We start from the raw sequence: 55,595 nt of genomic DNA, 5'->3' as shown, positions 1-55,595 counted from the left end.
GTCGAAGCCTGCCGATGCCGACGATGTCTTCGCGGCGCTGACCCGCACCGCCGGCGAGCGCGCGGCGCCGCCTGAAAACCCGATGTCGGCCGACCGCGTGCGCTGGGAGCACATCCAGCGCGTCTACGAAATGTGCGACCGCAACGTCTCCGAGACCGCGCGCCGGCTCAACATGCATCGCCGCACCCTGCAGCGCATACTAGCCAAGCGCGCGCCGCGCTGAGAGACTGTTTGGAAATTCTACTCTGGCGGCCATCTGCTGGCGGTTTCTGCGCTTCCGGTGCTCACGGACCTGAATGTCCGCTCCGCTCCGGTTCTCGAAACCACCACCATATGACTCGCCAGAGCGAATTTCGAAACAGTCTCTGAGGGCGCGGAGGGTCCATGCGCGACGAACGGCCGAAATCGATCCTTCGCGAATTCCTCGACGGCGAGGCGGCCGGCGGCATCATCCTGATGGCGGCAGCGGCGCTGGCGCTGATCGTCGCCAACTCGCCGCTCGCCGATACTTACTTTGCGGTGCTCCACGCCTATCTCGGACCGCTCAGCGTCTCACATTGGATCAACGACGGGCTGATGGCGGTGTTCTTCCTGCTGGTCGGGCTGGAGATCAAGCGCGAGATGCTGGACGGGCAGCTCTCGACCTGGCCGCGCCGCGTGCTGCCAGGCATCGCCGCCGCCGGCGGCATGGTGGTTCCGGCGCTGGTCTATGTCTTGATCAACCGCAACAATCAGGCAGCACTCTCCGGATGGGCGATCCCGACCGCCACCGACATCGCCTTTGCGCTCGGCGTGCTGTCGCTGCTCGGCGGCCGGGTGCCGGCCTCGCTGAAAGTGTTCCTCACCGCTCTGGCCATCATCGACGATCTCGGCGCCGTCATCATCATTGCGCTGTTCTATACCAGCGGCCTGTCGCTCGCTTATCTGGCGGCGGCCTTCGTGGCCATCGCCGTGCTGGTCGTGCTCAACCGCATGCGCGTGATGAACCTGTTGCCCTATCTCGTGATCGGCGCGGTGCTTTGGGTGCTGGTGCTGAAGTCGGGCGTGCATGCCACGCTCGCCGGCGTGGCGCTGGCGCTTACCATTCCGCTCGAACGCTCGCCCGGCATCGGCTACGATCTGGAGCATTCGCCGCTGCACCGGCTGGAGCACGGCCTGCACAAGCTCGTGCCCTTCATCGTCATCCCGATCTTCGGTTTCGCCAATGCGGGCGTTTCGCTCGGCGGTTTGAGCTTCGCCGGGCTGGTCGAGCCGCTGACATTAGGTGTTGCGGCCGGCCTCGTGCTCGGCAAGCTGGTCGGCGTCTTCGGCTCCTCGGCCCTCGCCATCCGGCTCGGCCTCGCCGACCTGCCGGTCAATGCCGGCTGGCCGCACATGCTGGGCATCTCGCTTCTATGCGGCATTGGCTTCACCATGAGTCTGTTCATCGGCCTCCTCGCCTTCGCCAGTGATGTGGCGCTTCAGGACGCGGTGAAGGTCGGCATACTCGCCGGATCGCTGGTTGCGGCGCTGCTCGGCGCTGCTGTGCTGCTCATGGCGCCAGCTCTGGGTGGGGCGGAAGAGGATCTGGGCTAGAACGTCTCAATCAAGGCAGGACGGGCTCCGGCGGCAGGCCAAAGGCCGGAAACAAACTGGGACCGAGCGGCGGGACATAGATCGTCAGCGAGGCGATTTTACCGTCGGCCGGTTCAATGACATGCAGCGAATGGGGTCGCCAGACGAAATCCTGACGCCCGAGCGCGTAAACGCCCACTGCCGGCTGGGCGTTGGCTGCAACAGCCACCGCGCGATAGCCGGCAAAATTGCCCCAGATGCTCCCCAGGAAAGCGCCGATCGCCAACCGTCCGCGGTACCATTCCCGCCATGGCGGCATGTGATAGATAGCGTCCTCGCGCAGCAGCTCGACGAGCCCGTCTAGATTGTCGGTTTGCCAGGCCAGCATGTAGCGTTCGAGCAGCAGGCCTTCGTCCGGACTGGCCAGTAATCCCTGCAGTGGGCGCCCCTGGGGGTAGCGCCCGCCAAGCGTCGCGCGGGCTCGCTGCAAGGCGCTGTTGATCGAGGCGGTGGTTCCGCCAAGCAAATGCGCGGTGTCGATGGAAGACCATCCGAGCACATCGCAAAGCAGCAGGACGGCGCGCTGCCTCGGCGGCAATAGCTGGATCGCCGCGACGAAGGCGAGCCGCACGGCCTCGCGGGCCTCGTAACGCGCTTCTGGACCGGGCTTATCATCAGCAATGTCAGGCAGTTCCGCGTCCGGATATGGCTCCAGCCAAGCAAACTCGGTGGCCGGTCCGCCGGTCGCTCTTCCTTCGGAGGGTGGCCGCTCGGGTTGCTCGATAATGCGCCGCGCCGACGACCGTGCCTTGATGGCATTGAGGCAGCTGTTGGTGGCGATCGAGTAGAGCCATCCGCGCACCGAGCCGCGTCCGTCGAATTGCGACCGCCCGCGCCAGGCTTTGAGGAACGTCTCCTGGACGAGATCGTCCGCCTCGTTGAGCGAACCCATCATGCGGTAACAATGGAGCTTGAGCTCGCGGCGATGGGCGACGCTCAGTCGCTCGAAGGCCAGCCGGTCGAGGGCCGGCTGGCCTGGCTGGCCCAAAGGCTCGATAGGGCCGGGAGCGTCAGTCATGGGAAGCCCGGTGAGTTGAATTGCGCCGGCATCCTGCGCGCCTCATGCCGCTGCCGCAAGGCCGCTGCCGCTCACGGTGAAGGAACTGCCCTGCGGCTCGCCCGTCGCGAGTTGCACCACCGCCCGTCCGACATCGTCCGGCGTCTGCATGTCGCTCAAGCTGGCCAGGAAGTCGGCTGGGCGGATGCCCATATAGGCGGCGATGCTGTCGATGCCGCGATCGCCGACCCCGGTGCCCGGCATGATGCGGGCCGGCGAAAGCGCCATGAAACGCAGGCCGAGGCCGAGCCGGTCGGATTCCTTCTGGCAATGACCGGCCAAAAATATCTGCATGCGCTTGGCGCCGGCATAGCCACCGGAATTCGGCGGTCCGCCGCTGATGGCGGCGCCGCTGGCGATCAGCAGCACCCGGCTGCCCGCTTTGAGCCGACCCTTGAGGGCTTCCCGGCAGAACAGGAACGACGCCTTGACGTCCATCTCCCAGTTCGCCGAGAAGACCTCCCAGCTCTGCTCCTGTATCGGCGCGGCAGGGGCGAGCGCGCCCGCGCAGACCACCAGCACATCGGGAGCCAGCGTTTCGAAAACCGCCGGCGGCGCGGCTTCCGCCGTCGCGTCCATGCTGAGGGTCTTCAAGCCAGGGCGTTCCCAGGCGAGTTGCTTCAGGTCGGCGGCGCCACGGGCTACGGCCAGCACGGTCGCTCCCTCGCCAAGCGCGGCTTCGACGATCGAGCGGCCGACGCCCCGGCTGCCTCCGACGACGACGACGTTCTGATTTTGCAACGATTTCATACTTCACCTCTTTTCCAGGCCGCCGGCCATCCGGACGCGCCTGTTGGTGAAGACAATCGGGATCAGCGGAAATCATCGGTGCGGAACGAAAATTCTTGTCGGCATCAGGCAGCGGCCAGCTCGAGCCCGGCCTAATGCGGGACGTCGGCGACAACGCGCTCACGCTCCGGAGCGAAAATCTACTCGCTCTCTCCATCCAGCGCCGGCACCGCCACGCCGGCAAGCTCGGCCGCCAGCAGCCGAGCGGCGCCCGCGCGGGCGATCCGCAGCATCAGCGCCTTGCGCGTCGCGGCCGCCATGCGGTGCTCGGGCGCATCGCGCAGGATCTCGGCGCCATAGCCGTCGGAGAGGATGAAGCCGCACTCCTCGGGAAAAATCTCCTGCGGCACGCCGGGATGGGTGGCGAAGAAGAAGCGGTCGGAATGCAGCCGGTAGTTCGGCCATTTGCGGTCGACGCGAAAATCCTCGATCGAGGATTTGATCTCGATGATCCAGATGTCGCCCTGCCGGGTCAGCGCCACAAGATCGGCGCGGCGCCCGGTGGCCAGGGACAGCTCCGGCAGCACATGCGCGCCCATTTCAGTGAGCAGACGCTGCACGCCGCGCCGCACCAGCATGGCGCGCTCCGACTGGCGACCGTCGATCAATGGGTTGAGGGGAATCGGGGAAACGAGTGGCATGGCAGGCACCATGCCAGATTTTGTTCACGGTTTGAACCCGTCTAATGGGGGCGATTATATATTTGACAAACCAAACGGATAATGCGATAAAGAATCCAAGGAGTTATCGCTATGTCCGTTCTGTCCCGCCCCTACTTCCACGACGAAGCCGCCGCCTTTGAGCATGTCGAGGGAATGCTTTGGCCGCAGGGTCCGGTCTGCCCGAAGTGCGGCTCGATGGACAAGCACTACAAGCTGGTAGGCGTTCGCTCGAAGCCGTCGAAGAAGCATCCGCACGGCCTAGAGCGCCACGGCCTCTACAAGTGCGGCGCTTGCCGTTCGCAGTTCACCGTTCGCATGGGCACGATCTTCGAGGAGTCCAAGCTCCCGCTGCACATCTGGCTTCAGGCGCTGCACGCCATGTGCGCCAGCAAGAAGGGCGTTTCGGCCCATCAACTGTACCGCGCTTTGGAAATCACCTACAAGTCGGCGTGGTTCCTCTGCCATCGCATCCGTGAGGCCATGCGCTCGGATGATTTCACGCCCATGGGCGGCGCTGGCAAGACCGTTGAGGTAGACGAAACCTACATTGGCCGTCTCGCTGGTATGCCCGTTAAGCCCGGCGGCAGCGCTCACAAGAACACGGTCGTTACGCTTGTCGAGCGCGGCGGCAAAGCCCGTTCCTTCCATGTTGATACCGCTCGCATGGGAAACGTCATGCCTATCGTTCGCTCCAACATCGCCAAGGAAAGCGCGTTGATGACCGACGAAAGCGGCATCTATCGCCGCGCCAGCCAGGATTTCGCCTCGCACGAATTCGTCACGCATTCCAAGGACGAATACGTTCGCGGCAACATCCACACCAACACGATTGAAGGCTATTTCTCGATCTTCAAGCGCGGCATGAAGGGCGTCTATCAGCATTGCGCCGAGCACCATCTGCACCGCTATCTGGCGGAATTTGATTTCCGCTACTCGAACCGCGTTGCCATGGGCATCGATGACAATGTGCGCTCGCTCATTGCCTTGAAGGGTGCCAAGGGTAAGCGGCTCACCTACCGGCAACCTACTTGATGCCAAGAAGAAGCATTATCGCAAGCCGGTTCAGTTGACCCTGCCCTTGTGGAAAGGCAACCGTTTCGGAAGCGTTATAAGCGTTGATTCTCAAGGCGGATTCGTCTACATTGTAGACACCCTGCGGGACCGAAGTCTCACCAGTTTGGTGTGCCGCGAAGAGCGGAGGGCTAATCGCCTAGGCCCGCAGGCCCTCTCCCTTGAAATGGCCAAATTACGAAATGCTTCATCGACCGCGGTGAGCCTTCCAATAGGCTTCCTACCGGGCTTTCTCGTTTAAAATGCTGCGCTACCATGTCCTTTGGGCAACCCGGAACATAGCCTTTTCTGACATTCCAATGAGCACCAAGCGCGCCTATCAAGAGGTCCGCTAGCTGCATGGGCAGGCTGCGCTTTACCTCCAGATTTTTGACATGCGCATAGGGAAGGTAAACCTGCCTGTATCGTAGGGTGTAGACTTTGGCGTTGAGCATGCCACGGAGCGCGCCAATCGAGTATGGCGAGTCCCGATTGCCGTGGAAGCACCGGATTTTGGTGCATCCGGGGTAGCGCTTGTGGATGGCTAGAAGGGACTGGAAGAGCATCTTGTCGAAGCTGACTTCCTTATCGCCCTCGTTGTGGGTCATGTGGTCAAAGTTCCACATGTCCACGACTAGCGCATGGAAATCGACAAGATGCTCACCATTTAGGTAAAAGAACTCGTCAATCAGATCTTGGAAGATCGTGAAGTTGTGCCTCGTGATGTTTTTCCACTGAAGCCGCCCACGGTAGGGCATGCGTTCCTGGTATCGCGTCAGAATCGAAAATAACTCGGGAACGAACGCCGTCCCGCATGTGATGCCGCCAATAATCATGTACCGTGCGGTGAGATCGGTTTCGTCGGTGAAGCTTGAATATTCACCTAGCGCACGGCCCTCAAAGGAGTCGCTATGCAACACAAAAACTCTGGAAATGCCGAATCGAAGCAGCCCAAAGCGAAGGCTCAAGTGCCAAAAGGAAAGAGTCAAGTAGAGAAGTTCCGCGAACTGGCGCGGAAGATTGAAACCGTCGATTCCGAAGAGCCGTTGAACGCGGCCATTAAGAAGGTAGCGAAGTCGCCGCCGCCGAAGGATCACAAACCCGTCAAGGACGAGTAGGCCGCGTTCATCCGCTGGTTTGGGGATGGGTCGTGTTAGGAGGATAACCTTTCCAGCCCATCGCTTCCAAAACATGCATCTCCAGCATGCCCAAAAATAGTATGGCCACGCAAAATATGCGGACGACGTTTTTGATAGAGAGTGCATATCTCTTTTGCAAAAGTATGCACACGATAGTGGCGATGCCCATCGGTATGGACATGAATAGTGCCGAGAAAATATCTCGTGACATAGCTCCCCTCCCAAGCGGGAACTAAAGTCATAACGCGAACGGCCCGCCTTGTGGAAGGGCTTTTCATCCAGTGGGAGCGGGACAGGGCCGGTGAATTAGGGATACTTGCTGCCGGCAAGCTGTCTGGCTCGACCCTCAGGTGTTGTAGCTTTGCGGGTTAGTGGAGTGCACCGGACCACTAAATTGCCAGTGTGGCCGTCAAGATATTGGAGGCAGGACTTATACGGGGTGTCTGGGATACAAGCCTTAACATTGACCTTAAACCATGAGCCAGCGGCGACCGCGTCCCCGGTGTGGTTTGTGCATGTTACCTTACTACTCGAATAGGGAACGTTTGCCTGGCTAGTGCATGCCGATGAACTGGCTGCAATGGCAACGACGATTGCTATACGGATCATTCTGCCCCCCCCCAATTAGCCGCCAAGTTGTACCCTCGCTTCCTGAGCGGCTTCAACAAAGCGATCAAGTTCGTCTGGCTGCATCGAAAAGCTGTTTGTGTCTGCCGCCGTCGTGTAAGCGAAACGGAGTGTTCGTTCGCCTTCATCGTGCTCATAGATTTTGAATGAGAAAGTGAAGTGGCGGCCCTTAACGTCTACCCTATTGATGAGCTTGGCTGACACGAACCGCCGCCAATTCTTTGCCAGTGATTTGAACAAGCCCACCGTCCCCCGTTCGAAAATTGAACCTAGTGACAGAGGCATGGGTTTGTCAAATATACAATCGCCCTAATGGGGGCGATTATCTGGTTGACAAACCAGCCAGCTCGACGGAACCACTGATGCCTGTCTGTGCATCTGGTGCCGTTCCGCTTTCCAACGGGAACCATCTGCCTTTCGCGTCCGTTGCTGCGGTGGAGCGGTTCCGGGACGCCTGATGAAAAAAGCACGCATCCATGTGATCACCTTGGCAGTAGCAGACTTCGAGCGGGCACTCGCCTTCTACCGGGCGCTCGGGCTCCAGTCTGCCGGTGTGACCGCAACTGAGTTCGCCGGCGACGACACGCATCCCGCTGGCGCAATCGTTATGTTCCACCTCGACGGCGGTCAGATCCTCGCCCTCTACCCGCGTAGTGAACTCGCCAAAGACGCGGGCATCGCACCCGGGCCGGCGCGTAGCGGGGAGTTCAGCCTCGGCCATATCGTCGAGACCCGGCAGGAAGTGGACGCGCTACTCGCCAAAGCCGAAGCGGCTGGAGCACCCGTCACTGAACTGCACGACAGACCCTGGGGCATCTATTCCGGTTACTTTCGCGACCCGGATGGACATCTGTGGGAAGTCATCCATAACCCAAACGCGTAGCAGGCGAACAGCGCCGCTCTCCACCTTCCCGCTCTGGGACCAGTTTGCTTGAGGCGCTTGCCGCTGGTCTACGCGTGCACCGCCCTACCGTCCTCCATCAAGCCGGCCATATCATCCAAAATCGGACACTCCGGCCTCTGATCGCCATGGCAGGCGTGGATCAGCTTCTGCAGCGTCGAGCGCATCGACCGTAATTCGCGCACTTTTTCCTCGATCGCCCTGACATGGGCGCTGGCGATCTCGCGCACGTCGTGGCTGGCGCGGTCGCGGTCCTGATAGAGCGCCATCAGCTGCCTGCAATCGTCGATTGAAAAGCCGAGGTTGCGGGCGCGGCGCAGGAAGGCCAGCCGGTGCACGTCGTCGCGCGAGTAGTCGCGGTAGCCGTTATCGGCCCGGGCCGGCCGGATCAGGCCGATCTCCTCGTAGTAGCGGATGGTCTTGGCCGGCAGGCCGGAACGCTCGGCTGCATCACCGACATTCATGGCGCTCTCCTCGATCTCTGGCGGCTATTGCAGCCGCCCCATTGATTTTGCTTCACAATCCTGTGAGCCCTGTTGCCGAAATGCCGCAGTTCGGCACTTACCGGCGGGGAAGGTCTTGCATATAGGCAGTGCGCGCTTGGCAAGCAAAAGAAATGCCAGCATGAATGACAGCAAGAAAGCGGCCGACTCGTGCCGCTGATACTTTGGCGGGGCGTCGGACCTATTCATGCGCTTGAAGTCACTTGCAATCGTCGCCGCTCTTGCGCTGTCGACCGCGGTCAGCGGGTGCAGCACCATCGGCGGGCAGTTGTTCACCAACAACTATGGCGCGATGACCGATGCGGGCTATCATCTGCCGCGCGTCCCGATCGAGAAGGTTCCGGCCCGCTTCCACCGGCAGGAAGTCGCCTACGACACCAAGGAAAAGCCGGGCACCATCATCGTCGACACCCAGAACAAGTTCCTCTATTTCGTCGAGGACGACGGCATGGCGATCCGCTACGGCATCGGCGTCGGCCGCGAAGGCTTCGAATGGCACGGCACCGCTCATATCGCGCTGAAGCGCGAATGGCCGACCTGGACGCCGCCGTCGCAGATGATCAAGCGCCAGCCCGAGCTCGCTAAATTTGCCGGCGGCATGGACCCCGGCCTGATGAACCCGCTCGGCGCGCGCGCCATGTATCTTTTCAACAAGGGCGGCGACATGGGCTACCGCCTGCATGGCAGCCCGGAGTGGTTCTCCATCGGCAAGGCGATGTCGTCGGGCTGCATCCGCCTGATGAACCAGGACATTATCGATCTCTACGACCGCACTTCGGTCGGTGCCAAGGTCATCGTGATGTGATCACGAGGCCGGAAGGCAAAACCTTTCGCAAGCGGACCGTCTAGGCAACAACAAGACGTCCAAGAACAGAAAACCGGGCTGTTGGGGCCCGGTTTTTTGTTTTTGGCGATTTGTATCGCAGCAGGCGCTGCGGAAATGATCAGGCGACCTGCTCGACCTGCTGCACTTCCGGAACGAAATGACGAAGCAGGTTCTGGATGCCGTGCTTCAGCGTCGCCGTCGACGACGGGCAGCCGGCGCAGGCGCCCCTCATGTGCAGGTACACGGTGCCGTTTTCGAAGCCGCGGAAGGTGATGTCGCCGCCGTCCTGCGCGACCGCCGGCCGCACCCTGGTGTCGAGCAGCTCCTTGATGGTCAGAACCAGCTCCTCGTCGGCCTTGTCGTAGAACTCGCCGGCCTGGCCGGCGTCGTTGGCCGGGGCAGCCGAGGCCATGACGGGGGCGCCGGACATGAAATGCTCCATGATGGCGCCGAGAATCGCCGGCTTCAGGTGCTGCCAGTCCGGACCGTCCTTGGTCACGGTGATGAAGTCGTAGCCGAAGAAGACGCCGGTGACGCCGGGGATCTCGAACAGCCGGCCGGCCAGCGGTGAGGCTTGGGCGGCGGTATCGGCGTCGCGGAAATCGGCGGTGCCTTCGCGCAGCACTTCCTTGCCGGGCAGGAATTTCAGCGTCGCCGGGTTCGGCGTCGATTCGGTCTGGATGAACATGGGGTATCTCCAGGCCCTTCCCGGGCCGATAGTTTGGAATAATTCTAAATAGGCTCTATCGGCGGGACATTCAAGCGAAACGCGTCGCCCGAACGGCTGGCTGGCGGAATGATTTTGCCCTTGCGGAACGCTCCGGCCCCCGGCAGGCCTATCCTCCGACTTCGACGCTGAGTTGTCCACTCGTCTGCTGGATGTTCACTTCGGCTCCGTCGGCGGTCCGCCTGAATTCGAGATCGGCGCTTGCCTTTCCGACCCGCAGTCCGTGAAGCGCGATGCGGTTGACGAAATCGGGCAGCCGCGGCCGCACGATCCGAAGCTTGCCGGCGAAGGCATCGGGCTCCAGGCCGAGGCAGGTGGTCACCAGGAACGGCACCGCTCCGGCCGCCCAGGCCTGCGGGTGGCAGGCCACGGGATAGTGCACCGGCACCTGAAAATCCTTGCGCGGAAAGCCCGCCATCGCCTCGGGCAGGCGATGGTGGCGGAAGTGCATCGCCGCCTCGGCGATGGCGCTGAAGATCCGCAATGCGGCGTCGTCCTCGCCATACCGCCGGCAGCCGGCTGCCAGCAAGGCGTTGTCGTGCGGCCAGACGGTTCCGAGATGGTAGCCGACGGGATTGTAGCGCCGCTCCGCGGTCGAAAGCGTGCGCACGCCCCAGCCGCTGAACATGTCGTCCCGCATCAGCCGCCGAGCCGACCGGCGGCCCTTGTCCTTGTCCGCGATGCCGGTCCACAACGCCTGCCCGGGATTTGAGGAAACGACCCCGAGCGGACGCCCCCGCGCTTCGAGAGCAAGGGCAAACATGCCCTGGTCCTCACACCAGAAGTCGCGGTTGAACCGCGTCCGAAGCTTTTCGGCCTCGCCGCGAAGCTGCCTGGCACGATCGCGTTTTCCCGTCCGCTCGTAGAGATCGGCGATGGCGCGTTTGGCGGCAAAGACATAGCCTTGCACCTCGACAAGCGCGATCGGCGGCCTGGCGACGCCGCCGTTGGTCCTGACGATCGCATCGGGAGAGTCCTTCCATCCCTGGTTGACCAGGCCGCTCTCCGATGTGCTCCGGTATTTGAGATAGCCCTTGCCATGGTCGTCTCCGGCTCTGGCGATCCAGCCCAACGCTCTCTCGACAGGCTCCTGCAACTCGCGGAAGAGCCCGATGTCGCCCGTCCATGCCGCGTAGCGGCCGAGAAGCAGCAGGAAGAGCGGCGTCGCGTCCACCGTGCCGTAGAACCTGGCATGCGGGACGTTGCCGGCTCCGGCGAGCTCGCCGACGCGCAATTCATGCAGGATCTTGCCGGGCTGCTCCTCCCGCCATCGATCCGTTCGATGCCCCTGATAGCTGGCGAGAAGACGCAACGTCTGGGCGGCGATCTCCGGCTGAAAGGCGAGCATCTCCAGCGCGACGATCAGGCTGTCGCGCCCGAACAGGGCAACGAACCAAGGCACGCCGGCGGCAAAATACTCTCGGCTGCCGAGATCGGATCGGAGCATCGCCAGATCGCGCAGCGAGCGTTCCACGATGCCGTTGAGCAGCAGGCTGTCGCTGTCGAACTTCGTGTGCTGCTCCAGCCATTCTTCCGAGCCGGCCTGAAGGTTTCCCGCAAGGTTGCCCAGCGCGAGCGTCGGCTGCTGGTTCAAGTGATTGGCTTCGGCCTCTTCCGAGCATTCGTTCAGTTCTATCGTGACCGCGATGGTCCGTGTTTCGCCTGCCGGACAATCGATCCGGAACTCGGCCGTGGTTTCGTGCGTGGCATCCGGTTGAGGCGAGAAGACGATCGTCGCCGTCCTGCGTAGTTGGTCGGCGCCGTGATGGACAAACTGCAGCCTGCCCTCCCGCCATGCGGGCCGCTGCGGTCTGCCGAGGTCCTGCTGCACCAGCCCGCGCACCTTGAAGATATCCTCGAAACCGGCGCGGAAATGCAAGGTCAGCGGAAAACCATGCGTCTGGTGGCCGAAATTCTGGATGGTCAGAACCTCCCGCACGCATCTCTGCCGCGCATCGAGAATGCGTTCCCAGCGGATTCCGAGCTCATCCTTGGGGATCGTTTCCTCCCGCTCGAAATGCAGGTCGGGGTTGGTCAGCTCGAAAAGCGCCGCGTAGCCCTTTTGCGCCGTCGAGGCGAGCACGATCGGTGCCAGGCCGGCGAGCGCCATCCGATAGCCGCCGAGGAAGCGGCAATCGTGGAAATAGAGCCCGAAGCCGTGCTCGCCTTTCAAGGGGATCTGCGCGTCGGAGGCGACGACGTAGTAGAGATCCAGGCTCTTGACTGTGACTGCGCCGGCGATGCTGTCGACCATGGCCGGGTGGCGCTTGGCGAGCACGCGGTGCCTGCGTCCTCGCAGCGCGGGGGGCGGCTGGCGGGCTTCCTGCCGGGTTCCTGCACGCTGCGGGCGAGATGGCATCTCAGGAGATTCCGCCGCTTTGTGGCGCGGCTTCGAGGTGCCGCTCCGGTTCGTCTCCCGCTTTGATTTGGCCATCAGCGCCCCGTCTGGAACTGTTGTTTCGTCGACGATTCCAAATGGCGCACCGCAACCGCGGGCCAAGGGCCGCGTCGCAGTTCACGGTTGAGCGATTGCGCCGGTAGAGCTCCAAGGACGTCGTGAGGCCGGAAGCGTCTGCCGGGTTCCCGGAGATGCCTTGGCCGATCAGGCCAGGCTCTCGATTTCCTCGTCGGAGAGGTTCTGCGGCACCACCGTGACCGGGATGGGGAAGGCGGCGCCTCGGCCGGCCACGGCGCTCACCAGCGGCCCCGGACCTTCCTTGCCCGCGCCGGCCGCCAGCACCAGGATGGCGATGTCCTGGTCTTCCTCGATCAGCTTGTGGATCTCCTCGGTCGGCTTGCCCTCGCGCACCACCAACTCCGGCTCGATGCCGACCTTCTGGCGCGCCTTGTTGGCGTAGCTGTCGAGTGCCGCGCGCGCGGTCGCGTTCGCTTCCTCGCGCATGATCTTCTCGACCCCCAGCCAGTGCTGGAAATCGTCCGGCTCGATCACGTAGAGCAGCACCAGCACGCCGCTGGTGCTCTGAGCCCGCTTCGAGGCATAGGCGACGGCGCGCTCGCATTCCGGGGTGTCGTCGATGATCGCCAGGAACTTGCGGCGATGGCCGGCTTCGCGGCTGAGGCGTTTGGAGACCATGTCAATCTGCTCGGTATCAACTCAGCCGCAATCTGCCACCGCCACCGACCGGCGGCAAGCCGCCGGCCGGTAGAGTGGCGGAAGTTAGCAATCAGGATCGATCAATCCTGCAGCAGGCCGATGATGTCGCGAACCGTCTTCATGGTGGTTTCAGCGATCGCGCGGGCGCGCTCGCCGCCATCCTTGAGCACGGCGTCGACATAGGCGCGGTCGCCCTCGATGCAACGCATCTCGGAAGCGATCGGCGCGAGCTTCTCCACGGCAAGGTCGGCAAGCGCCGGCTTGAACACGGAAAACTGCTGGCCGCCATATTCCTTCAGCACGTCGGCTTTGGAGATTTCGGCGAGGCCGGCATAGATGCCGACCAGGTTTTCCGCTTCAGGCCGGCTTTCCAGCCCGTCCAATTCGCTCGGCAAGGGCTCCGGATCGGTCTTGGCCTTGCGTATCTTCTTCGAGATGGTGTCGGCATCGTCGGTCAGGTTGATGCGCGACAGGTCCGACGGGTCGGACTTCGACATCTTCTTCGAGCCGTCGCGCAGGCTCATGATGCGCGCCGCCGGGCCACCGATCACCGGCTCGGTGATCGGGAAGTAGCCGTTCACAGTCTCCTCGCCGACCTGCATCTCGACGCCGACGCCGAGCGCCGCGATCTTCTCGGAGAAGTCGTTGTTGAATTTCTGCGCGATGTCGCGGGTCAGTTCCAGATGCTGCTTCTGGTCCTCTCCCACCGGCACATGGGTGGCGCGGTAGAGCAGGATGTCGGCGGCCATCAGGCTCGGATAGGCCAGCAGGCCGAGCGAGGCGTTCTCGCGGTCCTTGCCGGCTTTGTCCTTGAACTGCGTCATGCGGTACATCCAGCCGATGCGCGCCACGCAGTTGAAGATCCAGGCAAGCTCGGCGTGCTGCATGACCCGCGACTGGTTGAAGACGATGTGCTTCTTGGGATCGATGCCGGAGGCGAGGAACGCCGCGGTGATCGAGCGCGTCTGGTCGCCCAGATCCTGATGCACGAGCTGCGCCGTCAGCGAATGCAGGTCGACGACGCAATAGATGCAGTCGGACTGTTCCTGGAGGGCGACGAATTTCTTGATGGCGCCGAGATAGTTGCCGAGATGCAGATTGCCGGTCGGCTGGACGCCCGAAAAGACGAGTGGCTTGAAGGCGGACATGAATTCCCCATGGCTTGTGGAGGGCCGTATAAGCATGATTCCAAAAAGTTGCAGACTTTTTGGAGCCAATCACGCGGCTGGAAACCGCGCGCGGCGAAAGTCTTGCGACGGCGCGCTTATGGACGAAGGCGAAAAACGCGGCAAGAGATATCAGCGGGCTGGACGAAACTTGGCGAGCAGCTGCGTTCCCTTTGCAACAATGCCTCGCCACCCAAGCGGCGTAACCTCGATGTCGCCCACGCCGATGCCGCCGCTTTGTGCTGCAGGTCTCTGCAATCTGTTGAGATGAAGCTCCAGAATAGTATGGTCGTCCTTTCGCAGCGCCGTTTCAAATGTCGCTTTCGCGTTCCAGAGAAGGCCCTCCTGGCGCGCCCCGGAAATGCTTGCCACAGTCGGTTGGCCATTTACGGACAATTTGAGCCTGGTCAGCGCCTCGCGTTGCGGGTGTCGGAGGTCCAGGCGAATGCGCGCCTTGCCGGCATATTTGAAGGGCACAAGCAGCTTGGGGCGCGGATTGCAGCCGACCCAGAGCACCCAGTCGCCGCCCGCCGGGAGCGCAGACCAGTCGAGCGCCTTTGGCGAATTGTCCTGCTTGATCACCTCGCGCCGCCCGAGGTTGCGCAGTTCCGGGCGCACGATACCCTTGTTCGACGCAATCTGGGTCGCGAGTTGGCCCTTCTCAAAGCGCTCGTAGTCCGGATGGACAACGATCATGTAAGTGTTGGCCGCCTTTGCCTTGGCCAGTTCGGCGGCCAGATAGCCATCAAATCCTGGCCGGGCCATTCGTCGGGCCATTCTTTCCTGCTCGTCAGAGCTTTGGCTCATATAACTCAAATAGCGGTGACCGGCGGCGAATTTCTGCACGGTGATCCGCTGCGTCGACACAAAATTCATGCCTGACTTTGCCGCCCGCAACAGGAAATCCGCGTCGACGGGCGCATTGATCTCTTTGGGGTAACGCCATTTTCCGATTCGATCGGCGACGTCGCGTCGATGGCCGAAACTCGAAGGCGGAAAGAAATGCTTCAGAACGGCATCCCCGTCGCTGAAGATGCCGGTTACCCAGCGGGAATTGCTTGCCCTGGGGCCATGAAAGATCGCGCCGCTTACGACAAAATCCGGTTGCAGGTTGTGCCCGAAAAGATCGGCGAGCGCCTGGAGATGGTCCGGAGCCCAGAGATCGTCATGACCAAGGTAGGCAATGTATTGCCCGCGCGACATCTCGATGCCCGCATTGTTGGGAAAGGCTTGGCTGCCGCCGCGCTCGGAAAGGTTCGACCAGCGGATTCGAGGAGACGCAAGCGCCTGCACCACATCCGCGGTATCGTCCGTGCAGCAATCGCCCACAACCAGCAGCTCGAAGTCCTGGTAGGTTTGGCGCAACACCGATTGTATCGACGGAAGAATGTGCCTGCCGCGATTGTAGGTGGCCATGATGACGGAAAACATCGCCACCTTATTCGAATCTGTACGGGATTCCCGGGTGATCGAAGCGGATCCGCGCCTTGTCCGGATTTTTAGGGTCGTAGAAGTTCGTCGGCATGTTTACGAATGTCGCGGTGCTCTTGCCACGGTTGTGAACCCCATGAACGACATACGGCGGGATTGTCAGCAGGACCTTGTTCGCTGCGCCGACGTCGAGGATCTCCAATTTTTGGTAGGTGGGGCTATCCTTGCGTAGATCGTAGAGTACGACCCTGATGTCGCCGTTTGTACAGGCGAGTCGGTCAGACTGCCGCTTGTGATAGACCCATGCCCTGATCGATCCCGGCTCGGCCGATACCAGATAAACATGCGGCGGCGGAGAGATGGGCTCCAGCAGGGCCGATATCAAAACCGTAAGATCGCCGCGCTTGTCGGCTCGCGTGATCAACCGTTGAATCCGGACGCCGGCTATAAGATCGGCGCTGGAAATGTCCTCCAGCAAAGGAGTGTCGTCGTGCCACGGTTTGTCATCAACGAAATCGTCAAGCGACAGCGTTTGCATTCAACTGGTCTCCAACAGGCTCGCTGACGGGGTAATACACGACCTGGCGTCAGCGGCTCAACACTTGGCGCAGAGTTTCGGGTCAGCTCCCGAAGTGCCTAACCGTTACGGTTTGCGCCCGATGTTCCTCCGGATCATGCCGAAATCCGCGCCGCCAGTGCCGAAAGCGGTGATGAAGTAGAGCGCGGCACCCCCGCCGACGAGCGCGAGCGGCGCAAGGCTCGCCGTGGAGCGCGAGCGAGGGTGGGTCGGGCTTGGTTGCCGTGTGTTGATTTCTCTTTGTAGCTTGCTACATTAAGTAAGCTACAAAGCCGAGGTGAGCACTCGCGATGACTATCAATATTAGCAACAAGGAAGCGGACAGTCTGACGCGCGCTTTCGCCAAGGTCGAAGGTGTCGGCATCACCGAGGCTATCGTGATCGCCATGCGCGAAGCCCTGGAGCGGCGCCGCAATCGCGAGACGCCGCTGGAAACAGCTGCCCGACTGAGGGCCGAGTTCGGGATCGAGCTTAGCGAGCGAGCGCGCAACCCGCTGCCGCGCTCGGTCTATGACGAGCTTTCCGGCGACGACTGATGTTCGTCGACGCCGCCGCCATCGTCGCGATGCTGAGCAACGAGGCTGAGGCCGAGCGCTGCGCGCGGGCGGTCGTGGATGCTTCGGCTCCATTCACTTCGGCGATCGCCGTATGGGAAGCCGCAATGGCGCTCGCGCGACCGGAAAAGCTGGCCATACCGGTTGCCAGGAGCGCGGAGATCGTAAGCCGCTTTCTCGAAGAGCGGGCAATTGCCTTGCGTGAGCTTCCGCCTGCGTCCGAGGCAGCATCGCTATCCGTGGAGGCCGCGTCGCGGTTTCGCAACAACGCCATTCGTCTGAACATGGCGGACTGCTTCCACTACGCTTGCGCGCGATACTACGCCGTTCCGATGCTCTCCACAGCCGACGAATTCAGGCTCACGGATCTGGAGACTGTTCCGTGACCGGCGGCGCCTTTGCCGAACCTCGCCGAACGTTCCTCCGGATCATGCCGAAATCGGCGCCGCCGGTGCCGAATGCGGTGATGAAGTAGAGCGCGGCACCCCCGCCGACGAGCGCGAACAGCGTCGTCGCCTTGACCACCAGCGGCGAGCCGGGCCCGAGCTTCGAAGCCAGGTAGTGCTCGGCGAAGTAAAGCGCCACAGCCATCACCACCGCCGACAGCACCAGCCGCGGGATGCGTCTCAGGAGCGGAATGTCGCGGCCCCAATGGCCGCGCCTAATCAGCATGCCGAGCAGCATCAGCGCGTTGACCCAGCCGGCGACGGCCGACGCGACCGCGATGCCCGGCGCGCCCATCGACGGGAACAAGGTCAGCGCGGTGGCGACGTTCACGCCGACCGAGATGGCGGCGAAGATCATCGGCGTGCGCGTGTCCTCGCGCGCGAAATAGCCCGGCGTGAAGGCCTTGATCAGCACGAAGGCGGGCAGGCCGAGGCCGAAGATCGCCAGGATCGAGGCGACGATCGGCGTCGAGTGGTTGGCGGCGAAGGCGCCGCGCTCATAGACCAGCCGCACGATCGGTTCCGACATCACCCAGAGCGCCGCCGCCGCCGGCAAGGTCATGAACAGCGTGAACTCGACCGAGCGGTTCTGCAGATTGGCTGCCTCGATCAGGTTGCCCGATTTCAGCGCCCGCGACAGTTCAGGCAACAGCACGATCGCCACCGCCACGCCGACGACGCCGAGCGGCAGCTGGTAGATGCGGTCGGCATAGGCCAGCGACGACACGGCGCTGTTCTGCCCCGAGGCGATCGCCGTGCCGATCAGCTGGTTGATCTGGGTGATGCCGCCGGTGATCGCGGCCGGCAGCGCCAGGATCAAGAGCCGCTTGACGTTCGGCGTCATCTTCGGCCGACGGAAGCCGATCGAGATGCCGGCGTGGCGCACCGCCACCCAGACGATGGCGAGCTGCACGATGCCCGCGGCCAGCACGCCCCAGGAGAGCCCGTAGCCGACATCATGCGCGTCCGCCCCGTGATACCAGGCATAGGCGAGCACGGCGATCAGGATGATGTTGAGGAAGGCGGGCGCGATCGCCGCCGCGAAATAGCGGCGCAGCGAGTTCAGCATGCCCGCCATCATGGCGCCGAGCGACATGCAGATGAGATAGGGGAACATGATCGTCGCCAGCCGGACGGTCGTCTCGAACTTGCCCGGAATGTCGGCGAAGCCCGGCGCCACCAGGTAGCGCACGATCAGCGGCATCGCCAATTCCATCGCGATCGTCAGCGCCAAAAGCGCCGAGAACAGCACGCCGAACACTTCCTCCGAAAAGCGCTTCGCGCCGTCGGTGCCGTGCGTCTCGATCTCCTTGGCGAAGAGCGGCACGAAGGCGGCGTTGAAGGCGCCTTCGGCGAACAGCCGGCGGAAGGTGTTGGGGAACTGGAAGGCGGCGTTGAAGGCATCGGCGACCGGCCCGGTGCCGAGGGCCGCCGCCATCAGCATCTCGCGGCCGAATCCCAGCGCGCGGCTCATCAGCGTGCCGGAAGCGACGGTGGCGAATTTCTTGACAAGGCTCATGCGGTGGATGACTGCCTGCGGAATTGCGTCAAATGGATGTCACTCGGCCGCGGCCTTGGTCTTGCCGTTGCGTTCGGGGGCGTTGCCTTCGAGCGTATCGATCAGCCGCTTGTGGATGGTGGCCGTGCGTGTTGGGCTGTCGATCTTCTGTCCGGTGAGGTCGGTGACATAGAAAGTGTCGATGACTTTCTCGCCGAAAGTGGTGATGTGGGCCGAGGCAATGTCGAGCGAAAGATCCGACAGCGCGCCGGTGACCTCGGAGAGCAGGCCGGGCCGGTCCAGCCCCTCGATCTCGATCACGGAAAAACGATTCGACAGTGTGTTGCGGATCTCGGCGCGCGGCGGAATGCGGAAGGCCTTGGCGCCGCGCTTCGGCTTGGTGCGCTTCTCGATCATCTCGGGCAGCCAGCTCTTGCCTGACAGCACGTCCTCGATCAGCTTGCCGACGCGCTCGGCACGCCGCCGCTCGTCCTCGTCGCGGTCGAATTCCCGGCTGATCAAAATGGTATCCAGCGCGCGCCCGTCCGAGGTGGTGAAGATCTGCGCGTCGACGATATTGCCGCCGGCTGCGGCACATGCGCCGGCAATCACCGACAGCAGGCGCGGGTGATCCTGCGCCAGCACGGTGATTTCAGTTACCGCTTCGAACTCATGCGTCTTCACCATGGTGGCGAGCTTCTTGCCCGCCGCGTCCGCCTCGCGGACGAATTCGGCATGCCGCAACTGGTCGGGCAGGTCGACGGTGAGCAGGTAGTTCTCGTAGTGCTGGGCGACATAGCGCTTGCGCTCCTTCGCCGGCCAGGCGGCCAATGCCTCGGCAAGTTGCTCGCGCGCGGCGGACGTGCGCTCGGCGCGTGACACTTCCGAGAAACCGCCGGTCAAAAGCAGCTCGGTCTCGAAATAGAGCGTGCGCAGCAGCTGCCCCTTCCAGCCGTTCCAGACGCCCGGCCCGACACCCCTGATGTCGCAGACGGTGAGGATCAGGAGCAGCTTCAGCCGTTCGACCGACTGCACGATCGAAGCAAAATCCTCGATCGTCTTGCGGTCGTTGAGGTCGCGCGTCTGCGCGGTCATCGACATGACCAGATGGTTCTCGACCAGCCAGGCGACGGTCTCGGTGTCGGCGGCCGATAGTCCCATATGCGGGCAGATGCGCCGCGCGATCCTTGCGCCGGCTTCCGAATGGTCTTCCGGCCGGCCCTTGGCGATGTCGTGCAAGAGCACCGCGACATAGAGCGCTTCGCGGCTCTTCTTCAGATCCGGCATCAGCGAGTGGGCCAGCGGATGCACCTTGGCGCCTTCGCCGCGCTCGATCTCCGCCAGCACGCCGATGCAGCGGATGAGATGCTCGTCGACCGTATAGTGGTGGTACATCGAGAACTGCATCGAGGCGACGATCTTGCCGAAATCGGGGATCAGCCTGCCGAGCAGCCCCGCCTCGTTCATGCGCCTGAGATTGAGCTCGGCATTGCGGTCCGAGGTCAGGATGTCGAGGAACAGCCGGTTGGCCTCCTCGTCGCGCCTGAGCGACTTGTTGACCAGGCCGAGCGAGCGGGTGAGCAGCTTCAGCGCGTCGGGGTGGAACTCCAGCCCATGCTTGTCGGCGAACCAGAACAGCCTCAGCAGATTGACCGGGTCGCGCTCGAACACCGTGTCGTCGGCGATGTTGATGCGGTGGTTGTCGACGATGAAGTCGGACGTGCCGGCAAGCTTGCGCTTACGCCGCGAGAAGGTGAGGAAGATGCGGTTGAAGCCGGGCACATGCTTGGCCTGCTCTTCCTCGAGCGCGGCGCAGAAGATGCGAGTGAGGTCCCCGACATCCTTGGCGACCAGGAAGTAGTGCTTCATGAAGCGTTCGACCGCCGACAGGCCGGGATGCGTGGTGTAGCCCAGCCGCTCGGCGATCTCGCGCTGGATGTCGAAATGCAGCCGCTCCTCCGCCTTGCCAGTGAGGAAGTGCATGTGGCAGCGCACGGCCCAGAGAAAATCCTCGGTCTTCTGGAATTCGCGATACTCGGCCTCGGTGAAGACGCCTTTCTCGACCAGTTCCTCGCCGGTGCGCACGCGATAGAAATATTTGCCGATCCAGAACAGCGTCTGCAGGTCGCGCAGGCCGCCCTTGCCGTCCTTGACGTTGGGCTCGACCAGATAGCGGCTTTCGCCCGCCTTGGCGTGGCGCTCGTCGCGCTCCGCAAGCTTGGCCTGGACATATTCGGGTCCGGTGGTGCGCACCACCTCATGGTCGAAGCGGGTCAGCAATTCGTCATAGAGCTTGCGTTCGCCCCACAGGAAGCGCGCTTCCAGGATCGAGGTGCGGATGGTGATGTCGGTGCGCGACAGCCTCAGGCACTCCTCGATGTTGCGGGTGGCGTGGCCGACCTTCAGCCCCATGTCCCACAGCATGTAGAGCATGTATTCGACGATCTGCTCGCCCCATGGCGTCTGCTTGTAGGGGAGCAGGAACAACAGGTCGATGTCGGAGCCGGGCGCCAGCGTGCCGCGGCCGTAGCCGCCGACCGCCACGACCACCATGCGCTCGGCGGCCGAGCGGTTCTTGACCCGGTAGACATGGGTGGCCGCGAAATCGTAGAGCGCCCGGATCAGCTCATCCATCAGATGCGACAGCCGCTCGGCGCAGGCATTGCCGCCGCCATCCTCCTTCAGCATGGCCTCGGCGATCTTCCGCCCCTCGCCAAGCCTGCCCTTGAGCAGCTGGAGGATGGCCGTGCGGGTAGCCTTGCCGGAGCCGTCGCCGGCGCTCGCCGCGGTCAGCGCCGTCATGTCGCAGCGCAAAGCGTCGCCGTCGATGATTTCGTCGAGTTTCAGGGAGATCTTTGCCATTCGGCGGCGTCTATAGCGTGTTTTCGCGGCGCTGTGTATGGGGCGGGGAAGCGTGTCGTCAATGGCGTACGATTGATGCAACGCAAGGCCGAGCGACCGGAATTTCGAAAAATCGAAACCGACCCTTGACCTTCCAGTAACTGGAAGGACTACCTCCGCCTCAATTCGAGAATTCCAAGGCATTTGATCATGAGTCATTCCGACCACAACCACCATCACGCGCACGGCGCATCCTGCTGTTCGGCGAAAAATGCCGCGCCGGCCGCCGAAGCGGTGATTCGCGATCCGGTTTGCGGCATGACGGTCGATCCGGCCGCCGGCAAGCCGACGGCCGAGCATGGCGGCCGGACCTTTCATTTCTGCAGCGAGCGCTGTCGCACGAAATTGCAGGCCGAGCCGGAAACATACCTGACCGCCACCGATCCCGTCTGCGGCATGACTGTCGACCGCGCGAGCGCGAAGCATTTTGTCCGCCACGAAGGGCAGGGCTTCTATTTCTGTTCGGCCGGCTGCAAGGGCAAATTCGAAGCCGAGCCGGCAAAATACCTTGCGGGCCGGCCTGAACCGCAGCCGATGCCGAAGGGCACGCAATATACCTGTCCGATGCATCCCGAGATCATCCGCGACAAGCCCGGCTCCTGCCCGATCTGCGGCATGGCGCTGGAGCCGATGGGCGTGCCTTCCGGCGACGAAGGCCCGAACCCGGAGCTCGTCGATTTCACCCGTCGCTTATGGGTCAGCGCAGTGCTCTCGCTGCCGCTTCTCATCATCGCCATGGCGCCGATGCTGGGCGTGAGCTTCGAAAGCTTCATCGACGGCCGCACGAAAACATGGGTAGAGCTGGCGCTGGCGAGCCCGGTGGTGCTGTGGGCGGCGTTTCCGTTCTTCCATCGCGGCTGGGACTCGATCCTGAACCGCAGCCCCAATATGTGGACGCTGATCTCGCTTGGTGTCGGCGCCGCCTATCTCTACAGCGTGGTCGCCGCCCTGTTCCCCGACATCTTCCCGCATCAGTTCCGCGGCCACGACGGCACCGTGCCGGTCTATTTCGAGGCGGCGGCGGTCATCGTCGCGCTGGTGTTCCTCGGCCAGGTGCTGGAGCTCAGAGCCCGCGAACGCACGGGCTCGGCCATCCGCTCCCTGCTCGACCTCGCTCCGAAGACGGCTCGCCTGATCGGCGCCGACGGGTCCGAGAAGGATGTGCCGCTCGACAGCGTCAAGACCGGAGACAAGCTCCGCATCCGCCCCGGCGATGCCGTGCCGGTCGACGGCATCGTGCTGGAGGGACGCTCGTCGATCGACGAATCGGTGATCACCGGCGAACCGCTCCCGGTCGAAAAGTCGGAAGGCGATTCTCTCACCGGCGGCACGCTGAACAAAAACGGCTCGCTGATCATGCGTGCCGAAAAGGTCGGCGCCGAGACCACGCTTTCGCGCATCGTCGAGATGGTTGCCAAGGCGCAGCGCTCGCGCGCTCCCATTCAAGGGTTGGCCGACCGCGTCTCCTTCTATTTCGTCCCGGCAGTGGTGCTGGTGGCGATCATCGCCTTCATTGCCTGGTCGCTCTTCGGCCCCGAGCCCAGCCTGGCCTTCGCCATCGTGTCGGCGGTGTCGGTCCTGATCATTGCCTGCCCGTGTGCGCTGGGCCTCGCCACGCCGATGTCGATCATGACCGCGACGGGGCGCGGCGCGCATGTCGGCGTGCTGATCAAGGAAGCCTCGGCACTGGAGCGCTTCGCCTCCGTCGACACGCTGATCGTCGACAAGACCGGCACCTTGACCGAGGGCCGGCCCTGGCTGACCGATGTCGCCGCCGCCGAGGGCATCGAGGGGAATGAATTGCTGGCGCTCGCAGCCGCCCTTGAAAAAGGCTCGGAACATCCGCTCGCCGAGGCGATCGTCGAGGGTGCTGCCGAACGCGGCGTCACGCTTGCCGATGCCGAAGACTTCGAGGCGATCACCGGCAAGGGCGTCTCCGGCACGGTGTCCGGCAAAAAAGTCGCGCTCGGCAATGCGGCGATGATGGCCGACCTCGGCATCGGCACCGCGCCCGTTTCCGCCAAGGCGGAGGCGCTGCAGGCCGAAGGCAAGACGGCGATGTTCGTTGCTGTCGATGGCAAGCTCGCCGGCCTCGTTGCCGTCGCCGATCCGGTCAAGGCAACCACGGCCGAGGCGATCAAGGCGCTGCACGACAAGGGCCTGAGGATCATCATGGCGACCGGCGACAATGAGCGCACGGCAAAAGCGATCGCCGGCAGGCTCGGCATCGACGAAGTTCGCGCCGGCCTGCTGCCGGAGGAGAAGGGCGCGCTGGTTGAGGAACTGCGCGCCAAGGGCGCCGGCATCGCCATGGCCGGCGACGGCGTCAACGATGCGCCGGCGCTGGCTGGCGCCGATGTCGGCATCGCCATGGGCACCGGCGCCGATGTCGCGGTCGAAAGCGCCGGCATCACGCTGGTCAAGGGCGATCTGAACGGCATCGTCAGAGCCCGCACGCTCGCCCAGGCGACGATCCGCAACATCCGCCAGAACCTGTTCTTCGCCTTCCTCTACAACGTGCTCGGCGTGCCGGTCGCGGCCGGCGTGCTCTATCCGCTCACCGGCACGTTGCTCTCGCCGATGATTGCGGCGGCCGCGATGAGCCTGTCGTCGGTCTCGGTGATCGGCAACGCGTTGCAGCTCAGAACGTTGAAACTCTGAGCGAAGCTCCCAAATACGACATTCCATTCAACAGGAGATCATGGATGACCTTGGCCAAGAAGATTGTGTTGCTGCTGATGGCGGCGGGAATGCTGCTGGCGGTGTTCCTCGAAAGCGTTCCGGCGCAGTCCGAGGAGATGAAGCACGACATGTCCGGCATGGCGATGGGCGCGGACAGCCCCGCCACCGTTGGCTACAAGGCCGCGATGGACAAGATGCACAGGGACATGATGGTCAACTACAGCGGCAATGCAGATGTCGACTTCGTCCGCGGCATGATCCCGCACCATCAGGGCGCGATCGACATGGCCAAGGTGGTGATCGCCAATGGCAAGGATCCGGAAATCCGCAAGCTCGCCGAGGGTGTCGTCAAGGCGCAGGAACCCGAGATCAAAGAGATGCAGGACTGGCTTGCCAAGCATCCTGTGAAGTAACTCCCCATACCGGAATCCGACGGAGGCTGAGGACTTAGGTCTGGATTTCCCGGCATGGCTGTGCTGCGATCCGGCTCCACGCGGAGCATGCCATGTCTTCTGAAATCAGAACCACCACTCTGCCGTCCGGCGAAGCCGTTGCGGTGCTGGGCCAGGGCACCTGGAAGATGGGTGAGGATCGCCGGCGCCGTGCCGACGAGGTCGCGGCGCTGAGGCTCGGCCTGGATCTCGGCATCACGCTGATCGATACGGCGGAGATGTATGCCGGCGGCGGCGCCGAGGAAGTGGTGGCGGAAGCCGTCGCCGGGCGCCGCGACGGAGCCTTTCTGGTTTCCAAGGTGCTGCCGACCAACGCGTCGCGTGCCGGCGTCAAGCGGGCCTGCGAGAACAGCCTGAAACGGCTTTCCACCGACCGCATCGATCTCTATCTGCTGCATTGGCCGGGCACCGTGCCTTTGGAGGAAACCGTCGAGGCCTTCGAGGCCCTCAAGGCGGCCGGCAAGATCCGCCATTGGGGCGTCAGCAATTTTGACACCGACGAGATGGCGGAACTGGTCGGTCTGCCCTCCGGCGCCAACGTCCAGACCAACCAGGTCCTCTACAATCTCTCGCGCCGCGGCCCGGAATTCGACCTCGCACCCTGGTGCCTGCAGCGCGGCATCCCGCTGATGGCCTATTCGCCGGTCGAGCAGGGCGCGCTGGCGCGCAACGCCAGGCTCGACGCCGTGGCCGCGCGCCACAACGCGACGTCCGCGCAGATCGCCCTTGCCTGGGTAATAGCGCAGAAAGGCGTCATCGCCATCCCGAAGGCCAGCCGGCAGGAGCATGTCCGCCAGAACGCCGCTGCGCTCGACATCGCTCTGACGGCGCAAGATTTCGCCGAGCTCGACCGCGCCTTCCCGCCGCCGATGCGCAAGCGCGGATTGGAGATGATTTAACCGAAAACCTCACTTCGGAATTGCGGTAAAAAGAGAGCAAGCGTTGGAACGAATCTCAGCGGGACCGCATCACACAACCTATAAAATCGGCGACATAACCGTCACATCGCTGCGTGACGGTTATGTCGACATGCCAATCAGAAGACTGCGCCAGCCGGGAAACAAGCCTTTCGGCGCCGATCTCCCGCCGCAGGTACCGCTCTTCGACGGCGCACTCAGATTGTCGGTCAATGCCTTTGCCATCGACGACGGCCACGAAATCACGCTGATCGACACGGGATCCTCGAACGCCTGGCACCCGACGATGGGGTTTCTGCCGCAGGCGCTAGGCGAAGCGCAGATTGCCGTCGATCGAATACGCACGGTTACCTTCACCCACACCCATCTCGACCATATCCACGGGCTCATCCTTCCGGATGGTCGGGACGGTTTCCCGCAACTCTCCCGCCTTCTCGTCCCCCGACCAGAGCTCGACATGTTCCGGGCAGAGGCGAGGTTGCAGCGGTTCCATCGTCGAGCACGGCCTTTGGACCCGGGACAGCGCCTGAGCGCGAATATCGAGGCGATCGCCACCCCGGGCCATGAAATCGGCCATACCTGCTTTCGTGTCACGGGCGACGGCGAAACATTGCTGGTCTGGGGCGACTTGGTGCATGTGCCGTCGCTTCAGTTCAATCGGCCGGAGGTCGCATGGGAATTCGACGCCGACCAGGAGCAGGCGCGGGCGAGCAGGCTGCAGATATTGGCCCTTGCCGCTGACAATGCTTATTGCGTGGCGGGAGCGCATCTCGATTCACCGGGCGTCGGCCGCGTTGCCCGAACCGAAACAGCCTTCCGCTTCGAACCCTTGTAGGAACCGGGGCTAGATATTTGCGGGTACCCCAAGCCGCATCCGCAGTCGCCGCAATGCCCTTGAAAATACATCGAGGTCATTGGCGGCGCGGGCAAGCGTGAGTGCACCCTGGATAGCGGCGACGGTTTCCTCGGCAAGCTCCGTTGCCTCGGCCGGTCCGTGTCCGGATTGCGCCAGCGCATCGGCAAGATGCGTGACCCAGCGGCCGAAATAATCCCTGATCTGGCTGGCGAAGAGGTCGCGGGATTCATCGAGCGCGAAGGCGCCGATAAGGCAAATCCGCCGCCCCGAGCGGAAGTAGCTGTCGGTTGCCTCGAGCATCCGCTCGATCCCTGCCCGTGGATCGGCGCTGTCGCGCAAGGCCGCAAAGACATTTTCCTCGAACCAGCCGTCGATGTTGTCGATGACGGCTCGAGCCATCTCTTCCTTGCCGCCGGGAAAGAAGTGGTAGAGGCTTCCCTTGCCCAGCCCCGTCGCCTCGCCGATCAAGGACAGGCTGGCGCCTTCATAGCCTTGCTCGCGAAAAACCTCGGCCACAATCGCCAGCAATTGGTCGCGCTCGGGCGCGATGCGCCGCATGCGCGCTAGAGTCCCAGCTCCGAAAGGCCGGGATGGTCGTCCGGCCGGCGGCCGAGCGGCCAGTGGTACTTCCGCTCGCTTTCAGCGATCGGCAGATCGTTGATGCTGGCAACGCGGCGCCGCATCAGGCCGGCTTCGTCGAACTCCCAGTTCTCGTTGCCGTAGGAGCGGAACCAGTGGCCACTGTCGTCGTGCCATTCATAGGCGAAGCGCACGGCGATGCGGTTGTCGTTCCAGGTCCACACCTCCTTGATCAGGCGATAGTCCAGCTCGCGCGCCCACTTGCGCTTCAGGAAGCCAACGATCTCGCTGCGGCCTGAAACGAACTCGGCGCGGTTTCGCCAGATGCTGTCCTCGGTATAGGCAAGCGAAACCCGCTCCGGATCGCGGCTGTTCCAGGCGTCTTCCGCGAGGCGCGCCTTTTGCGCTGCCGTTTCGGCCGTGAAGGGCGGCAATGGCGGACGGCTCATCAGAATCTCCTGTCCTTATTTGGCAGGCCGGATATTGTACCGATCGGTACAATCAGTCAACCGGGGCAGGTACTATTGCCTTGTCGCCAGACCCTTCAGGCGATAGAGGGCCTCCAGCGCTTCCCTTGGCGTCATCTCATCGGGATTGATCGCCCCAAGTGCGTCGCCCAGCGCGTCGTTCTTAGCCGGCTTCGGCGCTTCGCGCTTCACCGCCACAGAAAACAGCGGCAGGTCGTCGACCAGACGGTTGGTCTTGCCCGAGACCTCGCCTTCCTCGAGCTGGTGCAGCACCTCCTTGGCCCGCGCCACCACCGCTTCCGGCAGGCCGGCGAGCCGCGCCACCTGCACGCCGTAGGAGCGGTCGGCGGCACCCTTGCCAACCTCGTGCAGGAAGACGACGTCGCCTTCCCATTCCTTGACCCGCATGGTGACGTTGTGAAGCCGCGGCAGCTTGCCGGCCAGCGCCGTCATCTCGTGGAAATGCGTGGCGAAGATCGCACGGCAGCGGTTCTTCTCGTGCAGGTATTCCACCGCCGCCCAGGCGATCGACAGGCCGTCGAAAGTCGCGGTGCCGCGGCCGATCTCGTCGAGGATGACGAGCGCCCGCTCGCCCGCCTGGTTGAGGATCGCCGCCGTCTCGACCATCTCGACCATGAAGGTCGAGCGGCCGCGCGCGAGATCGTCCGAGGCGCCGACGCGCGAGAACAGGCGGTCGACGACTCCGATATGGGCGCTCTGCGCCGGCACGAAGGAGCCGGTCTGGGCAAGGATGGCGATCAGCGCGTTTTGCCTCAGGAAGGTCGACTTGCCGCCCATGTTCGGGCCGGTGAGCAGCCAGATCGCGCCGGTCTTGGCGCCGCCTTCCGGCGAGAGATTGCAGTCATTGGCGACGAACGGGCCCTCGCCGGAACGCCTGAGCGCCTGTTCGACGACCGGATGCCGACCGCCGGATATCTCGAAGGCGAGGCTGGAATCGACCGCCGGCCGGCACCAGCCCTCGCTTTCGGAAAGCAGCGCCAGCGCCGACGACACGTCGAGCATGGCGAGCGCGTCGGCGCCGGCGCGGATGCTGTCGGCCTCGCCGACCGCCTCGGCCGTCAGCCGGTCGAAAGCGGCGAGCTCGATGCTGAGCGCCCGGTCGGCGGCATTGGCGATCTTCGATTCCAGCTCCGCCAGTTCCGTCGTGGTGAAGCGCATGGCGTTGGCCATGGTCTGGCGGTGGATGAAGCGCGCCTTCGCCGCATCGCTGCCGGTCATCACGCCATGATGGTTGGCGGTGACCTCGATATAGTAGCCCAGCACATTGTTGTGCCGGATCTTCAGCGAGCGGATGCCGGTCTCCTCGATCAGCGAGCGCTCGAGCCCGGCGATCACTTTTCGCGATTCGTCGCGCAGCGCCCGCATCTCGTCGAGCTCGGCATGATAGCCGCTGCGCACGAAGCCGCCGTCGCGCTTGATGAGCGGTAATTCGTCGTCGAGCGCTTCGCTGAGGTGGCGGGCGAGCGCCTCGGGCAAGGCATTGATGGCCGAGAGCGCCGCGGCCAGCTCGGCCGGCAGCACCGTCGTCGCGAACAGCGCAGCGATCGCGCCTGCCGCTTCGAAGCCGGCGCGCAGCGCGCCGAGGTCGCGCGGGCCGCCGCGGTTGAGCGCCAGCCGCGACAGCGCTCTCGGCATGTCGGCGACGCTTTTGAGGCTTGCCCGCAATCCTTGGCAAAGCCGCGTTTCGGCGCGAAAGAACGAGACCGAATCCAGCCTTGCGGAAATCGCCGCCGGATCGGTCAGCGGCGCCATCAGCCGGTCGGCGAGCAGTCTCGCCCCGCCGCCGGTCACCGTGCGGTCGATCGCCTTGAACAGCGAGCCGTCGCGGCTACCTGAAAGCGTGCGCAGGAGTTCCAGGTTGGCGCGCGTCGCCGGGTCGATGAACAGCGTCGAGCCGCTCTCCTCGCGCTCGGGGCGCGACAATGGCGGCCGCTCGGCCTTCTGCGTCTTCTCGACATAGGCGATGGTACCCGAGATCGCCGACAGCTCGGCGCGCGAGAAGGTGCCAAAACTGTCGGGCGTCGCCACCTCGAAGAAACGGGCGATGCGGCCCGTCGCCGATGCCGAATCGAACAGCGAGGGCGGCTGCGGGTTGGCGATCCGGCCAAGCAGATCGAAGACCGGCCGCAACTCCGGGTCGTGGAAGACCGGCTCGGCGACGATCAGTTCGCGCGGATCGACGCGGAAGATGTCGGCGAGCAGTCGCTCCGCCGTCGTCTCGGCCACCCGGAACGCGCCCGTCGAAATGTCGATCCAGGCGAGCGCGAAACTGCCCTGGCTGGCCGCATTGCCGCCCTTCACCCGCCCCAGCGCCATCAGGAAGCTCGATTCGGAGGGCGCGAGCAGCTTGTCCTCGGTGATGGTGCCGGGTGTGACCAGCCGCACCACGTCGCGCCGCACCACCGATTTCGAGCCGCGCTTCTTGGCTTCGGCCGGATCCTCGATCTGCTCGCACACGGCAACGCGAAAACCCTGCGCGATCAGCTTCTGCAGATAGTCGTCCGCCGCATGCACCGGCACGCCGCACATCGGAATGTCGTGGCCCTGGTGCTTGCCGCGCCGGGTGAGGACGATGCCGAGCGCCTGGCTCGCCTTTTCGGCGTCGTCGAAGAACAGCTCGTAGAAATCGCCCATGCGATAGAAGAGCAGCGAATCCGGGTTCGCCGCCTTGATCTCGATATACTGCTCCATCATCGGCGTGACGCCGCCCGTGGCGGGCGCCGTCGTCGTCGTTTCCTGGGCGTCGGGATCGGTCGGCATGTGCATGTTCATGCCGGAACGCTAGCAGATGTGGCAGTAGGGTTTAATGCCGGGTGCTCGAAAAGCAGGGGAAACCGCGAGCCATACTGCCAGCCGGTCGCCAATCGGGCCTCAGCAAAGCCGGGGTTTTCCGCGTCGAAGCAGCTTTGCCCGGCTTGTCGGTTTACAGCAGCCGCGTGTAGCCTTAATCCGGGAATCCATAAGCAAGCACCCATCGAAGTGGTGCCGCAAGGCGAGGAAATCGAAAGCATCATGGCCAGGAAAACCGAAAGCAGCGGTCCCTCCGTCAGCGCGCAGGAGGCGCTCGAATTCCATGCCATGGGGCGGCCCGGCAAGCTGGAGATCGTTGCCACCAAGCCGATGGCCACGCAGCGCGATCTCAGCCTCGCCTATTCGCCGGGCGTCGCGGTTCCCGTCCGCGCCATCGCGGAAGACCCGAGCCGTGCCTTCGACTACACCGCGCGCGGCAACATGGTCGCCGTCATCTCCAACGGCACCGCCATCCTCGGCCTCGGCAATCTCGGTGCGCTGGCCTCGAAGCCGGTCATGGAAGGCAAGGCGGTGCTGTTCAAGCGCTTCGCCGATGTCGATTCCATCGACCTCGAAGTGGCGACCGAGGATGCCGACGAGTTCATCAACTGCGTGCGCTTCCTTGGCCCCTCCTTCGGCGGCATCAATCTCGAGGACATCAAGGCGCCGGAATGCTTCATAATCGAGCAGCGCCTGCGCGAATTGATGGACATCCCCGTCTTCCATGACGACCAGCACGGCACCGCCATTATCTCGTCCGCCGGGCTGATCAACGCGCTGGAGATCACCGGTCGCGACTTGAAGACGACGAAGATGGTCTGCAACGGCGCGGGCGCCGCTGGCATCGCCTGCATCGAATTGATGAAGGCGATGGGCTTCGCGCCGGAAAACATCATCCTGTGCGACACCAAGGGCGTGGTCTTCCAGGGACGCACCGAAGGCATGAACCAGTGGAAGTCGGCGCATGCGGTCAAGACCGAGGCGCGCAGCCTCGCCGAAGCGCTTGACGGCGCCGACGTTTTCCTCGGCCTTTCCGCCAAGGGCGCGCTGACCCCCGCCATGGTGCAGTCGATGGCCAAGAACCCGATCATCTTCGCCATGGCCAATCCAGATCCGGAAATCACGCCCGAGGAAGTGGGCGAGATCCGCACCGACGCCATCATGGCCACCGGCCGCTCGGACTATCCGAACCAGGTCAACAACGTGCTCGGCTTCCCCTACATCTTCCGCGGCGCGCTGGATGTGAGGGCCACCACCATCAATGACGAGATGAAGATCGCCGCCGCACGCGCGCTGGCCGAGCTGGCGCGCCAGGATGTGCCCGACGACGTCGCCGCCGCCTATCAGGGCAACCGGCCGAAATTCGGCCCCAGCTATATCATTCCGGTGCCGTTCGATCCGCGCCTGATTTCGGCCATCCCGCTCGCGGTTGCCAAGGCCGCGATGGACTCTGGCGTTGCCCGCAAGCCAATCCTCGACCTCGACCGCTACGCACAGGAGCTTTCCGCGCGCCGCGATCCGATCGCGTCCACGCTGCAGCGCATCTACGACCGCGTCCGCCGCCAGCCCAAGCGCATCGTCTTCGCCGAGGGCGAGGAGGAGCAGGTGATGCGCGCTGCCGTCTCCTATGTGAACCAGAAGCTCGGCACCGCGATCCTGCTCGGCCGCGACGACGTCATCAAGGAGAACGCCCGCAACGCCGGCATCGACCTCAACAAGCAGGGGCTCGAGATCATCAACGCCAGGCTGTCGCGCCGCAACTCGATCTACACCGACTATCTCTACGAACGCATGCAGCGGAAAGGCTACCTGTTCCGCGACTGCCAGCGCCTGATCAACAACGACCGCAACCATTTCGCCGCCTGCATGGTGGCACTTGGCGATGCCGACGGCATCGTCACCGGCGTGACCCGCAACTATTCCACCGCGCTCGACGATGTGCGCCGCGTCATCGACGCCAAGCCCGGCCACCGCGTCATCGGCGCCTCGATCGTGCTCGCGCGCGGCCGCACCGTGATGATCGCCGACACCGCCGTGCACGACATGCCCAATGCCGAGCAGATCGCCGACATCGCCGAGGAGGCCGCCGGCTTTGCCCGCCGTATGGGCTATGAGCCCAGGCTCGCCATGCTCGCCTATTCCACCTTCGGCCACCCGCAGGGCGAGCGCTCGGAGCGGATACAGGAGGCGGTGCGCATCCTCGATAAGCGCCGCGTCGATTTCGAATATGACGGCGAAATGGCCGCCGACGTGGCGCTGAACCCGCGCGCCATGGCGCAATATCCGTTCATCCGGCTCACCGGCCCGGCCAATGTGCTGGTGATGCCGGCGTTCCACTCGGCCTCGATTTCGACCAAGATGCTGCAGGAACTCGGCGGCTCGACGGTCATCGGCCCGCTGCTGGTCGGCCTGAACAAGCCGGTCCAGATCGTCTCGCTCAACGCCAAGGACAGTGACATCGTCAACATGGCGGCGATCGCTGCCTATACCGCGGGGAATTGATAGGCCTACCGGGACCTCTGCTCAGTTGCTGCAACAAAAAAGCCCGCGGCAGTGCCGCGGGCTTTTTCTCAGGGGCAGGGATTCGATCAGAACGAGCGCTGGAAGCGGAGGATGCCGCCGACGCTGTTTTTCTTGTCGGCCTTGGTAAAGTTGCCGTAGATGGTGGGGCTATCGAAATTGCCGTAGTGATCGTAGTCGACTTCGGCGGTAACCGTGAAACCGGGGACCATGGTATAGGCGACGTTCGCCGCCACGCCATAGTTCTTGTCGTCGTCACCCGACACCTGGAGGTTGAAAGCGGTCTTCTCGTTGAACTTGTAGGTGCCGCCGGCCCACCAGGCCCAGTTGCCACCCCACTGCTTGTAGAAGCCGCGACCATGAGCGTCGATAACGTTCGTGCCGTCGTCGTTGAGCTTGCCGTCGTTGCCGTAGCCGAACATGCCGAACAGCGAAAACGCGTCGGAGACTTTGACGTCCAGACGAACCTTGCCGGCCACTTCCTCGTAGTTGCTGTCATAGGCGACGACACCGGTGATCGCGCCCCAGTCCTGCTTGTACTTCACGCCGCCGACGACATGCGGAACATAGCTGTCGATCGTACCGACTGTGCCCGAGCCCTCTTCCAGCGAGACCACGGCCGAGAAGCCGTTGCCGGCGTCGAAATAGTACTGGACGACATTGGTGTCGAAGTCGCCATAGGGAACGATCGTGTCCTGGATCACGCTGCCGGCATAGCCGATGAACGTGTCGAACGCCGATTCGTCCTTACCGACGCGGAGCCCACCGAGCTGGATCCAGGCGAATTTAAGCGAAGGCGTCTTATTGACAGCCGGATTGTCGGTAACAAGACCACCACTCACGCCAGAGCCATTGCCGAAGTTGAAGCGGGTCTCGGTGTAGGTCTTCAACGTGCCGAGCTCGGTTTCTTGGCCGGTCCAGGTCTTGAGCGTGAAGCGGGCATTTTTCTTCCACGTTTTGTTGTCGCTGCCGTCTTGACGATCGTTGGCCTTGGCGCCGTCGAACGAGCCGACGTCGCCGAGGCCGATGTCATAGCGGACATAGCCGCCGATGCGCAGGCAGGTCTCGGTGCCTGGGATGTAGAAGTAGCCGGCTCCGTAGACGTCGCAGATCTTGACGTATTCGGCCGGTTCCGGCTCGGCGACGGTGACCGCGTCGGCGGCGCGGGCGCCCGAAACTGCGATCAGGGCCGCAGCGGAGCCGAGTAGAAGGCTCTTGATGTTCATTTTCTTGAATCTCCAGTCAAAGGTTCAAGACAGGCCTGACAAGCCATCCGGCTTTTGCCACCCCCGTCCCCATCGTTGAAAAAGTCGCGCACCGGCGCCGCTTCTTCGTCCTCGACATGGCCCAATCGGCAGTCGTTCACAACAGTGATTGTGTCTTAAAAGCGGCCTTTGGGTGCTTATAAAAGTCTTGTTGCGCAAATATCACGTCACATATCTGAAAGAATGGCACATATTGCACAATATATACGTTAGAGACGGGAATTTGACCTGGGCAATGTGCCAAATGTGCCAGTATTACAATTTCATAACAACAAGATAGTCGGCTAATATTTTGAACAACCTACGCTGAAGGGCGGGAAGGCACATTAAAAAATGAGGGTCAGGACAAGCTGCGCGCAACGCGGACCACATCCTCGATCATGTCTTCGCGCAGCATCTCGATAGGAATACGACCACCGAGTTCGGCGGACGGGCGGGTCAGCCAGAACCAGGCCAGCCTCGGATGGGTGATCGCCGCCAATACCTCGCTTATGCCCGGGGCCGGCCGGCCGTCGACGAACTGGGCGAGCGGGAAGACATGCTTGCGGCCGCCTTTGCGAAGCGCAACGACCTCGCCGCGCCTTTGCCAGCGGTGCAGGGTCGAGCGGGGGATGCGGAATTTCTCTTCGAGATAGGTCGAGCCCGCAACCTCGCCGGCCCAGTCTTCGATGAGCATCGACTGGAGCTCGGAAGCTCGCCCGGCCAGAGGCCGGGCGGCAGGCTTGGCAAATCCTATGGTCGGGCTTTCGTCCGCGCTCTCGGCGCCGGCCTGGTCGGCGCCTGCGATCCTTTCCGCCATCGCGCGGAAAAGCTCGGACGTTAGCTCCGTCCAGCCGCCTTTGAGGGAGGTGATTGCGAGCCGCTGCACCTGCGGCAGGAAGGGAAGGGCAGCGGCAACGCTGCCGGCAATCGCGCTGGCGCAAACCAGGGCTTCCGCATCCAGCAGCACGCCATGCTGCATCAACGCCTGCTGCACCGCCTCGGCCACCAGCCCGGCCAAGGCCTCTTGCGAAATTCCCTCAGGCGGATTCTGAAATCTGGTCATCATCTGTCTTGCGCGCCGCGCTCTCCTCCCCAGCCGCGGCGGTTCTTGAACGCCTATAACGGAAAGCGGCAATCGCAATGACGACAGACGCAGCGACCGTAAAGGTTGCTGTCTTGCATGTGGCACCCCAACTGCTACGGACGTCCCGAAATGTCAGTCGCGAAACGCCCACTATGCCTGTAGGAGCGATCTATGACAGCGGCGCGACAAATGCCGCTCTTCCTTCTCCCCTTGTGGGGTGAGCAGCCGGTTCGCGAAGCGAATTCATCGTACCAGTGGCACGATGAAAGGCCGGCGAACGCCGGGACGCTGCGAAGCAGCGGGGACCCGGCCGGGGGTGGAGCGCCCACCACCGGCCCTTCGCAGGCTCAGGGCGTTCGAAGCTCGAAAAGCCAAGCAATTGGCTTTTCGTCCGCTAACGCGGACCGCTTCTCACCCCACAGGGGGAGAGGTAAGAGGGGCTAAAGCAGCCCTGCCTGTTCCGCCTCGCGGCGCAGATTCTGGCGCGGCCGCGGGCCGATCTGCTGGATCACCAGCCCGGCCGCCAGCGAGCCGAGGTCGCCGCAATCCTGAAGGCTGCGGCCGGTCGTGTAGCCGTAGAGGAAGCCGGCGGCATAGAGGTCGCCGGCGCCGGTGGTGTCGACCAGTTCGCTGATGGTGGTCGCCTTGATGGCGACGGTCTCGTCGCCGCGCACGATCACCGAGCCTTTTTCCGAGCGGGTTACGGCGGCGATCTTGCAATCCTTGCGTATCGCCGCCAGCGCTTCCTCGAAGGAAGCGGTCTGGTAGAGCGACTTGATCTCATGGCTGTTGGCGAAGACGATGTCGACCGTGCCCGACCTCATCAGCTCGAGGAACTCGTCGCGGTAGCGGTCGACGCAGAAGGAATCGGACAGCGTCATTGAGACTTCGCGGCCGGCGGCGTGCGCCAGCCTCGCTGTCTGCCGGATGGCTTCCTTGGCGCGCGGCGGGTCCCACAGGTAACCCTCGAAATAGGTGACCTTGGCTCCGGCGGCCTTGTCGGCCTCGACGTCTTCCGGTCCGAGCTCGACGCAGGCGCCGAGATAGGTGTTCATCGAGCGCTCGCCGTCCGGCGTGACGAAGATCATCGAGCGTGCCGTCGGCGGCTCGCCGTGGAGCGGCTTGGTGTCGAAGGCCACGCCCTGGGCATGGATATCGTGGGTGTAGATGTCGCCGAGCGCATCGTTCGACACCTTGCCGAAAAAGGCGGCGCGGCCGCCAAAGCTCGCCACGCCCGCCGCCGTGTTGCCGGCGCTGCCGCCCGAAGCCTCGATCGCCGGTCCCATGCGGCTGTAGAGCAGCTCGGCGCGCCGGGTGTCGATGAGGTTCATCGCGCCCTTGATGATGCCGTTGGTTTCGAGAAAGGCCTCGTCGCACTGCGCGATGATGTCGACAATGGCATTGCCGATGCAAAGCACGTCATATTCCGGCATCAATGTCTCCGCCAACGAGCCACCGGCTTTCTGCCATGCCGGCCGGGCGCGGGTCTAGCGGCTCGCAGCCGCTTTGCCTACCCCGAAAATCGGCACTGGGTTCCGCTTCGCCGACTTCCGATCGGTCATGATTGGCTGCTGCGGCAGCCATCGCGTCGAACTGGACCATATCGATACCGGCGACGGCGGCTATGGTTGGATCGCGATCGAAACGTCTCCGCCGCGGTATGAGCTAGAAGCGGACCATCGAAAACAAGGCGCGAAACGACCATGTCCGAAAAGACCGCGATGACGACCGAACTGGCGCTGCTTGGCCTGCTGGCGGTGTTGTGGGGTGCCTCCTACACCTTCATCAAGATCGGCGTCGAGACGATCCCGCCGGTGACCTTCATCGCCGGGCGCACGCTGATCGCGGGCGGCATTCTGCTTGGCCTCATCCGCTGGCGCGGCCTCGCCATGCCACGGGATGCGCTCAACTGGCGCCGCTTCATGTTCCAGGCCTGCCTCAACAGCGTCATCCCGTTCACGCTGATCGCCGCCGCCGAACGTTCCATCGACGCCGGCCTTGCCACCATCCTCAACGCGACCTCGCCGATCTTCACCTTCCTGCTGACCGCGCTGATCACGCGCCATGAGCCGGTGACCGTGCGCAAGCTGGTGGGCGTCGGCGCCGGCATCGCCGGCATCTGTCTCATCGTCGGCACCGAGGCGCTTGGCGGCATCGGACATCAGCTCTGGGCGCAGCTCGCTGTCGTCGCCGCCACCGTCTGCTATGCCGGCGCCGCCATCTTTGGCCGAAACTTCAGAGGCCTGGATCCCATGGTTCCGGCCGCCGGCTCGATGATCTGCGGCGCCGCGATCCTGATACCGTTGAGCCTCATCTTCGACCGGCCCTGGACATTGACGCCATCGACGGCATCGATCCTGGCTCTCTTCGGGCTTTCTGTCTTCTCGACCGCGCTTGCCTTCTCGATCTTCTTCCGGCTCATCCACACGCTGGGCTCGGTCGGCACCACCTCGCAGGCCTATTTGCGCGTGCCGATCGGCGTCGGCATCGGCGCCGTCTTCCTCGGTGAAAGCCTTGGGCCGACGGCTTGGCTTGGCATGGCCTTTGTCGTCGTCGGCGTTGCTGCCATGACCATTCCGGCGAGGCAGGCCAGGTTTGCGCGATAGTTGCGCCTTGCGCCAACCCTGCCTATCTCGGAAGCGTCTTTCTGGATGAGGGGGTTGAAGACGCTGTGATCCTTGACGTCGCCCGCGCCGCCGCCAGCCGGCTGTTCTCGCCCGAATTTCGCTCCGTCTTCCTGAAGACGCTTGGCTTGACACTGCTGGCGCTAGTGGCGCTTTGGTTCGGTATCGAGAGTCTGCTCGAATGGCTGGCGTGGCCGTGGCTGCAGACATTTGTGCCCGGCCTGCCGTCCTGGGCCGGATGGCTCACCGCGATCATCGCCGGCATCGTCCTGGCCGTAGGGATGGCGCTGCTCATCGCCCCGGTGACGGCGATCATCGCCGGCCTGTTCCTCGACGACGTTGCCGAGGTCGTCGAGCGCACCGACTATCCCGGCGATCCCCCCGGCCGCGCCGTGCCGGCGCTGCAATCGCTGGTGCTGGCGACAAAATTCTTCGGCGTCGTCATCCTCGGCAACGTCGTCGCCCTGCTGCTGCTCCTGGTGCCGGGTATCAACATCGCAGCCTTCTTCATCGTCAACGGCTATCTGCTCGGACGCGAATTCTTCGAATTCGCCGCCATGCGCTTCCGCCCCGAAGCTGGAGCCAAGGCGCTGCGCCGTAAATATGCCGGCACCGTGTTCCTGGCCGGACTGGTTATCGCCGCCTTCCTTGCGGTGCCGCTGCTCAACCTTCTGACGCCGCTCTTTGCCGCCGCGACGATGGTGCATCTGCACAAGGCAGTGTCCGCGCGCGAGCGCGCCTAGACCTACTCGGTACCGCCCTCGCGGAACAGCGCCTGCAGCTTGCCGAACGGCATCGCTGCGCGGGTGAAGCCGAAGGTGCCGTCCTGCTGGATCTCGCGTGCCGCGGTTTCCAGCATGCCATAGGCGAAATTCGTCAGCCATGGCCCGAGCGAAACGCGTTTGACGCCGGCCGCGGCAAGGTCGGCGATGGTGAAGCCGGGCCGTGCCATGACATTGACCGGCTTCGTCACTGCCGAGCACACCGCCCGCACCGTGTCGACGTCGCTGAGGCCCGGCGCATAGAGCACGTCCGCGCCGGCCTTCTCGAAGGCCTGCAGCCGCTTGATCGTGTCGTCGAGATCGGTCTTGCCCCACAGGAAATTCTCGGCCCGCGCGGTGAAGACGAAATCGTGCTTCAGCGCCCGCGCCGCCTCGACGGCCGCGGCGACGCGTTCGACGGCATGCGAGAAATCATAGATCGGATTGTCGGGGTCGCCGGTGTGATCCTCGATAGAGCAGCCGGCAAGGCCTGCGGCTTCGGCCGCGAAGATGGTTTCGGCGGCCCGATCGGGGCTGTCGCCCTTGCCGCGTTCGAGGTCGGCGGAAACCGGCAGGTCTGTCGCCGCCGTCACCTCGCGGCAATGGTGGATCATGGCCTCGAACGTCACGGCGCCGTCAGGCAGGCCGCGCGAGAAGGCGAAGCCGGCGCTGGTCGTGGCCAGCGCCTTGAAGCCGAAGGAGGTCAGAAGCTTGGTCGTGCCGATATCCCAGGGATTGGGGATGACGAAGGTAGAGGCGTGCAGATCGCGAAAAATCTTGCCCTTGTCCATGGCGGGTCCTCAATCATGATCGGGGTTGTGCGAGGAATTTATCGCGCCCGCCCGGGTCGGGCAAACGAATGCGTTCGGCTCAGAAGCGCTTGGCGTTTTCTGCTGACAATTTCTCGAAGGCGTCGGAATTCTTGACGTAGCGCGACTTGGCCTTGTCCCAATGATAGGTGACGGAAATGTCATGAGAGGTAGCCTTTGGCGGCGCCTCGTCGCAGCTTTCCTCGCTCGGCACCGTCGCGTCCGTCACTGTGGTCTTGATGGGCGCATAAGCCTTGTGACCACCAAGGCTCCGGACGGCCAGGTTTTGCGTGCGCCGGTAGGCGCAATAATTTTCGTCGAACGTATAGATCGCGTCGATCAGGTAGAAGCGGTCGTTGCGGACCATGATCAGCATCGTGCCGACATAGCCCTGGTTCGAATTGAAATGCGTGCTCATGGTGACGATGGCATCGTCGCCAGCGGCGATCGAGACTTTGCCGGGCTCGCGAAAAGAGGTGCTCCTGTCGACGGCGACATTCACGGCATCGAGCAGCCTCGGCTTGCCCGTTACGTCGTAGAGAGCCAGAACGGCAAAGCCCTCGGCGCTGTCGGAGCCGTACCCAAGATCGTAAAGCATCGCCAACCGGTCCTTGCCAGCGGCCTTGATGGCGAGCACTTCGGCATTGGACAGGCTGGTGGTCGCAGGCGGCGAGCCGCCGCTGTCCGGGCCCTCGATATGGCGCATCTCGATCGGCACGGTGCCGTCGTAGAAGCCGTTGGCGCCTGCCGTCAGATCGGGAAAGACCATCCTGGCAAGGTCGAGATAGGTAACGTCGTGATGGCCGGGAATGGGACTGACCAGCTCGGGAAAGTTGGTCGCGTCCGCAAGTGCCATTGCGCACACCCACGGTAGCAGCAGCCAGGCAAGGCCAATTCGAAACAGACTGGAAATCATGGCGTGGCACCCCCTAGAGCCGGATGATTTCAGGTCGAGTCGACCTGAGATCTGAATCCGGCCCTCAATTAAAGAGGTAGAGCATGATGTCGTTCGAAAACCGCTCCACACTTTTCGGTATCATGCTCCGGGGCGCACGCTAGCACGGACCTTTGAAACGCACAGCGGGGCCGAAATCAGATCAGTGGATCGGCACCAATTCTGCCAGATTGCGCATGTCGTCGAACAGGACGCCGCCGGCTTCCGCCAGGCCCTCAGGGTCCGAGAAAGGATCCGCATGATAGGAGAACACGCGCATGCCGGCGGCAATGCCGGCCAAGGTGCCTGCGACGCTGTCCTCGATGACGATGCAATCGGCCGGCGCGAAGCCCATCGTCGCGGCCGCGTGCAGGAAGAGGTCGGGGAACGGCTTACCGCGCCCGACCATGATCGAGGAGAACATGGCGTGCTCGAACAGCGGCAGCAGCCCGGTCTGCCCGAGCGTGATATGCATTTTCGAGACCCGCGCCGACGAGGCGACGCAATAGGCGATGCCGGCGGCCCGCACCTTCTCGACGAAGTCGCGGACATAGGGGATCGCCTCGACGCCATGCGCGAACAGGTCCGGCAGGCCGGCGTTCCAGCGATCGACGAAGTCGGTGCCGAGCCGGATCTCGGTCGCCGCTTCGATCTCTTTCTGCACCGAGGCCATGCTGCGGCCCGAGAAGTTCTTGCGGCAATATTCGAATGTGGTTTGGAAGCCGGCGGCGGTCAGCCATTCGGCCAGACGCCGGTTGGCAAGGTTCTCGGTGTCGACCAGAACCCCGTCGCAGTCGAAGATGACCAGCTTTGGAACTTGCATTCAAGCGGTGCCAGTCGACCCGAAACCGCCGGCGCCGCGTGCCGTGCCGCCGGCGAGCGAGCGCTCCTCGCCGGCTACCTGCGTCATCGCGGCAAAGACGATCTGCGCGATCCGCATGCCGCGCGTCACGGCGAAATCCTCGTCGCCGAGATTGACGAGCAGCACCTTCACCTCGCCGCGATAATCGCTGTCGACGGTGCCGGGCGTGTTGAGGACGGTCAGCCCGTGCTTGAAGGCGAGGCCGGAACGCGGCCGCACCTGGCCTTCCATGCCTTCGGGGATTTCCAGGATCAGACCTGTCGGCACCAGCGCGCGTTTTCCCGGCAGGATGAGCAGCGGCCGGTCTTCCGGCACCGCGGCGCGCAGGTCCATGCCGGCAGCGCCCGCGCTTTCATAGGCAGGCAACGGCAAGCCCTCGCCATGCGGAAGCCTGACGAAACCGACGGTGGGGCCGATGACGGAGGAAGGATAGACAGCGGTGCGCATGAGCCCATTCCTATCGACGCGGGCACCGATTCGGTCAACCCGGCCGCGACGCTATCAACGCCTTTCTTTCAATGCGGTTCCGTGTCAGCGCAACTCCACCGGCACCACCGTTGTCTCCTTGATCTCTTCCATGACGAAGGAAGCCGAGACGTCCGACAGCGCCACCTTGGCGATCAGCCGCTGGTAGAGCCGGTCATAGGCCTTAACGTCGGCGACGCGGGCCCGCAGCACATAATCGAGATCGCCGGACATGCGGTAGACGCCGGTGATCTCGGCAAAGCCGGTCACCGCCGCCCGGAACTTCTGCAGCCAGTCCGGGTCGTGATTTGACGTGCGGATCAGGATGAACACCGAAAGGCCGAGCCCAAGCTTGTCGGCATCGACCAGCGCCACGCGCCCGGTGATGATGCCGTCCTCTTCCAGTCGCTTGACGCGCCGCCAGCAGGCATTGCGCGACAAGGCCACGCGGTCAGACAGCTGGTCGACGGAAAGCGTGCCGTCACGCTGCAGCTCGGCCAGTAATCTTCGATCAATTTCATCGAGTTCGAAGGGCATATTGGGATGAATGTCCCAATATGTACCGAAATTCAAGGACAATTTGAGACCGATGAACCTTCGACCCATGGCAGGATACCCATTATCGGGGCTCATCCCGGCAGGAGGGATCACCATGACGACACGGCTCACAGCGCTCTTCACGTCTCACCCGGCCAAGGTCGGCGAGACTTATTTCGGCCACATGGCCTTCGCCGCCTGGTTCTGTTCCCGCTTGTCGATGGCAGCGGGTGCCGCCCTCGTTCACGCTTTCTTGCCGTTTCTGTTCGAAACTACGGCGAGCCGAATCGTTCGCGAGCTCTACGAGCGCACGAACAACAGAGGTTCACACGCGGTGAAGGAGCCGGCGGCTCTCATCGACCGCGCCTGATAGATGGTGGGAAGCGATGTGCCGGTGGGCGGCCTATCTTGGTGAATCAGTCTTCCTCGAAGACATCATCACCGCGCCCTGCCATTCGCTGATCGCCCAAAGCCACTGCGCCCAGGAAGCCAAGTCGCCGACCAATGGCGACGGCTTCGGCCTCGCCTGGTATGGCGACCGACCGGAGCCCGGCCTCTATCGCGACATCCTGCCGGCCTGGTCGGATCCCAATCTGAAAAGCCTGTGCCGCCAGATCAAATCCGGCCTGTTCCTCGCCCATGTGCGCGCCTCGACCGGCGGCGCCACCAGCCGGATGAACTGCCACCCCTTCGTCTCCGGCCGCTGGTCGTTCATGCATAACGGCCAGATCGGTGGCTTCGAGAAGATCCGCCGCACGCTTGAGAATTCGCTTACCGACGAAGTCTTCGACCAGCGCGAGGGCACCACCGACTCCGAGCTCTTCTTCCTGCTGATGATCGACCAGGGGCTATCGACGGACCCGCAGGGTGCCGTATCGCGCGCGACCGGCCGCGTCGTCGAGGCTTCGCGCCGCGCCGGCATCGAGCCGTCCCTGAAGCTGACGGCGGCCTTTTCCGATGGCGAAGCGCTCTACGCCGTGCGTTACGCCACCGACGATCATGCGCCGACGCTTTATACCGGCGCCTTCGCCACGCGCCCCGGCCGCTGCCTCGTCTCGGAACCGTTCGACCGCGACGGCGGCGACTGGCAGGCGATCCCGCCGTCGAGCTTCGTCACCATGACGAGGGGCGGCACCAGCATCCGGCCGTTCGCGCCGGCGGCGGCCCCGCTGGCGCTGGCGGGCTGAACCGCAATTTCGATCAAGCACCGCCGTCCTCCCGATGCTGAACTCGGCTTGAAGCTACGTCGCGGTCCGCCATCTTGTAGGACACGCGCCGCTGCCCAGCCGGAGCACTCGTCATGAACCTTGCCTTCACCTCCGCCACCGAACTCGCGGCCATGATCGCCGAGCGCAAAATTTCGGCGGCCGAGGCGCTCGATGCGCATCTGGCGCAGATCGACCGGCACAACGAAGCGGTGAACGCCGTCGTCATCTTCGACCGCGAAGGCGCGCGCGAGCGAGCCAGGCAAGCCGATGTGGCGCTGGCGCGCAGCGACACGCTCGGCCCGCTGCACGGCGTGCCATTCACCTTGAAGGATGCGCACGAGACGGCAGGCATGAGGACCACCGTCGGCTTCCCGCCCTTTGCCGACTATGTGCCGAGGAGCGACAGCTCCGTCGTGGCACGGCTGAAAGCGGCCGGCGGCGTGCTGGTCGGCAAAACCAATGTCGCCACCATGCTGGGCGACTGGCAGTCGGACAATCCATTGTTCGGCCGCACCGGCAATCCATGGAACGTCGATCGCACGGCCGGCGGTTCCAGCGGTGGCGCCGCGGCGGCGGTTGCAACAGGCATGACGCCGTTCGAGATCGGCACCGACATGCAGGACTCCATCCGCCTGCCGGCCAGCTTCTGCGGCGTCTATGGCCTGAAGCCGACCGAGCATCGCATCTCGCTGGCCGGCGCTTTTCCCGATCCGGGCGGCGCTCCGCGCAGCGTCCGCTTGATGTCCTGCGTCGGGCCGGTTGCTCGCAATCCGGAGGACCTGGCGCTGATCTATCGGATCATTGCCGGTCCGGACGGAGCCGACACCGATCTGGCGCCGTTGCCGGTTGATCCGATGCCGAAGCTCGAGCTGAAATCGCTGCGCATTGCCTTCGCTGGCGCCTTCCCCGGCTTTCCGGTGGCCGCCGAGATCAACGCCGCGATCGAGCAATTGGCCGCCGCGCTCGCCTCCGTCGGCGGGCACGTCGAGCAAGCAAGACTGCCGAAGCTCGACCTGCATGACGACCTCGCCGAGGGTGGCAAGTTGATCGGCATGATGCTGGAGGCGGCGCAGCCGGAACCGCCGGCTGAGCCGACGCCGGTGTCGCGCTGGTTCGCCGCACTTGCCCGCCGCGACCGGTCGATCCTCGCCTGGGAGCGCTTCTTCGAAGACTGCGACGCCTTGCTCTGCCCGGTCGCGATGACCACGGCCTTTCCTCACTGCAAGCCCGGCAGCCCGCTCAAGGTCAACGGCAAGGAAGAGAGCTATTGGATGCTGCCGGCCTATGGCGCGGTCTTCGACTATTCCGGCCATCCGGCGCTCGCATTCCCTTGCGGGCAGGACGGCAACGGCTTGCCCATCGGCCTGCAGCTCGTCGGGCGGCACTGGTCGGAGGCGCGGCTGCTCGGCATCGCGGCGGCGATCGAGCCGTTCGCCGGCGGCTTTCGCCGCCCTCCGGACTACTGAGCGAAACGCGACAGAGTGTAAGGCGCGAGCAACGCATCGCGCTCGCCGTCGAGGATTTCGCGGGCCGCAAACAATCCCACGGCGGGTGCCAGCGTGATGCCGGAATGCGTGACCGCGATATAGAGGCCGCCGACGCCCTCGGCGCGGCTGACGATCGGAAACCCGTCGATCGGGGTAGGCCTGTAGCCGACTGTGTGGAAGTCGTACTCCAGCCCATCGGCGCCGCGCAGCATCGCCTGCATCGTTGCAAGCAACTCGCGCGCGGCGGCCTCGGGATTATCGCTTGGATCGCCGCCGCCGAAATCCGAGCCGGCGATGATGCGACCCTCGGCCGTCTGGCGCATATGCAGCGTCTCGGCCAGCACCAGTCCGTTGAGCAACCTCTTGTGCGGGCGCGAATGCACGATCAGGCCGGGCGGGGTCTCGATCGGCAGCTCGATGCCGGCCGTCGCGGCGATCGCCGGCGCGCCGGCGCCGGCGGCGATCACCACCTCGTCGGCGGCGATGGTTTCACCCGAGACCACGGCGGCCGTGACTTTGCCGTTCGTCAGCGCCAGCTTATCGACGGTTCCCATGATGATCCGCGCGCCGCGTCCTTCAGCGTCGGCCAGCAATGCCTTTGTTGCCGCGACCGGCTCCGCCACGCCTTCCTTGGCGACATAAAGCGCAAAATCGGGAATCTCCGCCAGATTGGGCTCGATGCGCGCCGCCTGCTTGGCGTCGACGCGCTCGATGCCGTAGCCCCAGGACGAATGCTCGGCCGCATAGGCTTCGAGCCTGTCCGCCGGCAGGTCCCAGCACAGGCCGCCGCACCAGGCAAGCGGCAATCCTGGCAAGTCCTTCGCCAGCCGATTCCATTCGGCCATGGCGCGGATGCGCAGCCGGAAATAGGTTTCCGGGTTGCCCCAGCTTGCATTGATCCAGGCGAAGGAATTGGGCGTCGCGACACCACCGGCGCCGCTTGTCGAGACGACCGTCACCCGCGCGCCGGCCTTCGTCAGATGCCAGGCGATCGATGCGCCGATGATGCCGGCGCCGATGACGATGACGTGTTTTGCGCTGCTCATGCTGGACCTTTGGGGAGATTTTCCCCGTCATGCCATCGCGCCGGCTCGGCCTCAAGCGGGAAGATTTCTACGCGCCGCCGACTGCTGTCTTAGGCGCATCCGAAAGCAGGTCTTTCAGTTCTTCGTATCGCCGCATGAGACGAGGCGAGTCCACTTTCGTTGCGACCGCCATAACGCTGCCGAGCTCCAGCTCCGCACCGATGCGATCGCCGAGTTGAATGAGGAGCGCAGCCAGCGACAGCCTCGCGTCGGCGACATTGATCGGCGAGCCGATTTCGGTCCAGCACGAACATGCAAGCTGCAGCTCCCGCGCGGCCTCGGCCAAGCGATTCTCGCGCATGAAAAGCTCTGCCTTGGCCTGCGCGGTCAGTGCCCGGATGGAAGCCATCGGCCAGCGCAGCGGCTCCTTCTCCAGTTCGGCAATGACTTCTCTCGCGCGCTCCAGCCGATCGGTACGTGCCGCCACTTTGGCAAGTGTGGCGAGTACGAGACCGCGCCGCTGCAGCGTCGGCCAGCCATTGCCGACCAGGGATCGCTCAAGCGCGCTGAAAGCGGCCTCCGCCTGGCCCTGTTCAAGCTGCAGCAGGGCGAGGCCGGGCTGTGGATCCCATCCTGCTGCGTGCGACGCGCGGTAGGCTGTTTCTGCTTCGGCGAAATTTCCGGCAGCAAGATGGATGTCGCCCAGAACCCGCAAGGCATCGCCCGTCGCCCAGGGTGCATCGAGAGCCAGCTGGTCGAGAGCGGCGCGCACCAGTACCTCCGCTTCCTTCAGCGTGCCGTGGATGCCGAGCACCTCGGCCCGATGCAGCCGGCACGATCCCGACAGGTTCTCCAGCCCGTGTCCCTTGCACCAGTTTTCGTAGCCGGAGGTCCATTGGTTGGCCCTCGCCCAGTCGCCGAAGTTCCTGCAGGACCAAAGGATGTTGCAATAGAGGATGCCGCCGACAACCGGGTCTATATCGCTTGAGAGGCCGAGTGCGGCGGCGAAATCCTGGTCCTCCTGGCCGGATTTGGTTTCCCCGAGGCAAAGTTTGAAGAAGCCGCGATAGATCAGGCCGAGCGATTCCACGACCGGGTCTTCGAGATGTTTGCCGACTTTGAAGGCCTGCTCGGCAAATGCAAGCGCCTGCTCGGGTTCTGCTTCCGCGCCCATGAGACGCGCTCCCATCCAGCACCACAGGCCGTGCTCCCTGCTGCCGGTTGCGCTGTCGATCAGCTGCGCGGCGCGCTTGTGCCAACCTTTGGCGACGGCGAGCTCGCCCCTCTCCAGATGGATCCGGGCAAGCGTGACTGCCGGGGACGCCGCGCGCAGGCGCTCGCCGGCGACGCCATATTCCGTTACCGCGCGGGTCAGGAATGGAATGGCTTCAGTCGGTTGCCCCATGCATTCCAGCGCCAGCGACCATTCCTCGAGATCGGCCGTCAGCAACTCGCCGGCGGCGTCCGCTTCGGCGAAAGCGGCCGCGGCATCTTGCCATTTCCTCGCCGCGACCGCCGCGCTAGCGGACAGGATCGCTGAGCCGGGGCTCGACGGCTTGCTCCCCGCTTCGACCGGAGCTGATTTGGTTTCCAAGACGGCTGGTTGATCGAGGCAAATGCGGTAACCGAAGCGGGGCAGGTTGCGCAGCGCCGTCTCCATGCCGCCCTGGCGGAGAATGCCGCGGGCAAGGCTTGCCACGCGCTGCAGCGAAGCTTCGGTCACCGTCACGCCCGGCCACAGGGTTTCAAGCAACTCGTCCTTGCTCATGGCCCGCTCCTGATGTCGGAGCAGAATGGCGAGGAAATCGAAGACCAGGGGCTGCACCTCGATCTCGCCTTCGCCGAGACGAAGGGCGCGGGAATCCTGGTTAAGCTCGAAGTCGCCGAAACGATAAATTCCCATCGGCAGCTACCCCCGTAACGGCAATAGGCAAAGGATCAGAAGAAGATAAGGCCGGCGTAAGGACTGTTGGCCGCCTCTTGCGCAATTCTCCATCTGCCCGGCGAGCCAGGCTGCAGTTTAGCTCAGCGGCCCCGGGGATGTCACCGGCGTCGACCTGGTCGAGCGTCCGGAGGCATTTCAAACCTCAGATCAAGGAGATTGCGAAATGCAGAAATACATCATCGAACGGGAAATCCCCAAGGTCGGCACCTTCGAGCGCGAGCAGCTTCGCGACGCCTCCAAGGCCTCGAACGCCGTTCTTGCCGAGCTCGGCCCGGACATCCAGTGGGTGGAGTCCTTCGTGGCGGACGACAAGACCTTCTGCGTCTACCTCGCCAAGGACGAGGCGATCATCCAGCGCCACGCCAAGATGAGCGGCTTCCCGGCAACCAAGATCACGCAGGTGAAGCGCCTGTTCGATCCGACGACGGCTTATGCCGCCGCCTGATCGGGAGATGGATCGTGAGGCGCTTCGCAGGCGAGCTGCGAGCATGATCGATCCTAATCTTCTGTCAGCAAAACCCTTTGGGAGGGCCAGCGCTGGCCCTCCCAATTTCATCATTCAACCAGAGGGAGATAAAAGCATGACTATCCTTGGACAGCAGCTTACGGCTAACCGCTCCGCGCTAGGGCGCTTCTTCGCCGCGGTCGTCGAGATCAGCCATTCCGGCGGAAACCTGCTTGCGCGCATCGTTCGAATCCGCAGAGACCGCGTCACGTTGGACGAGTTGCCGGACTATCTGCTGCGCGACATCGGCATCGAGCGGTCGGAGATACGATCGATCACCAGGTTCGGCCGCCGGGAGGACGGTAGTGCGTGAATTGAGGATGGAGTTCTTCGCCATTTGGCCGGTTCCCAGCAGCCTTTTCGCCGGCGCAAGCCTAGGGGCTTGACATAAATACGTACGTACGTATTATAGCCAAATGGCTAGGCAATCACTTCGCGAAAACCTTCTCGACGCCGGTTTCCGGACGATCTGGAATTATGGTTACACCGGTGCTGGTGTGCGCGACATCGTCGCCGCGGCCGGCGCCCGGCCGGGCTCCTTCACCAACCACTTTGCCTCGAAGGAAGAGTTTGCCGGCGAGGTGTTGGAGCGCTACTTCGCCTATGTCAGCGGGCTGGTCGAAAAAGCGCTGGCAAACGACGGCACGCCGCCCGCCGGCCGGCTGCGCCGCTATCTCGACGTCATCATCTCCAAGCTCGAAGCCCATGACTGGGCGCGCGGCTGCATGATCGGCAATCTCAGCCTTGAGACGGCGGTTCATAGCGAGCCGCTCAGGCTGCGGCTGGTCGACATTTTCGAGCGCTGGCGCCAGCCATTCGCGGCCTGCATCGCCGAAGGTCAGGCCACGGGCGAGATCACCAACGCATTCGATGCCGATGACCTCGCCGATTTCCTGCTGTCGTCCTGGCAGGGCGCCATGCTGCGCATGAAGGTCGAGCGCAGTCCGGCGCCGCTCGAGCGGTTCAAGAAAATCATCTTCGGCACCGTGTTTGGGAAGGAGAAAGCGTGATGAATTCGAAAACCGACGGACAACAGACCGGCGCCGCCGCCCCGCGGCGTTCACAAGTCGCCGTGCTCGATTCCAGCATGTCCTACCTGGAGGCTGGTGCGTCTGGCCCGACCGTGCTCTTCCTGCACGGCAACCCGACCTCGTCATACATCTGGCGCAACATCATTCCGCATGTCGCGCAGGTCGGGCGGTGCATCGCGCCGGACCTGATCGGCTACGGTCAGTCGGGCAAGCCGGATCTCGACTATCGCTTCTTCGATCACGTCCGCTACCTCGATGCCTTCCTCGATGCACTCGATATCATGGATCTGGCGATCGTCGCCCAGGACTGGGGCACCGCACTTGCGTTCCATCTCGCGGCAAGGCGGCCGCAGCGCATTCTGGGACTTGCCTTCATGGAATTCATCAGGCCCTTCGAGCGCTGGGAGGATTTCCATCAGCGCCCGCAGGCGCGCGAGCTGTTCAAGGCGCTGCGCACGCCGGGCGTCGGCGAAAAGCTGGTGCTGGAGGAGAACGTCTTCGTCGAGAAGGTGCTTCCGGCTTCCGTGCTGCGGCCGATGAGCGGGGAGGAAATGGCCGCTTACCGGGCGCCGTTTTCGACAACCCAGTCGCGCAAGCCGGTTCTGCGCCTGCCGCGGGAATTGCCGATCGAAGGCCAGCCCGCCGACGTTGCCGCCATCAGCAGGCACGATCACCGGGCGCTGCGGCTTTCCTCGTATCCGAAGCTGCTTTTTGCGGGCGATCCCGGTGCTCTGATCTCGCCGCAGGCGGCACAGGACTTTGCCGCGGGTCTGCAGAACTGCCGGTTCATCAATTTAGGCCCGGGCGCCCATTATCTGCAGGAAGACCACCCTGACGCGATCGGCAGCGCTATCGCCGCCTGGCTGCCGGAGATCGCGAAGGCGGAAAGCATGGCTGAGCTGGCCTGAGCCGGAACGGCAAGGCCAAGGTGTTCTCCCGTCGATGTCGACAGGTCGGCGCGGCGCTGGTAGAAGCGCCGCCTGTCACACGGAACGCCTGGAAGAAATGCCCGAGACCATTCCCGAAGAGGTATCGCGCCGCCGCACCTTCGCGATTATCGCGCACCCCGACGCCGGCAAGACCACGCTCACCGAAAAGCTGCTTCTGTTCGGCGGCGCCATTCAGCTTGCCGGCGAGGTCAAGGCCAAGAAAGACCGCATCCAGACCCGGTCGGACTGGATGAAGATCGAGCGCGAGCGCGGCATCTCGGTCGTCACCTCGGTGATGACCTTCGAGTATGACGACAACGTCTTCAACCTGCTCGACACGCCCGGCCACGAGGATTTCGCCGACGACACCTACCGCACGCTGTCGGCGGTCGACTCGGCCGTCATGGTCATCGACGCCGCCAAGGGCATCGAGCCGCGTACGCTCAAGCTGTTCGAGGTCTGCCGGCTGCGCGACATCCCGATCATCACCTTCGTCAACAAGATGGACCGCGAGAGCCGCGATCCGTTCGAGATCCTCGACGAGATCGAGCAGAAGCTGGCGCTGGACACCGCACCCGTCACCTGGCCGATCGGCCGCGGCAAGACCTTTTCCGGCACCTATCACCTGGCGCAGAACGCGGTGCGCAGGAGCGACGACGAGAAGGAGCGCACGCCGGTCCATGGTCCGGATTCCAACCGCGTCGCCGGGCTTTTGCCGGAAAACGAGCGCAACGACTTCATCGAGGAACTGGAACTGGCGCGCGAGGCCTGCCGTCCGCTCGACGTCGACGCCTTCCGCGAGGGTCACCTGACGCCGGTCTATTTCGGCTCGGCGCTGCGCAATTACGGCGTGCGCGACCTGATCGAGGCGCTCGGCGCCTATGGGCCGCCGCCGCGCGCCCAGGAAGCCGATGAACGGACGGTCGAGGCGACCGAGGAGAAGATGACCTCCTTCGTCTTCAAGATCCAGGCCAACATGGACCCCAACCATCGCGACCGCATCGCCTTCGTCCGCGTCTGCTCGGGCAAGCTGGAGCGCGGCATGAAGGCCAAGCTGGTGCGCACCGGCAAGCCGATGAGCCTGTCGGCGCCGCAGTTCTTCTTTGCCCGCACCCGCGTCACCGCCGACGAGGCCTTTGCCGGCGACGTCGTCGGCATCCCCAATCACGGTACGCTGCGCATCGGCGACACGCTGACCGAAGGCGAGGAGATTCTGTTCCGAGGCGTGCCGAATTTCGCGCCGGAAATCCTGCGCCGCGTCCGCCTGGGCGACGCGATGAAGGCCAAGAAGCTGAAGGAGGCGCTGCACCAGATGGCCGAGGAAGGCGTCGTGCAGCTGTTCTCGCCCGAAGACGGCTCTCCGGCCATCGTCGGCGTCGTCGGCGCGCTGCAGCTCGATGTGCTGAAAGAACGGCTGAACATCGAATACACGCTGCCGGTGGATTTCGAGATGTCGCGCTTCTCGGTCTGCCGCTGGATCGCGGCCGACGACAAGGCGGAAGTGCAGCGCTTCATCGAAGCGCATCGCGGCGACATCGCCCGCGACCTCGACAACGATCCGGTCTTCCTCGCCCAACATGCCTTCTCGCTGAACTACGAGGCCGAGCGCTGGAAAGCGATCCGCTTCACCGCCGTCAAGGATTACCAGGTCCGCGACAAGGCAGCGTAAGGCGCGGCGCCCCCTGCTCCCCTTGTGGGAGAAGGTGGATCGGCGCGGAGCGCCGAGACGGTTGAGGGGTGTTGGACGGATCGCCGTCATTGCCAAGCTGGAGCACCCCTCATCCGTCGCCTTCGGCGACACCTTCTCCCACAAGAGGAGAAGGGAAGGCGCTCAGCCCTGCGCCGCCGCCTCGAGCTTGTCGATCTCGATCTTGCCCATCTGCATCATCGCCTGCATGACGCGGCCGGCCTTCGCCCTGTCCGGGTTCTGAAGCAGGCGCGGCAGCTGTTCCGGCACGACCTGCCAGGAAACGCCGAACTTGTCCTTCAGCCAGCCGCAGGGGCCAGGCTCGCCGCCGCCTTCGGTGAGCCTGGTCCAGAAATGATCCACCTCTTCCTGCGTCTTGCAGTCGATCGACAGCGAGATCGCTTCGGTGAACTTGTATTGCGGCCCGCCGTTCAGTGCCTGGAACTGCACACCGTCGAGCTCGAACGAGGCGACCAGCACCTGGCCTTCCTGGGGATGGCCCTTGGGCCAGCGCGTGACACTCAGCACCTTCGAATTCTTGAAGATGGAGACGTAATGGTTCATGGCCTCCTCGGCCTGGCCGTCGAACCACAGGAAGGTGGTGATCTTCTGCATAGGTCTGCTCCTCGGACTTGTTCAGGTTCCATCTCAAACGGCGCGCGCACGATCTGGTGCCGTTTCCGTGCCGTCTGCCTCAAGGACGGATCGGCGATGCGCGATCCGACAGCGATTTCAAATTTTCCTGAAGAATCGTGGCGCAGCGCAAAACTGTGGCAAGGCCGGACCTTGGTCGCTATAAGGGCGCCGACTGAAATTGAGCGCCGCCGCGCCCACGCTTGGCGCGGCCAGCCAGCAAGGACAATCCGATGCCTGCCTATCGTTCCCGCACCACCACCCATGGCCGCAACATGGCCGGCGCCCGCGGCCTGTGGCGCGCCACCGGCATGAAGGATTCGGATTTCGGCAAGCCGATCATTGCGGTGGTCAATTCCTTCACCCAGTTCGTGCCGGGCCATGTGCATCTGAAGGATCTCGGCCAGCTCGTCGCGCGCGAGATCGAGAAGGCCGGCGGCGTCGCCAAGGAGTTCAACACCATCGCCGTCGATGACGGCATCGCCATGGGCCATGACGGCATGCTCTATTCGCTGCCGTCGCGCGAGCTGATCGCCGACTCCGTCGAATACATGGTCAACGCGCATTGCGCCGACGCCATGGTCTGCATCTCCAATTGCGACAAGATCACGCCCGGCATGCTGATGGCCTCGCTGCGCCTCAACATCCCCACCGTCTTCGTCTCCGGCGGTCCGATGGAAGCCGGCAAGGTGGTGCTGGCCGGCAAGGCGCAGGCGCTCGATCTCGTCGATGCCATGGTCGCCGCGGCCGACGACCGTGTTTCAGACGAAGACGTCAAGGTGATCGAGCGCTCGGCCTGCCCGACCTGCGGCTCGTGCTCGGGCATGTTCACCGCGAATTCGATGAACTGCCTGACCGAGGCGCTCGGCCTCTCGCTGCCCGGCAACGGCTCGACCTTGGCTACCCATGCCGACCGCAAGCGCCTGTTCGTCGAGGCCGGCCATCTGATCGTCGATCTCGCCCAGCGCTATTACGAGCAGGAGGACGAAAGCGCGCTGCCGCGCAGCATCGCTTCCAAGGGCGCCTTCGAGAACGCCATGGCGCTCGACATCGCCATGGGCGGCTCTACCAACACGGTGCTGCACATCCTCGCCGCCGCGCACGAGGGCGAGGTCGACTTCACCATGGAGGACATCGACCGGCTGTCGCGCAAGGTGCCGGTTCTCTGCAAAGTGGCGCCGGCCAAGGCCGACGTGCACATGGAGGATGTCCATCGCGCCGGCGGCATTATGGCGATCCTTGGCCAGCTCGACCAGGCCGGGCTGATCAACCGCGACCTGCCGACGGTGCATACCGCAACGCTTGGCGAAGCGCTCGACCATTGGGACATCGCCCGCACCTCGGCCGAGAACGTGCGCGAGTTCTTCCGCGCCGCCCCCGGCGGCGTGCCGACGCAGGTCGCCTTCAGCCAGGACCGCCGCTGGGACGAGCTCGACACGAACCGCGAGACAGGCGTCATCCGCTCGGCAAAGACGCCCTTCTCCAAGGACGGCGGCCTCGCCGTGCTGAAAGGCAATCTGGCGCTCGACGGCTGCATCGTGAAGACGGCCGGCGTCGACGAGTCGATCCTGAAGTTCACCGGCCCGGCCCGCGTCTTCGAAAGCCAGGACGCTTCCGTCAAGGCGATCCTCGGCAACGAGATCAAGGCGGGCGACATCGTCGTCATCCGCTACGAGGGACCGCGCGGCGGCCCCGGCATGCAGGAGATGCTTTATCCGACCAGCTACCTGAAATCGAAGGGCCTCGGCAAAGCCTGCGCGCTGATCACCGACGGCCGCTTCTCCGGCGGCACGTCCGGCCTGTCGATCGGCCATGTCTCGCCAGAAGCCGCCGAGGGCGGGCTGATCGGGCTGGTGCAGGAAGGCGATACGATCGAGATCGACATCCCCAACCGCAAGATCCATCTCGCCGTCAGCGAGGCCGAGCTCGACGCGCGCCGCAAGGCAATGGCGGCCAAGGGCGCGGACGCGTGGAAACCGACGGAGAAGCGCAAGCGCAAGGTGACGACAGCGCTGCGCGCCTATGCCGCTTTCGCCACCAGCGCCGACAAGGGCGCGGTGCGGAAAGTGCCGGAATAGGGAGCACTTCTCCTTCTCCCCTTGTGGGAGAAGGTGGCCGAGCGAAGCTCGGACGGATGAGGGGTGTTCCAGCTTGGCGACACCGCTCATCCAGTCAGAATTCGCCGGCGTCTCATTCCGTCCAGCACCCCTCAACCGTCTCGGCGCTACGCGCCGATCCACCTTCTCCCACAAGGGGAGAGGGAAGAGGGGCGCTACGGCATCAGCTGATATTCATAAAGCTTCTGGTAGAGCCCGCCCTGCTTGAGCAGCGTCTTGTGCGGGCCGCTTTCCTGCACCTTGCCGCTCTCCAGCACCACGATCGTGTCGGCCTGATGCACCGTCGATAGCCGGTGCGCGATGACGATCGTCGTGCGCCCGACGGTGAGCTGCTGCAGCGCGTCACGGAACAGCGCTTCCGACTCGGCGTCGAGCGCGCTGGTCGCCTCGTCCAGCAGCAGGATCTCGGCATTGCGCAGCATGGCGCGCGCGATCGAGATGCGCTGGCGCTGGCCGCCGGAGAGCAGCGAGCCGTTCTCGCCCACCTCCGTGTCGTAGCCCTTGGCCATGGCGCTGATGAAATCGTGCGCATTCGCTGCCTTGGCGGCGGCGATCACCTCGTCGTCGGTCGCGCTCTCACGACCGAGGCGGATGTTGTGCATGATCGTGCCGGCAAACAGGAACGTATCCTGACTGACATAGGCGATCTTCTGCCTGAGCGAGTCGAGCGTTGCGAAGGAGATGTCCTGTCCGTCGAACTCGACCTTGCCGCTCTGCGGATCGTACATGCGCATGATCAGGTTGAGGATCGTCGACTTGCCGCTGCCCGAAGGCCCGACCAGCGCCGTCATCTTTCCGGCCGCGAGCGTCAGGTTGAAGCCCTCGAACACCGGCGGGC

53 protein-coding genes (2 of these 53 only partly in view) are annotated in these 55,595 nt (G+C 63.8%); 24 read left to right on the top strand and 29 right to left on the bottom strand.

Annotation, left to right across the window (positions count from 1 at the left end; translation table 11 throughout):
• Window positions 1–223: the end of an ActR/PrrA/RegA family redox response regulator transcription factor gene (locus RFN30_RS25670; RefSeq protein WP_320264864.1), read on the top strand. Its footprint begins 341 nt before the window's first position; only the last 223 of its 564 coding nucleotides appear in the window; its start codon lies off the left edge, out of view; its stop codon occupies window positions 221–223.
• Between the two features lie 161 nt (window positions 224–384).
• Complete coding sequence (gene nhaA, locus RFN30_RS25665) at window positions 385–1,575, top strand: Na+/H+ antiporter NhaA (protein WP_320264863.1); 1,191 nt, start codon at window positions 385–387, stop codon at window positions 1,573–1,575.
• 10 nt (window positions 1,576–1,585) lie between these two features.
• Here nhaA and RFN30_RS25660 read toward each other — a convergent pair whose 3' ends face one another.
• The 3 genes from RFN30_RS25660 to RFN30_RS25650 form a co-directional block, all read right to left on the bottom strand.
• Window positions 1,586–2,632 (bottom strand): RNA polymerase subunit sigma-70, encoded by a 1,047-nt coding sequence (locus tag RFN30_RS25660; protein ID WP_320264862.1) that lies wholly within the window; start codon window positions 2,630–2,632, stop codon window positions 1,586–1,588.
• A gap of 42 nt (window positions 2,633–2,674) precedes the next feature.
• Window positions 2,675–3,421, bottom strand: a complete 747-nt coding sequence (locus RFN30_RS25655; protein ID WP_320264861.1) for an SDR family NAD(P)-dependent oxidoreductase — start codon at window positions 3,419–3,421, stop codon at window positions 2,675–2,677.
• A 179-nt stretch (window positions 3,422–3,600) separates the two neighbouring features.
• On the bottom strand, window positions 3,601–4,101 hold the full coding sequence (locus RFN30_RS25650) for an MmcB family DNA repair protein (protein WP_320264860.1): 501 nt from the start codon (window positions 4,099–4,101) through the stop codon (window positions 3,601–3,603).
• A 111-nt stretch (window positions 4,102–4,212) separates the two neighbouring features.
• Between RFN30_RS25650 and RFN30_RS25645 the strand changes: the two genes are divergently transcribed.
• Window positions 4,213–5,154 carry an IS1595 family transposase gene (locus tag RFN30_RS25645; RefSeq protein ID WP_320264859.1) on the top strand — a complete coding sequence of 314 codons (942 nt, stop codon included), beginning with the start codon at window positions 4,213–4,215 and terminating at the stop codon, window positions 5,152–5,154.
• Between the two features lie 170 nt (window positions 5,155–5,324).
• Here the strand turns inward: RFN30_RS25645 and RFN30_RS25640 are convergent, their stop codons facing one another.
• On the bottom strand, window positions 5,325–6,089 hold the full coding sequence (locus RFN30_RS25640) for a hypothetical protein (protein WP_320264858.1): 765 nt from the start codon (window positions 6,087–6,089) through the stop codon (window positions 5,325–5,327).
• Here RFN30_RS25640 and RFN30_RS25635 point away from each other — a divergent pair.
• Window positions 6,084–6,290, top strand: a complete 207-nt coding sequence (locus RFN30_RS25635; protein ID WP_320264857.1) for a hypothetical protein — start codon at window positions 6,084–6,086, stop codon at window positions 6,288–6,290. The two genes, RFN30_RS25640 and RFN30_RS25635, sit on opposite strands and share 6 nt — an antisense overlap.
• A 645-nt stretch (window positions 6,291–6,935) precedes the next feature.
• On the opposite strand, the gene RFN30_RS25630 is transcribed toward RFN30_RS25635, so the two are convergent.
• Entirely contained in the window at window positions 6,936–7,178 is a 243-nt protein-coding gene (locus RFN30_RS25630; RefSeq protein ID WP_320264856.1) for a hypothetical protein, read from the bottom strand.
• 217 nt (window positions 7,179–7,395) lie between these two features.
• Between RFN30_RS25630 and RFN30_RS25625 the strand changes: the two genes are divergently transcribed.
• A complete protein-coding gene (locus RFN30_RS25625) occupies window positions 7,396–7,821 on the top strand; it encodes a VOC family protein (protein ID WP_320264855.1) in 426 nt (141 codons plus the stop codon).
• 68 nt (window positions 7,822–7,889) lie between these two features.
• Here RFN30_RS25625 and cueR read toward each other — a convergent pair whose 3' ends face one another.
• Entirely contained in the window at window positions 7,890–8,303 is a 414-nt protein-coding gene (cueR, locus tag RFN30_RS25620) for a Cu(I)-responsive transcriptional regulator (RefSeq protein WP_320264854.1), read from the bottom strand.
• A 226-nt stretch (window positions 8,304–8,529) separates the two neighbouring features.
• Here cueR and RFN30_RS25615 point away from each other — a divergent pair, with 226 nt between their 5' ends.
• Window positions 8,530–9,147 carry a L,D-transpeptidase gene (locus tag RFN30_RS25615; protein ID WP_320264853.1) on the top strand — a complete coding sequence of 206 codons (618 nt, stop codon included), beginning with the start codon at window positions 8,530–8,532 and terminating at the stop codon, window positions 9,145–9,147.
• 139 nt (window positions 9,148–9,286) lie between these two features.
• Here the strand turns inward: RFN30_RS25615 and RFN30_RS25610 are convergent, their stop codons facing one another.
• From RFN30_RS25610 to RFN30_RS25585, 6 genes are all read right to left on the bottom strand, one after another.
• Window positions 9,287–9,856: a NifU family protein gene (locus RFN30_RS25610; protein ID WP_320264852.1), complete on the bottom strand. Its 570-nt coding sequence runs from the start codon at window positions 9,854–9,856 to the stop codon at window positions 9,287–9,289.
• Between the two features lie 148 nt (window positions 9,857–10,004).
• Window positions 10,005–12,173, bottom strand: a complete 2,169-nt coding sequence (locus RFN30_RS25605; protein WP_320264851.1) for an amylo-alpha-1,6-glucosidase — start codon at window positions 12,171–12,173, stop codon at window positions 10,005–10,007.
• A gap of 324 nt (window positions 12,174–12,497) precedes the next feature.
• Window positions 12,498–12,989, bottom strand: a complete 492-nt coding sequence (locus RFN30_RS25600) for a universal stress protein (RefSeq protein WP_059189807.1) — start codon at window positions 12,987–12,989, stop codon at window positions 12,498–12,500.
• A 101-nt stretch (window positions 12,990–13,090) separates the two neighbouring features.
• Entirely contained in the window at window positions 13,091–14,158 is a 1,068-nt protein-coding gene (gene trpS / locus RFN30_RS25595; protein WP_320264850.1) for a tryptophan--tRNA ligase, read from the bottom strand.
• Window positions 14,159–14,308: 150 nt separating this feature from the next.
• Entirely contained in the window at window positions 14,309–15,607 is a 1,299-nt protein-coding gene (locus RFN30_RS25590) for a glycosyltransferase family 2 protein (protein ID WP_320264849.1), read from the bottom strand.
• A gap of 7 nt (window positions 15,608–15,614) precedes the next feature.
• Window positions 15,615–16,145, bottom strand: a complete 531-nt coding sequence (locus RFN30_RS25585) for a dTDP-4-dehydrorhamnose 3,5-epimerase family protein (protein ID WP_320264848.1) — start codon at window positions 16,143–16,145, stop codon at window positions 15,615–15,617.
• 329 nt (window positions 16,146–16,474) lie between these two features.
• Here RFN30_RS25585 and RFN30_RS25580 point away from each other — a divergent pair, with 329 nt between their 5' ends.
• Together RFN30_RS25580 and RFN30_RS25575 are read left to right on the top strand one after the other, a co-directional pair.
• A complete protein-coding gene (locus tag RFN30_RS25580; protein WP_320264847.1) occupies window positions 16,475–16,720 on the top strand; it encodes a type II toxin-antitoxin system VapB family antitoxin in 246 nt (81 codons plus the stop codon).
• Window positions 16,720–17,124, top strand: coding sequence for a type II toxin-antitoxin system VapC family toxin (locus RFN30_RS25575; RefSeq protein ID WP_320264846.1), 405 nt, complete (start codon window positions 16,720–16,722; stop codon window positions 17,122–17,124). The genes RFN30_RS25580 and RFN30_RS25575 overlap by 1 nt, the downstream gene beginning before the upstream one ends.
• Here the strand turns inward: RFN30_RS25575 and murJ are convergent.
• Window positions 17,099–18,703 carry a murein biosynthesis integral membrane protein MurJ gene (murJ, locus tag RFN30_RS25570; RefSeq protein WP_320264845.1) on the bottom strand — a complete coding sequence of 535 codons (1,605 nt, stop codon included), beginning with the start codon at window positions 18,701–18,703 and terminating at the stop codon, window positions 17,099–17,101. The two genes, RFN30_RS25575 and murJ, sit on opposite strands and share 26 nt — an antisense overlap.
• A gap of 39 nt (window positions 18,704–18,742) precedes the next feature.
• Window positions 18,743–21,544 carry a [protein-PII] uridylyltransferase gene (locus RFN30_RS25565; RefSeq protein ID WP_320264844.1) on the bottom strand — a complete coding sequence of 934 codons (2,802 nt, stop codon included), beginning with the start codon at window positions 21,542–21,544 and terminating at the stop codon, window positions 18,743–18,745.
• A gap of 189 nt (window positions 21,545–21,733) precedes the next feature.
• Here RFN30_RS25565 and RFN30_RS25560 point away from each other — a divergent pair, with 189 nt between their 5' ends.
• The 4 genes from RFN30_RS25560 to RFN30_RS25545 all read left to right on the top strand — a co-directional run bounded on the left by RFN30_RS25560 (window position 21,734) and on the right by RFN30_RS25545 (window position 26,469).
• The gene (locus RFN30_RS25560; protein ID WP_320264843.1) at window positions 21,734–24,244 is read left to right on the top strand and encodes a heavy metal translocating P-type ATPase; all 2,511 of its coding nucleotides are present in this window, start codon (window positions 21,734–21,736) and stop codon (window positions 24,242–24,244) included.
• Window positions 24,245–24,288: 44 nt separating this feature from the next.
• The gene (gene copM / locus RFN30_RS25555; RefSeq protein ID WP_320264842.1) at window positions 24,289–24,678 is read left to right on the top strand and encodes a CopM family metallochaperone; all 390 of its coding nucleotides are present in this window, start codon (window positions 24,289–24,291) and stop codon (window positions 24,676–24,678) included.
• Between the two features lie 92 nt (window positions 24,679–24,770).
• The gene (locus RFN30_RS25550) at window positions 24,771–25,616 is read left to right on the top strand and encodes an aldo/keto reductase (RefSeq protein ID WP_320264841.1); all 846 of its coding nucleotides are present in this window, start codon (window positions 24,771–24,773) and stop codon (window positions 25,614–25,616) included.
• Between the two features lie 43 nt (window positions 25,617–25,659).
• The gene (locus tag RFN30_RS25545; protein WP_320264840.1) at window positions 25,660–26,469 is read left to right on the top strand and encodes an MBL fold metallo-hydrolase; all 810 of its coding nucleotides are present in this window, start codon (window positions 25,660–25,662) and stop codon (window positions 26,467–26,469) included.
• A 9-nt stretch (window positions 26,470–26,478) separates the two neighbouring features.
• On the opposite strand, the gene RFN30_RS25540 is transcribed toward RFN30_RS25545, so the two are convergent.
• From RFN30_RS25540 to mutS, 3 genes are all read right to left on the bottom strand, one after another.
• Complete coding sequence (locus RFN30_RS25540; protein WP_320264839.1) at window positions 26,479–27,048, bottom strand: TetR/AcrR family transcriptional regulator; 570 nt, start codon at window positions 27,046–27,048, stop codon at window positions 26,479–26,481.
• Between the two features lie 5 nt (window positions 27,049–27,053).
• Window positions 27,054–27,518, bottom strand: a complete 465-nt coding sequence (locus RFN30_RS25535; protein WP_320264838.1) for a nuclear transport factor 2 family protein — start codon at window positions 27,516–27,518, stop codon at window positions 27,054–27,056.
• A 72-nt stretch (window positions 27,519–27,590) separates the two neighbouring features.
• Window positions 27,591–30,317, bottom strand: coding sequence for a DNA mismatch repair protein MutS (mutS, locus tag RFN30_RS25530; RefSeq protein WP_320264898.1), 2,727 nt, complete (start codon window positions 30,315–30,317; stop codon window positions 27,591–27,593).
• Window positions 30,318–30,569: 252 nt separating this feature from the next.
• On the opposite strand from mutS, the gene RFN30_RS25525 reads away from it, so the two are divergent.
• Window positions 30,570–32,849 carry an NADP-dependent malic enzyme gene (locus RFN30_RS25525; RefSeq protein WP_320264837.1) on the top strand — a complete coding sequence of 760 codons (2,280 nt, stop codon included), beginning with the start codon at window positions 30,570–30,572 and terminating at the stop codon, window positions 32,847–32,849.
• A gap of 86 nt (window positions 32,850–32,935) precedes the next feature.
• Here the strand turns inward: RFN30_RS25525 and RFN30_RS25520 are convergent, their stop codons facing one another.
• From RFN30_RS25520 to RFN30_RS25510, 3 genes are all read right to left on the bottom strand, one after another.
• A complete protein-coding gene (locus RFN30_RS25520; protein WP_320264836.1) occupies window positions 32,936–34,093 on the bottom strand; it encodes a porin in 1,158 nt (385 codons plus the stop codon).
• 379 nt (window positions 34,094–34,472) lie between these two features.
• Window positions 34,473–35,177, bottom strand: a complete 705-nt coding sequence (locus RFN30_RS25515; protein WP_320264835.1) for an antitoxin Xre/MbcA/ParS-like domain-containing protein — start codon at window positions 35,175–35,177, stop codon at window positions 34,473–34,475.
• Window positions 35,178–35,638: 461 nt separating this feature from the next.
• A complete protein-coding gene (locus tag RFN30_RS25510) occupies window positions 35,639–36,631 on the bottom strand; it encodes an adenosine kinase (RefSeq protein WP_320264834.1) in 993 nt (330 codons plus the stop codon).
• Window positions 36,632–36,901: 270 nt separating this feature from the next.
• Between RFN30_RS25510 and RFN30_RS25505 the strand changes: the two genes are divergently transcribed.
• Both RFN30_RS25505 and RFN30_RS25500 read left to right on the top strand, forming a co-directional pair.
• Window positions 36,902–37,804, top strand: a complete 903-nt coding sequence (locus RFN30_RS25505; protein ID WP_320264833.1) for a DMT family transporter — start codon at window positions 36,902–36,904, stop codon at window positions 37,802–37,804.
• A gap of 65 nt (window positions 37,805–37,869) precedes the next feature.
• Window positions 37,870–38,565, top strand: coding sequence for a sulfate transporter family protein (locus tag RFN30_RS25500; protein WP_320264832.1), 696 nt, complete (start codon window positions 37,870–37,872; stop codon window positions 38,563–38,565).
• 2 nt (window positions 38,566–38,567) lie between these two features.
• Here RFN30_RS25500 and RFN30_RS25495 read toward each other — a convergent pair whose 3' ends face one another.
• The 5 genes from RFN30_RS25495 to RFN30_RS25475 all read right to left on the bottom strand — a co-directional run bounded on the left by RFN30_RS25495 (window position 38,568) and on the right by RFN30_RS25475 (window position 42,190).
• Window positions 38,568–39,374: an isocitrate lyase/PEP mutase family protein gene (locus RFN30_RS25495; protein WP_320264831.1), complete on the bottom strand. Its 807-nt coding sequence runs from the start codon at window positions 39,372–39,374 to the stop codon at window positions 38,568–38,570.
• A 79-nt stretch (window positions 39,375–39,453) separates the two neighbouring features.
• Window positions 39,454–40,248 (bottom strand): hypothetical protein, encoded by a 795-nt coding sequence (locus tag RFN30_RS25490; RefSeq protein WP_320264830.1) that lies wholly within the window; start codon window positions 40,246–40,248, stop codon window positions 39,454–39,456.
• 241 nt (window positions 40,249–40,489) lie between these two features.
• Window positions 40,490–41,149, bottom strand: a complete 660-nt coding sequence (locus tag RFN30_RS25485; protein WP_320264829.1) for an HAD family hydrolase — start codon at window positions 41,147–41,149, stop codon at window positions 40,490–40,492.
• Window positions 41,150–41,635 carry a dUTP diphosphatase gene (gene dut, locus RFN30_RS25480; protein ID WP_320264828.1) on the bottom strand — a complete coding sequence of 162 codons (486 nt, stop codon included), beginning with the start codon at window positions 41,633–41,635 and terminating at the stop codon, window positions 41,150–41,152. It abuts the gene before it with no gap.
• Window positions 41,636–41,719: 84 nt separating this feature from the next.
• Window positions 41,720–42,190: an Lrp/AsnC family transcriptional regulator gene (locus RFN30_RS25475; RefSeq protein ID WP_320264827.1), complete on the bottom strand. Its 471-nt coding sequence runs from the start codon at window positions 42,188–42,190 to the stop codon at window positions 41,720–41,722.
• A 115-nt stretch (window positions 42,191–42,305) separates the two neighbouring features.
• Between RFN30_RS25475 and RFN30_RS25470 the strand changes: the two genes are divergently transcribed.
• The 3 genes from RFN30_RS25470 to RFN30_RS25460 all read left to right on the top strand — a co-directional run bounded on the left by RFN30_RS25470 (window position 42,306) and on the right by RFN30_RS25460 (window position 44,864).
• Entirely contained in the window at window positions 42,306–42,560 is a 255-nt protein-coding gene (locus RFN30_RS25470; RefSeq protein WP_320264826.1) for a DUF6356 family protein, read from the top strand.
• Window positions 42,561–42,576: 16 nt separating this feature from the next.
• On the top strand, window positions 42,577–43,377 hold the full coding sequence (locus tag RFN30_RS25465) for a class II glutamine amidotransferase (protein ID WP_320264825.1): 801 nt from the start codon (window positions 42,577–42,579) through the stop codon (window positions 43,375–43,377).
• A gap of 113 nt (window positions 43,378–43,490) precedes the next feature.
• Window positions 43,491–44,864, top strand: coding sequence for an amidase (locus tag RFN30_RS25460; protein ID WP_320264824.1), 1,374 nt, complete (start codon window positions 43,491–43,493; stop codon window positions 44,862–44,864).
• Here RFN30_RS25460 and RFN30_RS25455 read toward each other — a convergent pair.
• Complete coding sequence (locus RFN30_RS25455; RefSeq protein ID WP_320264823.1) at window positions 44,858–45,931, bottom strand: NAD(P)/FAD-dependent oxidoreductase; 1,074 nt, start codon at window positions 45,929–45,931, stop codon at window positions 44,858–44,860. The genes RFN30_RS25460 and RFN30_RS25455 overlap by 7 nt on opposite strands.
• A gap of 67 nt (window positions 45,932–45,998) precedes the next feature.
• Window positions 45,999–47,678: a winged helix-turn-helix domain-containing protein gene (locus RFN30_RS25450; protein ID WP_502572753.1), complete on the bottom strand. Its 1,680-nt coding sequence runs from the start codon at window positions 47,676–47,678 to the stop codon at window positions 45,999–46,001.
• Window positions 47,679–48,018: 340 nt separating this feature from the next.
• Here RFN30_RS25450 and RFN30_RS25445 point away from each other — a divergent pair, with 340 nt between their 5' ends.
• From RFN30_RS25445 to RFN30_RS25425, 5 genes are all read left to right on the top strand, one after another.
• The gene (locus RFN30_RS25445) at window positions 48,019–48,300 is read left to right on the top strand and encodes a DUF4242 domain-containing protein (protein WP_067003570.1); all 282 of its coding nucleotides are present in this window, start codon (window positions 48,019–48,021) and stop codon (window positions 48,298–48,300) included.
• A 136-nt stretch (window positions 48,301–48,436) separates the two neighbouring features.
• Window positions 48,437–48,673 carry a YjiS-like domain-containing protein gene (locus RFN30_RS25440; protein ID WP_320264821.1) on the top strand — a complete coding sequence of 79 codons (237 nt, stop codon included), beginning with the start codon at window positions 48,437–48,439 and terminating at the stop codon, window positions 48,671–48,673.
• 103 nt (window positions 48,674–48,776) lie between these two features.
• Window positions 48,777–49,370, top strand: coding sequence for a TetR/AcrR family transcriptional regulator (locus RFN30_RS25435; protein WP_320264820.1), 594 nt, complete (start codon window positions 48,777–48,779; stop codon window positions 49,368–49,370).
• On the top strand, window positions 49,370–50,299 hold the full coding sequence (locus RFN30_RS25430) for a haloalkane dehalogenase (RefSeq protein ID WP_320264819.1): 930 nt from the start codon (window positions 49,370–49,372) through the stop codon (window positions 50,297–50,299). Before RFN30_RS25435 ends, RFN30_RS25430 begins: the two co-directional genes overlap by 1 nt.
• A gap of 97 nt (window positions 50,300–50,396) precedes the next feature.
• Window positions 50,397–51,989 carry a peptide chain release factor 3 gene (locus RFN30_RS25425; protein WP_320264818.1) on the top strand — a complete coding sequence of 531 codons (1,593 nt, stop codon included), beginning with the start codon at window positions 50,397–50,399 and terminating at the stop codon, window positions 51,987–51,989.
• Window positions 51,990–52,151: 162 nt separating this feature from the next.
• On the opposite strand, the gene RFN30_RS25420 is transcribed toward RFN30_RS25425, so the two are convergent.
• The gene (locus RFN30_RS25420) at window positions 52,152–52,622 is read right to left on the bottom strand and encodes a VOC family protein (RefSeq protein ID WP_320264817.1); all 471 of its coding nucleotides are present in this window, start codon (window positions 52,620–52,622) and stop codon (window positions 52,152–52,154) included.
• A 251-nt stretch (window positions 52,623–52,873) separates the two neighbouring features.
• Between RFN30_RS25420 and ilvD the strand changes: the two genes are divergently transcribed.
• Window positions 52,874–54,718 (top strand): dihydroxy-acid dehydratase, encoded by a 1,845-nt coding sequence (ilvD, locus tag RFN30_RS25415; protein ID WP_320264816.1) that lies wholly within the window; start codon window positions 52,874–52,876, stop codon window positions 54,716–54,718.
• A gap of 194 nt (window positions 54,719–54,912) precedes the next feature.
• Here ilvD and RFN30_RS25410 read toward each other — a convergent pair whose 3' ends face one another.
• A protein-coding gene (locus tag RFN30_RS25410) for an ABC transporter ATP-binding protein (protein ID WP_320264815.1) crosses the window boundary here: on the bottom strand, window positions 54,913–55,595 show its 3' end. 1,072 nt of this gene lie beyond the right edge of the window; 683 of the gene's 1,755 nt are visible here — the last part of the coding sequence; its start codon lies off the right edge, out of view; the stop codon is at window positions 54,913–54,915.

Source organism: Mesorhizobium dulcispinae, assembly GCF_033977345.1.
Taxonomy (GTDB): domain Bacteria; phylum Pseudomonadota; class Alphaproteobacteria; order Rhizobiales; family Rhizobiaceae; genus Mesorhizobium; species Mesorhizobium dulcispinae.
This window is presented reverse-complemented; position numbering and strand designations above follow the sequence as displayed.

Excerpts from the sequence above, each read along its gene's own strand:
- RFN30_RS25485 (WP_320264829.1), bottom strand. The coding sequence starts at position 41,149 with ATGCAAGTTCCAAAGCTGGTCATCTTCGACTGCGACGGGGTTCTGGTC.
- RFN30_RS25495 (WP_320264831.1), bottom strand. The coding sequence starts at position 39,374 with ATGGACAAGGGCAAGATTTTTCGCGATCTGCACGCCTCTACCTTCGTC.
- RFN30_RS25590 (WP_320264849.1), bottom strand. The coding sequence starts at position 15,607 with ATGTTTTCCGTCATCATGGCCACCTACAATCGCGGCAGGCACATTCTT.
- RFN30_RS25450 (WP_502572753.1), bottom strand. The coding sequence starts at position 47,678 with ATGAGCAAGGACGAGTTGCTTGAAACCCTGTGGCCGGGCGTGACGGTG.
- RFN30_RS25520 (WP_320264836.1), bottom strand. The coding sequence starts at position 34,093 with ATGAACATCAAGAGCCTTCTACTCGGCTCCGCTGCGGCCCTGATCGCA.
- RFN30_RS25635 (WP_320264857.1), top strand. The coding sequence starts at position 6,084 with ATGCAACACAAAAACTCTGGAAATGCCGAATCGAAGCAGCCCAAAGCG.
- RFN30_RS25600 (WP_059189807.1), bottom strand. The coding sequence starts at position 12,989 with ATGGTCTCCAAACGCCTCAGCCGCGAAGCCGGCCATCGCCGCAAGTTC.
- dut (WP_320264828.1), bottom strand. The coding sequence starts at position 41,635 with ATGCGCACCGCTGTCTATCCTTCCTCCGTCATCGGCCCCACCGTCGGT.
- RFN30_RS25470 (WP_320264826.1), top strand. The coding sequence starts at position 42,306 with ATGACGACACGGCTCACAGCGCTCTTCACGTCTCACCCGGCCAAGGTC.
- RFN30_RS25425 (WP_320264818.1), top strand. The coding sequence starts at position 50,397 with ATGCCCGAGACCATTCCCGAAGAGGTATCGCGCCGCCGCACCTTCGCG.
- RFN30_RS25660 (WP_320264862.1), bottom strand. The coding sequence starts at position 2,632 with ATGACTGACGCTCCCGGCCCTATCGAGCCTTTGGGCCAGCCAGGCCAG.
- RFN30_RS25440 (WP_320264821.1), top strand. The coding sequence starts at position 48,437 with ATGACTATCCTTGGACAGCAGCTTACGGCTAACCGCTCCGCGCTAGGG.
- RFN30_RS25585 (WP_320264848.1), bottom strand. The coding sequence starts at position 16,145 with ATGCAAACGCTGTCGCTTGACGATTTCGTTGATGACAAACCGTGGCAC.
- RFN30_RS25610 (WP_320264852.1), bottom strand. The coding sequence starts at position 9,856 with ATGTTCATCCAGACCGAATCGACGCCGAACCCGGCGACGCTGAAATTC.
- copM (WP_320264842.1), top strand. The coding sequence starts at position 24,289 with ATGACCTTGGCCAAGAAGATTGTGTTGCTGCTGATGGCGGCGGGAATG.
- RFN30_RS25510 (WP_320264834.1), bottom strand. The coding sequence starts at position 36,631 with ATGCCGGAATATGACGTGCTTTGCATCGGCAATGCCATTGTCGACATC.
- RFN30_RS25435 (WP_320264820.1), top strand. The coding sequence starts at position 48,777 with ATGGCTAGGCAATCACTTCGCGAAAACCTTCTCGACGCCGGTTTCCGG.
- RFN30_RS25420 (WP_320264817.1), bottom strand. The coding sequence starts at position 52,622 with ATGCAGAAGATCACCACCTTCCTGTGGTTCGACGGCCAGGCCGAGGAG.
- mutS (WP_320264898.1), bottom strand. The coding sequence starts at position 30,317 with ATGCCGACCGATCCCGACGCCCAGGAAACGACGACGACGGCGCCCGCC.
- RFN30_RS25525 (WP_320264837.1), top strand. The coding sequence starts at position 30,570 with ATGGCCAGGAAAACCGAAAGCAGCGGTCCCTCCGTCAGCGCGCAGGAG.
- RFN30_RS25490 (WP_320264830.1), bottom strand. The coding sequence starts at position 40,248 with ATGGCACTTGCGGACGCGACCAACTTTCCCGAGCTGGTCAGTCCCATT.
- RFN30_RS25475 (WP_320264827.1), bottom strand. The coding sequence starts at position 42,190 with ATGCCCTTCGAACTCGATGAAATTGATCGAAGATTACTGGCCGAGCTG.
- RFN30_RS25465 (WP_320264825.1), top strand. The coding sequence starts at position 42,577 with ATGTGCCGGTGGGCGGCCTATCTTGGTGAATCAGTCTTCCTCGAAGAC.
- RFN30_RS25535 (WP_320264838.1), bottom strand. The coding sequence starts at position 27,518 with ATGAGCCGTCCGCCATTGCCGCCCTTCACGGCCGAAACGGCAGCGCAA.
- RFN30_RS25655 (WP_320264861.1), bottom strand. The coding sequence starts at position 3,421 with ATGAAATCGTTGCAAAATCAGAACGTCGTCGTCGTCGGAGGCAGCCGG.
- ilvD (WP_320264816.1), top strand. The coding sequence starts at position 52,874 with ATGCCTGCCTATCGTTCCCGCACCACCACCCATGGCCGCAACATGGCC.
- RFN30_RS25565 (WP_320264844.1), bottom strand. The coding sequence starts at position 21,544 with ATGGCAAAGATCTCCCTGAAACTCGACGAAATCATCGACGGCGACGCT.
- RFN30_RS25430 (WP_320264819.1), top strand. The coding sequence starts at position 49,370 with ATGAATTCGAAAACCGACGGACAACAGACCGGCGCCGCCGCCCCGCGG.
- RFN30_RS25575 (WP_320264846.1), top strand. The coding sequence starts at position 16,720 with ATGTTCGTCGACGCCGCCGCCATCGTCGCGATGCTGAGCAACGAGGCT.
- RFN30_RS25615 (WP_320264853.1), top strand. The coding sequence starts at position 8,530 with ATGCGCTTGAAGTCACTTGCAATCGTCGCCGCTCTTGCGCTGTCGACC.
- RFN30_RS25455 (WP_320264823.1), bottom strand. The coding sequence starts at position 45,931 with ATGAGCAGCGCAAAACACGTCATCGTCATCGGCGCCGGCATCATCGGC.
- cueR (WP_320264854.1), bottom strand. The coding sequence starts at position 8,303 with ATGAATGTCGGTGATGCAGCCGAGCGTTCCGGCCTGCCGGCCAAGACC.
- RFN30_RS25560 (WP_320264843.1), top strand. The coding sequence starts at position 21,734 with ATGAGTCATTCCGACCACAACCACCATCACGCGCACGGCGCATCCTGC.
- RFN30_RS25625 (WP_320264855.1), top strand. The coding sequence starts at position 7,396 with ATGAAAAAAGCACGCATCCATGTGATCACCTTGGCAGTAGCAGACTTC.
- RFN30_RS25515 (WP_320264835.1), bottom strand. The coding sequence starts at position 35,177 with ATGACCAGATTTCAGAATCCGCCTGAGGGAATTTCGCAAGAGGCCTTG.
- RFN30_RS25505 (WP_320264833.1), top strand. The coding sequence starts at position 36,902 with ATGTCCGAAAAGACCGCGATGACGACCGAACTGGCGCTGCTTGGCCTG.
- RFN30_RS25645 (WP_320264859.1), top strand. The coding sequence starts at position 4,213 with ATGTCCGTTCTGTCCCGCCCCTACTTCCACGACGAAGCCGCCGCCTTT.
- murJ (WP_320264845.1), bottom strand. The coding sequence starts at position 18,703 with ATGAGCCTTGTCAAGAAATTCGCCACCGTCGCTTCCGGCACGCTGATG.
- nhaA (WP_320264863.1), top strand. The coding sequence starts at position 385 with ATGCGCGACGAACGGCCGAAATCGATCCTTCGCGAATTCCTCGACGGC.
- RFN30_RS25580 (WP_320264847.1), top strand. The coding sequence starts at position 16,475 with ATGACTATCAATATTAGCAACAAGGAAGCGGACAGTCTGACGCGCGCT.
- RFN30_RS25445 (WP_067003570.1), top strand. The coding sequence starts at position 48,019 with ATGCAGAAATACATCATCGAACGGGAAATCCCCAAGGTCGGCACCTTC.
- trpS (WP_320264850.1), bottom strand. The coding sequence starts at position 14,158 with ATGTCCGCCTTCAAGCCACTCGTCTTTTCGGGCGTCCAGCCGACCGGC.
- RFN30_RS25550 (WP_320264841.1), top strand. The coding sequence starts at position 24,771 with ATGTCTTCTGAAATCAGAACCACCACTCTGCCGTCCGGCGAAGCCGTT.
- RFN30_RS25460 (WP_320264824.1), top strand. The coding sequence starts at position 43,491 with ATGAACCTTGCCTTCACCTCCGCCACCGAACTCGCGGCCATGATCGCC.
- RFN30_RS25650 (WP_320264860.1), bottom strand. The coding sequence starts at position 4,101 with ATGCCACTCGTTTCCCCGATTCCCCTCAACCCATTGATCGACGGTCGC.
- RFN30_RS25540 (WP_320264839.1), bottom strand. The coding sequence starts at position 27,048 with ATGCGGCGCATCGCGCCCGAGCGCGACCAATTGCTGGCGATTGTGGCC.